Raw genomic sequence first — 57,671 nt, 5'->3', positions numbered from 1 at the left:
AATTTCGGCGCCTGCCAACCGAATGCTTCATAGATCATCAATTGTTTAGGCGTGTTGGCAACGTGATCATCCCCACGGAAAACGTGGCTGATCTTCATTTCATGATCGTCAACGACAACGGCGAAGTTATAAGTTGGCATGCCGTCGCGCTTACGGATAACAAAGTCACCACCAATTGTGTCGGAGTTAAACGAAACCTTCCCCTTAACAATATCATCCCACGCATAATCGTGGTTCTTCGGAACGCGGAAACGAATCACCGGCTTTAAACCTTTTGCTTTAGCGTCGGCAATTGCCTGTTGTTTTTCATCTTCTGTCATTCCAGCATATTCGTATTCATAATGAGGCATTTCACCGCGGGCTTTTTGGGCATCGCGATCAGCTGTCAATTGTTCCTCAGTCCGATATGACTCATACGCCTTTCCTTCATCAATCAATTGTTGAATTAAAGGTGTATAGATATCTTTTCGTTCTGATTGACGATAGGGACCGTAGTCGCCGCCAACATCAGGACCTTCATCCCAATCAAGGCCCAACCACTTCAGGTTATCAAGCTGACTTTTTTCACCATCGGAAACGTTTCGTTTCGTATCCGTATCTTCAATTCGGATAATAAACTTTCCCTTATTGTGCCGTGCAAATAAATAATTAAAAATGGCTGTACGTGCATTTCCGATATGCAAGTGGCCTGTTGGACTTGGAGCATAACGAACTCGAATTGCATTGTTTGCCAATGTATAACGCCTCTTTCTTAAAATGAATCAAAATTTTGTCAATATTTAGAGTTTACAATGAACTACCGGAAAAATAAAGGCAACCCGACTACTTCTTGTGATTTGTCCCATTTTTTCGATTGCCATTTGATTTTTCAGACTCTGACTTATCCGAAATATTTTTAGTTGAATGCTCCGGACGTGCAAAGACCATTTTACCTGCGTCCGTCTGAATCGCTGAAGTCACCACAACATCAATATGGTCGTTCAAGAAGTAACGCCCGTCTTCAACGACAACCATCGTGCCATCGTCCAGATAAGCAACCCCCTGCTGACGTTCGGTTCCGTTCTTAACCACCATCACGTTCAGGTTTTGACCCGGCAAAATCTTTTGTCTCAACGAGTTTGCCAACGCGTTAATATTAAACACTTTCACGTTTTGAAATTGAATCACCTTGTTCAAATTAAAGTCATTGGTAATAATCACGCCATCAACGTCTTTGGCCAACTGAATTAATTTCGTGTCGACTTCGTCAATGTCTCCGTAATCCTTCTCGTAAATTTCAATCGGAATCAGGTTTTCATTTTGTAACTTATTCAAAATATCCAAGCCACGTCGGCCGCGAACCCGTTTAACACTATCGCTGGAGTCGGCAATGTACTGCAGTTCGTACAAAACAAATTTGGGAACTAACAGTGTGCCTTCGATAAAACCTGTTTTGACAACATCGTAAATTCGACCATCAATCAAAATATTGGTATCCAAAATTTTGTAATGGTGATAATTCTTGTCAACCGGCTTGTCGATAATCTTTTCTTCAGCACCCCTTGCGGTATCCGACTTCCGCCGGGACTGAAACACGTGACGCCAACGATCACTTTGGGTATTTCCAATTCGGAATCCAAAGTAGCCTAAAACAAGCATTAAGATGGTTGGAATCATCGTATTCAAGAAGAACGTATGGGTTCTAAAGAAGACAATCGAAATCAGGATCGCAATGACCAGGCCAACAATCAGCCCCAGTGTCCCAAAAAACAACGATAATGGGCTCTGCTTGGTCAATCTGGCTTCCATTCGATCAATCATCTTCAAAATATAATTACCGCTCAACAACGAAATAATATAAAAAATAATTGCACCCACAACTGCATTTGTAGCAGTGTTGTTGAACAGCGTGCCATACCTTACCTGAAGCAGTAGCCACAGCATTGGAAAATAGCTGGCACCAATTGCGGCACCACCTAACGTAAAAACAATCTGAACAATTCTCTTTCGTTTCAAAAATATCGCCTTCTTTCAAAAATCAATCATTAACCCAGTGCAAGCTTCAAGGCTTGGGACAACGTTGAAACACCAACCACGTCGATGCCCTTGGGCGGGTTCCATCCCTGAAGATTATTTGCGGGAACCAACACACGTCTAAACCCAAGCTTCTGGGCTTCGGCAACCCGCTGCTCAATTCGTGTTACTCGCCGAATTTCGCCAGTTAGCCCCAGTTCGCCAACATAACACTCAGTCGGGCTGGTCCCCCGGTTCTTGTATGATGACGCAATGCTGACGGCAACTGCCAAATCAATTGCCGGCTCATCAAGTTTGACACCACCTGCTGCCTTCAAATAGGCGTCCTGGTTTTGCAGCATTAAGCCGGCCCGTTTTTCAAGAACCGCCATAATTAAGGAAACACGGTTGCGGTCGAGGCCGGTTGCCGTTCGTTGGGCATTTCCAAATACAGATGCCGTGACCAGGGCTTGAATTTCAACGAGGATTGGCCGGGTTCCCTCCATGGAAACCACGATTGCTGATCCGGTTGCATCCTTCAGCCGTTCTTCCAGAAAAATCTCCGAAGGATTCTTGACTTCCCGCAAACCGTCAGTCCGCATTTCAAAAACCCCAAGTTCGTTCGTTGAGCCAAACCGGTTTTTTACCGTTCGCAAAATCCGGTACGAGTGGTGAAGGTCGCCCTCAAAGTAAAGGACCGTATCAACCATATGTTCCAAAATTTTGGGACCGGCAATTGCACCGCCCTTGGTTACATGGCCAACAACGAATACCGTAATCCCCTGTCCCTTGGCAATATTCATCAAGTCGGCGGTCACTTCCCGAATCTGGGCAACCGAGCCTGTGGCCGATTGTAATTCTGGAATCTGCATGGTTTGAACCGAATCGATGATCACCGCATCAGGCTTCATATCGTTGATTGTGTCTTTGATGACGTCCATATCGGTTTCAGGATAAACAAACAAATTGTCACCGTTAACCCCGAGACGGTCAGCCCGCATCTTAATTTGGCTGGCGCTCTCTTCTCCTGATACATAAAGAATTGTGCCGGATTTGCTGAGCTGACCGGATACTTGAAGCATCAAAGTCGATTTACCAATTCCGGGATCTCCGCCGATTAAAATCAGCGAGCCGGGAACCACACCGCCGCCGAGCACGCGGTTGAGTTCTTCCATTTCCGTCTTAAAACGGACATCTTGGTGAAATTCAACTTTGTTAATCGCCTCGGGCTTGTTGTCATGGATTCCGTTTCGTCTAAGACTCTGAGTTGCCATGGTACTGTTCTTCGGTGCAATTGTCTCTTCGACTAACGTATTCCACTGGTTGCAATTCGGGCAGCGGCCCAAATACCTTGGGGAAATGTAGCCGCAGTTTTGACATACAAATTGTGTTTTAACTTTTGCCAACTAAATTCTCCTCTTACTTACACTATCAACATTTTAGCACTTTATTACTAAACTTCGACCGAATAACCGTGGACTTTAAGGCATCTTATAAATTATTGACCAGATGAACCAAAACCACCGTTTCGGGTTTGCTTTTTTTGATCATCATCTTGATCACTTATCAAAAATGGCATAAAGATCCCCTGGCCAATTCGTTCACCCTTTTTGATGTGAATATCCGAAATTCCAAAGTTTAAAATCTGAACGAAGATCTCGCCTTCATTAGCAGAATTATTATAGTAATCCGAATCAATCACGCCGATCCCGTTTGGAATCACCAGCCCACGTTTGAGCGGGTTGCTGGAGCGATTAGCGATAATCAAGACCTCATCGGGCTGCATGTAGGCCTTGATGCCAGTTGGAATTAAAAACGGCTTGAGGACTTTTTTGGCCCCTTCAAGGGCGGTCGAGTCGACCGCTTTTTCGTGCTTAATTGACCAAAGGACTTTCAAAAAGTTGCTTTTCCAAATCGAGGGAATCACCATATCAACTGCACTTTCAAAGTCATAGCCGGCAGCATGATTAGTTGTTCGGTAAGGGACGTTCAAATCCTGATCGTTATATTTTGAAACAATTTCAAATCCACGTTTCATAAGTCTGGCTCCTTTTTCTCATTTATTCTATCATTGTAGTATAAACTATGTCGCACCGTTTGGATAGATTGACAAGCGCGGTAATTTATCGCAGTATTAGAGTATAGTAAAACCTTTAAACAACTTTGAAATGAGGGGACAAAATATGACACATCAAGACGAGCTCAAACAATTGGTCGGCCAAGAAGCTGTCAAATTCATCGAAAACAACACGATTGTGGGTCTCGGAACCGGATCAACCGTTAAATTCATGGTGGATGCACTGGGACAACGGGTAAAAGACGAGCACCTTTCAATTGTCGGCGTACCAACCTCTGAGCGAACTCGCAAGCAGGCCAACAGTTTGGGTATTCCAACTAAGGGCATCGATGAAGTTGACTATATTGATTTGACAATCGACGGCGCGGACGAAGTCGATCAAAACTTTCAAGGCATTAAGGGTGGCGGCGGTGCGCATTTGTGGGAAAAAATTGTTGCCATCAATTCACACAAAAATATGTGGATCGTCGACGAGAGCAAAATGGTTGATCAATTAGGTGCCTTTCCGCTCCCGCTGGAAGTTATCCCCTATGGCAGCCAACAATTATTTAAACGTTTGGAAAACCGCGGATACAAACCCGAATTTCGAATGAAGGATGGCAAATACGTCACAACGGATTCGAATAATCATATTATTGACCTTCATTTAGGTCGAATTGAGCACCCAAATGAGTTGGCACTTGAACTGGATCAACTGACCGGCGTCGTCGAACACGGACTTTTCTTGAACCTGGTGAACACCGTCATCGTTGGCCGAGAAGACGGACCAGAAGTCCTTCACGCCAGATAAGTTAAAAATCTAAATCATCAACAGTGGACGGAATAAAACGAAACGTTTGGTTCCGTCTTTTTTGCGCAATGCTGATTAAGTTGAATCGTTTGCGGAATAGCAGTGGCCAGCGTACCAGGAAATCATTGCGTCGTGATCCTCACTTTTTCTGTGACGCCAGAATCCCCGTATGACTAGCTCTTTACTAAAAATGAGCGTAAAATAAAAGGTTATTAAGGAGAGTGATCATTTTTGACAGCAGAAATTAATTTAGATCAAATCAACAAGTACCAAAAGAATCTTGATAATCGAAAAGATTCCAAAGTGATTGAACGTGCCGTTACCCATCAAGGCATTCTTGAAACCAGTGAAGACTTCACTGCTGAAAGCAAGATGGCACCGGTCTTTTCAATTGACCTGACGACGGGAAAAGTTGCTGATCAAAAGCAAAGTGGCCGTTGCTGGATGTTTGCCGCATTAAACACCATGCGGATTCACCTGATGAACACTTACAAGGTCGCCGACGACTTTGAACTGTCCCAAAACTACACGAACTTCTGGGATAAATTCGAAAAATCCAATTACTTTTTGGAAAACGTCCTCAAGACTGCCGATAAACCCTTGAGTTCACGGAAAGTCGCCTGGTTGATGGCAACCCCTCAACAAGACGGTGGCCAATGGGACATGCTTTGCGCATTAATTGAAAAATACGGCATCGTTCCAAAGTCCGCAATGCCGGAAACATTTAACAGCAATCGGTCCGCTCAGTTAAACAAATATTTGAACCTTAAACTCAGACACGACGCGACAGTCCTAAGAGAGCTGGTCGCAGACAACGCCTCCGAGGCAAAAATTGCTGAAACAAAGGACACCATGCTCAACGAAGTTTATCGAATGCTGACATACGCCCTTGGCGAACCAGCAACCAAATTTGACTTCGAGTACCGCGATAAAGACCACAATTATCACATTGATGCCGGCATCACCCCACAGGAATTTTTCAAGAAGTACGTTAACCTCAACCTTGAAGATTACGTGTCACTGATTAATTCACCCACGGACGATAAGCCATTTAACAAGACTTACACCATCGAAATGCTCGGAAACGTCGTTAACGGCCGTCCGGTTAAGCATTTAAACTTGGAAATGAGCGACCTTAAGAAGTTGGCCATTAAGCAATTACAAAATGGCGAATCCGTTTGGTTCGGAAGTGATGTTGGTCAAAGTTCCAACACCAAAAAAGGCATCATGGATACCAATTTATATGCGCCAGATGAATTATTTGATTCTGACCTTTCAATGTCTAAAGCAGAACGCTTGGACTACGGTGAAAGCTTGATGACCCACGCCATGGTCATCACCGGTGTTGATCTGGTCAATGGTCAACCTACCAAGTGGAAAGTTGAAAACAGCTGGGGCGAAAAAGTTGGCACCAAGGGTTACTTTGTCATGAGTGACGACTGGATGAATGAATTTGTTTATCAATTCGTGATTAACAAAAAGTACCTGACGGATGCGCAACTCGATGCTCAAAAGCAGGAACCAACCGTGTTGAAGCCTTGGGATCCGATGGGTGCCCTTGCTTAACTTCACGTTTAATCGCTTATAAATAATAAATACGACAAATCAGGATTTCTGATTTGTCGTATTTTTTCTACTCATCACCATCATCGTTACTGCATGAATTGTTTATTGATAATGTTTAGCTGATCGTCAAAATCGTAACGGATTGGTTTTCCGTTTGGGACTTCAACATTTGGAATGTCTTCGTCTGAAATGTTCTCCAAAAATTTAATTAGTGCCCGCAGCGTGCTGCCGTGAGCGACAATCAGTTGGTTTTGACCATCCAGTAAACGTGGCGCAATCTGATCAATCCAATAGGGAATCAAACGTTGCTGGGCCATTTCAAGGCTTTCTCCCAGCGGAATTTGGACGCCATAACGGTCGTAACGCGGATCCTCATCACGTTTGGTCAATAGTGGTGGCACCACGGTAAACGACCGCCGCCAAATTTTGAGCTGCTTGGCCCCAACCTGTTCTTTGACTTTCAGTTTGTTTTTACCGCGAAGCCCACCGTAATGCCGTTCATTAAGCCGCCACGACTTATGTTCGGGGATAAAGTTTTGCCCAATCTCATCCAACACAATGTTGGTGGTCATAATGGCGCGTTTTAAAAAAGACGTGTGAACATCGTTAAAGGCCAGCTTGGACTTTGCAATCACCTTCCCTGCGGAATGGGCTTGAGAAATTCCCTTATCAGTGAGTGATACATCACTCCAGCCTGTAAAAATATTATCGCGGTTCGCTTGGCTTTCGCCATGACGCATAATAACTAACGTAGGCACAGTTACATCCTCTTTACTCAAATTAATTTGTTCACAAATATTGATGATAAAAAAGATGACCGTAGTCACCTTTTAATCGATTCTCAATACACTCCGTTGATTCAATCAACGCATTCAGTTTATCATTTCTCTTAGAGCTTCTCAACCAATACCATCAAGACCGGAATCACAATTAAACTCAGCAGCGTCGTTTCGGCAACCATGATTGACGCATACTCGGAATCCGCGTGATAAAGCCTGGAAACAACCGGCGCATTGGTCATAATCGGCATTGCTGACTGCATGATGAACACCTGCTTCATCAAAGTCGGCAGTGGCGTTGGAATAACCAAAAGCGACATGACGAGCGGTGCCAGCAAAAAGCGACCAAACAAAATCAAAAAGTTGCTGCGATCAAAATGAAGGTTGGACAAATCAACGCTGTTAATCGAAATCCCAATAAAAATCATGGATAATGGAATCGTTAAATTCCCTATGTAATTAAAATCTTCCATCAAGAAGTCTGGTAAGGTTACGTGCATCAACACAAGAACAACGCCGACCATAAAGCCCAGCAGCGGTGGCGAGAAAACCTTCTTGAGGGTCTGCTTCCAACTAAAATGCCCCTCACCCTTACCATCTTTTTGAATCAGGTAAACACCGAGTGTCCAAAAGAATGTGGTGTTGGCCATGTAGTAAACTAAAACAAATGGCAAACTCGATTTCCCAAATAAAGCCATGTTGACCGGCAACCCGACAAACACCGTGTTGGAGTTGGAGAACATCGACATGAACAAGCCGGCATGCATTTTGGGAATCTTGGTAAACTTGACGACGAGAATTGAAACCAAATAAAGCAAAAGCATCGAAACAATTGGAAAAAACAGGTCCGGAAGCGTGGTCAGCAGCTTTTGGGCGGTGAATTTTTCCATAATGGTGGAAATCATGTAGGCCGGCAGTGCAACTTGAGTGACCAGCCGGGCAATCATGCTGGTCATCTTGCTATCAAACCAGTCATTTCTCGCCAATATAAAGCCCAGGGCAATCATGATCAGAATGATTAAAACCCCGGAAACTGCGTTGTAAAATACACCCATATTCATTCCTCAATTCTAAAAAAACAATAACAATGAAACATTATAGCACAATTAAAATCCACAGTTTGTTATAATTAAAGAAGTTTTTGTACGCACGACACTTACAATTGTTAAATAATGTTTAAATAACCTGAAATTTACGCAATCCAATACTAAACTGCAATATACTTTTGTAAGAATTTTTTTGTAAATGAGGAGTCAATATGCCATCAGATAAAGATAATAATAATGATTTTGAACCAGTCTATTCAAGACGGTCGGATAAAAAGCCCCACTATAAGAAAAAGAATCATCGAAGACGCCGGATTATTGGCTGGAGTATTTTCTTTGTACTACTCCTCGCGCTAGGCGGCGGATTGGTCTGGGGTTACAGTGCTTATAAAAGTGCCAAGTCAACCTTTACGAAGACATATGATTCTACAAATGTCCAAAAGGCTAGAAATGTTTCTTCAGTCATTCAGCAAGGTAAACCATTATCAATCCTGTTGTTAGGAACTGATACCGGTGCCTTAGGCCGACACGATACCGGTCGAACGGACACGATGATCGTTGCTTCCGTCAACCCGAAGAAAAAGACCATTCATTTGACCAGTATTGCCCGGGACACTAAGGTTGTCGTCCCAGGTGATACCCAGCCATATGAAAAAATCAACGCTGCTTATACAATTGGTGGTGCTGGGACAGCTGTTAAAACTGTTCAGAATCTATTGGATGTTCCGATTGATTTCTATGCGATCATTAACATGGGCGGCTTAGAAAAGATGGTCAATGCCGTTGGTGGCGTTGACGTAACCCCGCCACTGACATTTAAGTATGGTGCAGCAAACGTCGTCAAGGGTAAGAAGATTCATTTAAACGGTCGTGCGGCACTGGATTACTCCAGAATGCGTGATGACGATCCCCGTGGTGATTACGGACGTCAAGCTCGTCAACGCCAAATCATCAAGAAGTTGGTCATGAAGGGGCTTAACATTACTTCCCTTCCCCGTTACAAGTCGATTTTGTCATCGTTATCCGGAAATATGAAAACCGATATGACATTTGATGATATGATTGCCATTCGCGCCAAGTACGGTGATGCAACCCACCACATTAAGTCACAAACACTCCAAGGAGAAAACGCCATGATCGATGGCCTCTCCTATCAGGTGGTTCCACAAACTGAACTATTGCGGGTCTCTAATGATATTCGCGCATCACTTGGTTTGAGTAAATCTTCAAAATTACAATCGACACAAACGGCAACTGATGATGGCCAAGGCGCTGATCAATCGTCGACTTCCAGTTACACCGGCTATTAATTAACAAATTAAAAAACGAGAGTGAGACATGAGCAAATGCTCGTGTTTCACTCTCGTTTTATGTATCCTGTTTTAAACTAAAACGCCAACCATATAACCCAGGATTCCCAATAAAAACAACCCTAAAATAATCCAAATGGGCGAAACTTGTTTTCGAATCAACCAAATGCAAGCAAACGTCAGTCCAATTGGGGCCAGCACGTCGACCGTTGAATTCAACACTTGAACCAGCGTATGGTTTGAAATAAACGTCGAAACCGACGCAAAATCAACTTTAACCCAACGGGCAACGATTGCGCCCATCATGAACGTCCCAAAAATGGAAGTCGCATTACCCGCATTTTTGATAATACCGGTATTAAAAACATTAATAATATCGGCACCCCGACGGTAGCCGGCCATCTGCGTCAAATAACGAAAAGCCAACCTTAAAATGTTCCAAGCAAAGAAGAACAGAATTGGCCCCCAAATGCCAAATCCAGTCAAAACCAAACTAGCCGCAAATGCGGATAAAACCGGCCGAACTGTTCCCAGCCAGACAGGATCGCCAAAGCCACCCATCGGCCCCATCATAGCCGTTTTAACCGAATTGATGCTTTCATCGCTAACCGGCAGGCCATTGGCTTTTTGTTCTTCCATGGAAAGGACGACACCGGTAATCAGCGACTGCATAATTGGCGCCGTGTTGAAGAATTGCAGGTGCCGTTTCATCGCCTGCTTGCGGTCATTTAAATCCGGATAGAGGCGATTGATAGCGGGGGCCATAATATAGGCAAATCCAACGTTTTGCATCCGTTCAAAGTTCCAAGACCCCTGCTCAAAGCTGGACCGCCAAAAGATGCGAAGAAAGTCGCTTGATCGCAGCCGAATTGGACCGCCGTTGTTTGAGTCACTATGAGTCATCGTTTTGATCAACGCTTCTTCCCCCTTACAAGTCATCCAGTTCCTTATCAAAATCGTCCAAATCATCGCCACTTCCACCGTCATCCGCGGACGAGCCGTGGCGTTTGTTCATCACCCAAACGTAACTGATGGCAACGATCAGCCCAGCTGCTGCCAAAATAAAAATGCTAATATGGGTGAATATCGCTATCAAAAATCCCAGGAAAAACCACAGCCATAACGATCGGCTCACCATCATGTTGATCAGGTTGGCAAACCCGACGGCGGCAATCATCCCGACTGAAACCGCAATCCCATTGGTCACTGCATTGGGGATGTCATCGATCACCATTTTGATCGCCGGTGGTGAAATCAGCATCACCAAAATAGTCGGAATCAACACCCGAAGGCCTTGAACGCCCATACTCAATAAGTGTACCCGAGTGAGGCGGGCCAGATCACCGGTCGCAGCTGCCTGATCTGCCTGGTGGGTAATTTTAACAATCGTCTTTCGAATAAAGACATTCAGTAATTGACCAACTACCGCCAGCGGAATTGTCAGCGCGATCCCGTGCTTAATACTAAGCGCCACCGGTCCACAGACCAACAGCGCCGAAACAACGGCAGGCAGTCCGATATCCGGCGCCACTGCGGCCCCAACATTAATCCAGCCAATGGTAATCATTTGTAAAGTCGCGCCAAAAATGATGCCGGCGGTTAAATTTCCACACGCGGCACCAATGAGTGTACAAGCAACTATTGGCTGAAAAATCTGCCATTCGTCCAAAATACCGTCTACGCCGACGACGAATGCAATCAGCATCACTAAAATTGACGATCCAAAGCTCATTAATTTATCCTCTACAAATTAAAAACCTTTTTTGTCCAGTAACGTTAACAGATTCTCTTTTTTCTCGGCAGGAATCTTTTGGGCATAGACATCCAACTTAAAATCACCCGCCAACGTCCGAATCTGTTTGGCAATTTCTGGGTTCATTGAAATTGCGTCAGTCAACATGGTCATGCCATCCGTATAGGCAATGCTGCCAATATTAACGCCAATCTTGGAAAAATCAACGCCACCCTCTGCCAGCTTCAACATATCTTCAACGGTTTCGGTCAGCAGCAAGGTATTAAATGAGTCAAAGCGGGAATCAAAGTAGGCCCGAATCATTTTGTTAATTGTCACGACGTTGGCTTTCACACCAGGGGGTGCAACCTGCGTAATTAGTGTTTTACGCAACGGGTCCTTTGCGACCGAGTCGGAAACTACCATAATCCGGTTGGGTTTGACGTGTCGCGTCCAAAAAGTTGCCACTTGACCATGCAGCAGTCGGCTGTCCACTCTGGCGAGTCGAATATCCATTGTCATAGCAAATCATCTCCCAAATCATCATCTTGTGTCGGCATTGTAAACTGGCGAATTGAATCGGTTGAAATTTCGGTTATCTTATTCACCAATTCAGTCAGTGTTGAATTTCTCGCCATATAGGCTTCCAAAAGAATGGGTAAATTAACCCCGGCAATTAAGGCGGTATGAGTCGGATCTTTTCCGACAATTTGTGCTGCCGCGTTAAACGGCGACCCACCCCACAGATCTGCGAAAATTAACGTCGGTTGATCAGCCGGCAGCTTGGCCATCGCAGCGTCAACCTTTGCGGACAACGAGTCAACACCATCATTGGCCGCCAACGTGACGGTTTGAACCTGCTCTTGTTTTCCGGCAATCATTTCTGCCGTGTGAATCAAACTGTTGGCCAGATCACCATGACTGACTACAAGAATTGAAATCAAATTGTTCACCTATTTTCTGTCTCTATCGACGAAACTTGTTTACACCAAATATATCACAAAAACATGATCATTGACCGTTAACTACACAATTGATAACAGTTCGTTTGGCGTCTTCAGATCATAGTCGCTGGTTTGGAAGTCAGCTGTTTTCTTCGTTCGCCATCCCGCCAAAGCAAAGCCGACGTTAGCTGCGTGAGCCGCCTTTAAATCATACACCGTATCCCCAACATAAATGGTTGAAGCCGGATCGGCAGCCAATTTTTCGATCCCCTTTAAAATCATGTCAGGAGCGGGCTTACCATGCTTGATTTCATTTGAGAATACAAATTTGTCAAAATACTGATCCAAGCCAAACCGGGTAACATCTCGTTCAAATTCATCCTTTTGCTTGGAAGTTGCGATCGCCATCTTGACATCCGACCGGTCGTGAAGGGTCTTCAAAACAGGTTCGATTCCGTCATAAACGGTTGTGTATTGGGTATAGTCTTTGATTTTAGCAAACCATTGCTTTTGGATCGCTTCCGGATCGCTGACTCCCAGAATTTTGACAGCATCAAGTGACGTAATCCCAAATACTTTGACCACGTCGGCATACGAAAAATCATAGCCATTTTCATTGAGCGTTTTTTGTAACGGCAGCATGTACATTTTCTCAGTATCAATCAATGTTCCATCTACATCAAAAATCAAGTAATTCATTCCGACACCCCAACTATATTATTATTTGAAAAATAGATCACATACAACACAATAAAAAAGTCCGAATCACTATTTAGATGATAGTGATTCGAACTTTAACCATGCGGCCAAGAAGATTCGAACTTCCACCGGGATAATCCCGACAAGATCCTTAATCTTGCGCGTCTGCCAATTCCGCCATGGCCGCATCAACAATTAAAAATTATAGCAGAAATTTTCTCAATTGACAAACCCTTTTTTAAAATTATTCGCCGCGGACGGTTGCACCTTCCGTATCGATCCGCAAAAGCCTGAGACTACCATTTAAATTTTGTTGTTCCAATTCAATTCGAAGTTGTGTTAACGACGCTTGATCGCCTAAGGTCGCCACCGTTGGCCCAGCACCACTTAAATACGTGCCGTAAATTCCTAGTTTGTGGGCGGTTTTTCGAATCGTATCGATTTCAGGGACCAAGTCCTTGCGATAAGGCTCATGAAGCTGATCCGCTTCAATTAAGGAGACTGCCTGGTCCCATTTTCCTTGAGCCGCAAGCGCAATAAAGACGTTTTCCCGACTACTTTGCTGAACCGCCTGATCATAATCAAGCTGTTTGGGCAGTTTTTGGCGACTCTTTTCCTCGCTGACACCATCTGGTCGAATGTACATCAGAGCCGAAATATCGGGGATCGGAATCGATGTGGCGATCGTTTGGTCACCATCATAGCTCGAAACGACCAAGCTCCCCAGTAAAGCTGCGGCAACATTTTCCGGATGACCTTCAAATTTCGCACCCAAATTAATCTGGTCTTCAATCGAGAGCCCCAAATCGCCTAATTTGTTCGCAATTTTGATACCGGCAACCACTGCCGTCGTACTTGAGCCTAAGCCGTGGGCGATAGGAACGTCCGAAATAACCGTGAGCTGGTGGGGATGAATCTCCGCGTTCACTTTGAGAATTGCTTGCACAATCAGGTTATTTTCATCGGTTGGAATGTCTTTTCCAAGTGCGTGGTTGACTTTCCACTCGTCGGTTTTTTCTTCCACAATCACTGTGTAATATAGCTGCAGCGCCAATCCAACCGAATCAATCCCCGATCCCAGATTTGCTGAAGTCGCTGGAACTCTGATAATAAGTTTTGCCATGCCAAATCTCCTTTCTATGCGCCTTGTTGTTTGATCTCGTTAACCAGCTGCAATTTGCCATGGCAACGGCCACAAACGTACTTGACGGTGTTAATCCTTCTTCTTCTATGATACTCCATCCCGCAGGACACACATCGATAAAAATATTTGATTTGCGACGTGCGACCGTTAATTCGTGGCGCGTACCGGGAGCCGCCAACCGCTTTTAACAGCTGTTTAAACTGTTTGGTGTTGTGGCCGGCGCTATATCCCGCCAAATGGAGATGATAATGACACAATTCATGCTTGATGATGCCGATCAATACCTCGTGGGTGGTACCATCGTCCATTTTGGGATTGATATCAATGTTGTGATCGCTTAAATGATATCTGCCGCCGGTTGTTTTCAACCGACGATTAAAGTATGCCCGGTGGACGAACGGTTTAGCAAAATATTTGATTGAAATCGTTTCGACTAACGTTTGTAATTCTTGATCATTCATTGAAAATTTTCACCTAACCTTCAGGATCGACCATTGTCAACTGGATCCGATGTCGATCAAGATCAACCGATTCAATCCAAACCGTCACAATATCACCGACTGAAGCCACTTTACTGGGATCTTTGACGAAATGATCGCTTAACTTGGAAATATGGACCAGGCCATCTTGTTTGACGCCAATGTCGACAAAGACACCGAAATCCACAACATTCCGAACGGTCCCCTGAAGCTTCATCCCCGGCTTCAAATCTTCCATCGTCAACACGTCTTTTCGCAAGAGTGGTGCCGGCATTTCATCCCGTAAATCCCGACCAGGTGTTTCAACGCCCTTAATAATGTCTTTAAGGGTTTCTTCACCGACACCGATCGCCTGGGCTTCCTCAGTTAAATGAACGTTACTCAAAGCAGCTGAGACGGTCGCATCACCTAATTGATCAATGGCCAAGCCATGTTGTTTCATCAATTTTTTCGCGGCGGCGTAACTCTCCGGATGGATATCGGTATTGTCCAAGGGATTGGAACCGCCGATAATCCGTAAGAAACCAACCGATTGTTCAAATGCCTTTGGGCCAAGCCGGGGAACCTTCTTGAGTTGTGAACGATTCTCAAACTGCCCAGTTTCATTTCGATACGAAACGATATTTTGAGCCGTCGTTTTGGTTAACCCGGAAATATGAACGAGCAGCTCCGGACTGGCCGTATTTAAATTAACACCGACCCGGTTAACTGCTGTTTCAACGACTTGATCCAATTGTTCCCCCAACTGCTTTTGGGGAACATCGTGTTGGTATTGACCGACACCGATTGATTGTGGATCAATTTTAACCAGTTCAGCCAGTGGATCCTGCAGTCGACGGGCAATGCTGACAGCTGACCTTTGTTCAACACTAAAGTCGGGAAATTCGTCTCTGGCAACTTGGCTGGCTGAATAAACTGACGCGCCAGCCTCGTTGACGATCACGTAATACACCGGCGACTTAATGTCTTTAATGGCATCCGCGACGAACTGCTCGGATTCCCGGCTGGCAGTCCCATTTCCGATCGCAATCATTTCAACGTGATTTTTATTGATAAAATCAATGAACAGTCCCTTGGCCGCTTTGCGTTTCGCTTCGCTTGCCGGCTTATGGGGATAGATAACGGTTTTGTCCAAATACTTACCATTTGGATCGACGACGGCTAATTTACAGCCGGTTCGATAAGCCGGGTCAAAGCCCATCACGACTTTTCCCTTCATTGGCGCCTGCATCAATAGATTGTAGAGGTTCTTGCCAAAAATATCGATCGCGTGATCGGCCGCAATATCCGTTAATTGTTTGCGAATTTCCCGTTCGATCGCCGGTCCGATAAATCGATGATAAGCATCTTCGATGGCGGCTGCGACGATATCTGCGGCATAGCCCTGCCGGTTTCCCACCGTGTTGGCTTTTAAGTGCCACAGGATCGGCGTTTCGTTGACATCGACTTTAACGTTTAAAATCTTTTCTTTTTCGCCACGGTTGATTGCAAGTGTCCTAAATGATGGAATCGATTTGATCGGCTGGCTGAAATCGTAGTATTGCTGATAAATCCCTTCTTCATCAAGGGTTTTGCCATCTCGTTTCACTTTGGCGACCAGTTGGCCGTACGCTTGGGTATTCCCACGAACCCAGTTACGAAAATCAGCGCGGTCACCGGCTTCTTCAGCAATAATTTCATGAACACCAGCCAAAACGGCCGCCTCGTCAGGGAGTTCCTTGTCGGGATCAACGGCTTGTTTCACTTGCGCGGATAAATCCGAAGCAAATCGCACGGCCGCTTTTGCTAAAGGTTCCAAACCACGTTCTTTGGCAATCGTTGCCTTGGTCCGCCGCTTTTGTTTGTACGGCAAATAAAGATCTTCAACTTGTTGAAGGACTGGGGCCTGTTCAATTTGCTTTTTTAATTCGGGGGTCAGCGCCTGCTGTTCATCAATAATCTTGATAACTTCTTCTTTACGTTTATCAAGGGTTTGAATCCGGTGAGCGGCGTCTTGAATATCTCGGATTTCAACTTCATCCAGATTTTCCGTCCGCTCTTTTCGATACCGGGCGATGAAAGGAACCGTGTCGCCTTCATCGAGCATCTTCAAAGTTTCGGCAATCTGTTTTTCCCGGATTTTCGGTAAATCGTGATGAATCTTGTGTATCAATGCTTCGTTCATTTATTCCACCTCGTCAATAATGTCACGTTTAATTATAGCATGCCGGGCTAACTGAATTGGCCTTAAACCGTGTTAAAATCTGCAACATGATTCGCAGCCAATCAACAAAATAGATTGCCCATATCAGTCTCAGAATAGAATCATTATTAATTTCGTCTAATATTTGGTAATTTTGACGACGCTGTAAAATCCAACTGAACGGCAAATAAAAAGAGCTACTTTAAAAAGCTAATTTGTCATAGTTACAAATTAAGAATCGCTTTAAGTGACATTGTAAGCGCTATCTTATACAATCGACTTATCAAATGAGAAGGAGATAGTCGAAATGGCAGAAACAATTTTTGACCTGCAAGACGTCGGTTTGACGGTATCGAAGCGGACACTGTTAGCGCATATTTCGTTCACGGTGGCACCCGGCGAATTTGTAACCATTACCGGCCCGTCGGGTTCTGGCAAGAGTACCCTGCTCTTATTGTTGGCGACCCTACTCACACCCACACAGGGTCAGATTTTATTCTCAGGTCGTCCTCAGGAAACTTACGACAAGACTGCTTACCGCCGCCTGGTCTCATACTGTTATCAACAACCCAGTCTATTTGGCGAAACTGTGGCGGATAATTTGGCCTTTCCCTTCCAAATCCGCCAGGAACAAGTTGACCATGACCGCATGGTAAACGCACTGGCAGAAGTCAACTTGCCAGACGATATGCTCGATAAGCCGATCACAGAGCTTTCAGGTGGTGAAAAGCAGCGGGTCGCTTTGATTCGGAATCTGATTTTTACACCAAAAGTATTATTATTAGACGAAATTACCACCGGTCTGGACGCCGACTCAAAGGACACGGTCCATCAAGTGATTAATAATTTCATGAAGCAGGGGGTCACGATCATCACCGTGACGCATGATGAATCCGAATTAGCAGCGGCTGATCGACTGATCACCATCGCTGCTGGCGAAATGGCGGTGACGGCATGAATCAATTAATTGTAACGCCAACTGCATTAATTTTTGCGGTTGCCTTGGTTGCTGTGGCGTTTTTTATCAGCCTTAAAGAAAAAATTGGGCTGGAAAAAGATTTGGTGATCGGCGTCATCCGAGCCGTTATCCAACTGACGGTTGTCGGTTACGTCTTGACGTACATCATTTCGGTCAATCGCGCCTGGCTGACACTACTCATGGTAGGAATTATTGTCTTTAACGCCGCCTGGAACGCTCGGGGACGTGCCCGCGGCATCCCCTATGCGTTTGTGATTAGCCTTCTGGCAATCACGGTGGCCACTGGCGTCACAATCGGCTTACTGGTGTTGGCAAAAGCGATCGCCTTTGTTCCCAGCCAGATTGTGCCCGTGTCCGGAATGATTGCCAGTAACGCGATGGTCGCTATTGGCCTGGCTTACAGAAGCCTCAACAGTCAGTTTCACGATAAGCGCCAAGGACTGTTGGAAAAGCTGGCGCTGGGAGCGACTCGCTACCAAACGGCGATTAATGTGGTTAGAGAAGCCATTCGAACGGGAATGAGCCCGACAGTTGACTCAGCCAAAACTGTTGGGCTGGTCAGTCTTCCGGGGATGATGTCCGGTTTGATTTTTGCCGGCGTCGATCCAACCAAGGCGATCATGTACCAAATCATGGTCACCTTCATGCTGATGGCTGCTACCAGCATCGGCAGTACGATTGCCTGCTACTTGGCATACCCACAGTTTTTTAACGCCGACTTACAGTTACGAACAATGAAATCGTGAATGCCCGCTTAAATGCTGAGCCGGCCCAATCGCGCTGCTATACCCGTTTCAAATGATAGTTGGTATCACAAAAGCCTCCTGACTGCTGGATGAATGACCTTTCATCCGGCAATCAGGAGGCTTTTTCAGAACAGAAAATGTCCTCAGTAATTTAGGTGCTCAAACTCGAATCGATATTTGACTAAATACTTCCCATAATCCGCGTCGTTGCGCTGGACACCTTGGCAATGCTGCTTTCCTGATCCTTTTCTGACTGATTGAACTTGTCGGTATCAATCGTGTCATTGTCCGGATCAAGACTGTCGGTCATCGCCTGGCAGGCGTTTGCGTAGTCCTCGTAATGGCGAATCAACACCTTGTGTCTGCCCAGTAATTTGACCGGAACGGCCACCTGCTGGAGCTTGTTGACGTTATCTTGGTACTGATCGGTTCCGGCTTGAAAATGATCCTTAATTGCTTTGAGTTTGTCGCCGCTCAAATCAGCAATGGTGTCATGATCAATGGCGTGTCTTAACGTTTCGTAGTCAGCATTTAAATCTTCGCCGTTTTCTTCGGTGGCGTTGATGACGTCGGAAACAACTTTTGCGTATCGTTGCATATCTTGTGGTTTCAAAATATCAGTCCTTCTTTTAACTTTTTATTTGTGGGAAATATGTCTCTGGATATATTTTACTACTTCTGACACAACAACGATCATAAAGCCGGCGAAGACAACCACCAGCCATTGAGATGCGGTGAGTTCGGTCACGTGGAACATGTTGTTGAATCCTGGAATCACAATTGTGCCGATGAGTAAGATTGCCGACCCCAGCAAAGCCCAATTAAAGAACTTGTTCTTAAACAAGCCGACTCTGAAAATGGACTCGTGAATGGTTTTGGAGTTAAAGGCGTGGAACAGCTGAATTAAGCCAAGGGTGGCGTAGGCCATCGTTAACGCATCCGCGTGGGCCAGCGCATCTGACGCGTGGACCGGATTGGTAATCGCAAAGGCGTAAACGGCCAGCGTAATGAACCCTTCAAAAAAGCCCTGGTACAAAATGTTGGTCATAATCCCACCGGATAAGAAGTTTGACGTTCTTCCCCGTGGTTTGCGTTTCATGATACCGGGTTCAGCCGGTTCAACACCCAGTGCAATCGCCGGGAACGTGTCCGTTACCAGGTTGATCCACAAAATTTGAACGGGGGCCAAAATCTGCCACCCCATCATGGTCATGACAAACAGGGTCAATACTTCACCGAGGTTGGCGGACAGCAGGTACTGCAGTGACTTTTGAATGTTGGCGAAGACTTTTCGTCCCGCTTTGACGGCCGTCACGATGGTGGCGAAGTTATCGTCCGCTAAAACCATGTCAGAGGCTTCCTTGGAAACTTCGGTCCCGGTAATCCCCATTCCGACACCAATATCGGCAGTTTTGAGCGCTGGTGCGTCATTGACACCATCTCCCGTCATGGCAACCACCTTTCCCTGCTTCTGCCAAGCCTTCACGATTCGAACCTTGTGTTCGGGGGCAACCCGGGCGTAAACGGAAATATCGGTCACTTCTTTGTTAAATTGTGCGTCTGATAATTCGTCAAGTTGGGCGCCGTTAATTACCTTTCCGCCGGGATTGTCACCACGACCCAATATGCCCAGTCGTTTGGCAATCGCTTGGGCGGTGTCCTGGTGGTCTCCGGTAATCATGATCGACTTGATACCAGCCGACTTGGCTTCGGCAACCGCTTGGGCGACTTCCGGCCGTTCCGGATCAATCATCCCAATCAACCCAACGAAGATCATGTCATGTTCCTGAGCGGCCGAAGTCAACTCAGTCGGCACTTGATCAACATTACGGTAGGCAAAGGCCAACACTCGAAGTGCCTGAGTCGCCAAATCATGGTTGGTCCGACTAATTAGTTGTTTATCTTCATCAGTCATTGGCCGAACTTGGTCGCCGTCTTGGATTTGGGTCGCCCGTTCCAGTAACTGATCAGGCGCGCCCTTCATGGTCATGATGATGTTGCCATCGGCCATTTGATTGTAAGTTGACATCAATTTTCGTTCGGAGTCAAACGGAATTTCAGCCAGTCGTTTGTGATCGTTGATAAACTGTTGAACCGGCTGGGCCTGATTTAAATAAAATGATACCAGTGCCGTTTCAGTGGGGTCTCCGGCCAATTCATTGCCCTGAAATTTGGTATCATTGTTCAAAACCATGATTTGGGCGATTTTATCCTTCAAAGACAACGTTGCGTCTGCTGAATCCGTCAACTTTTCGTTTAGGAAGACTTTTTCAACCGTCATTTTATTCTGGGTCAACGTCCCAGTCTTGTCAGAGGCAATCACGTCCGTACTGCCAAGGGTTTCAACGGCCGGCAGTTTACGAATCAACGCACGGTGGCGGGCCATCTGCTGGGTTCCCAACGCCAACGTCACGGTCACGATCGCAGGGAGTCCTTCAGGAATGGCGGCCACAGCTAATGAGATGGCGGTTAAAAGCATGTTAATTAAGCTTTCCTGGCCCCGCCACATCCCAACACCAAAAACGATCACCGCGATCACCAGAATCAATACGGTCAGCATTTTCCCGAGCGATTTGAGGTTTTCCTGAAGTGGCGTAGTGGTTTCTTCAGTCGTATTGAGCATGTGGGCAATCTTTCCGACTTCGGTGTTCATTCCGGTTCCAATCACCACTCCGACTGCCCTTCCGGAAGTGACGTTACTATTCATAAATCCAAGATTTTTTCGGTCGCCCAATGGTAAATCATGATCAACAATTGGCGTGACCTGCTTGTTAACGGGCACAGATTCACCTGTAAGGGCTGCTTCTTCAATCTTTAAGGAATTAGCTTCAGTCAATCGAATATCGGCTGGCACGACGTCTCCTGCCTCCAGAAGAACAATGTCTCCCGGGACAATATCCTCGCTTTTAACCGACTGGGACTCGCCATTTCGAAGAACCGTTGCCATTGGCGCCGACATTTCTTTGAGTGAATCAATCGCGTTTTCTGCTTTCGATTCCTGAAATACCCCAAAGATCGCGTTTAAAATTACAACCGCAAGGATAATGATGGCGTCCACCGTTTCACCGGCGAATCCAGCGATAATCGCGGCGATAATCAAAATGATGATCATCAAATCCTTGAACTGGGCAAAAAACTTTTCGATGATCGTTGTCCGCCGCTTGGACGTTAATTTATTGGGACCGAACTGTTCTCGACGGTCCCGGACTTCCTGATCAGTCAGGCCGCGCGGGTTGGCCTTCATTTGGCTCATCACGTCATCGACCGTCCGCTGATAAAACTGTTTTTGTTCTTGTTTCATTGATTTCCTCCTCTAAAAGAAAAGAGACCCATAAATTCCTCGCTAAAAGAATTCATAAGTCTCACCATTTAAGATTTATCCCGGAAATACGAGTATTTCACGTTGACGAGATAATCGCAATCGAAATTGCTGGTTACTCCCTTTATTTATCGTAATTATACCTAACCACTAATGAAAAGTCACTAAATATCTACTTCCAAAATGTATCGTAGACGTTAATCGGCGTGTGGCGTTTATGCTGGGTCTTGTCGTACCAGCCTTCAATCGTTTCAGCTGCCTTGACCGAAACATCTTGGCCTTCCAAATAAGCATCAATGTCTTGGTAGGTAACGCCGAGGGCAACTTCATCCGGAAGCGCCGGCCGATTGTCTTCCAAATCAGCAGTCGGAACCTTTTGATAGAGATGTTCAGGAGCGCCCAGCAGCTTCAGCAATTGTTTGCCCTGTTCCTTATCCAAACGCCAAAGCGGGGTAATGTCGGCAGCCCCATCTCCAAATTTCGTGTAAAAGCCGGTCACGGCTTCAGCGGCGTGGTCAGTGCCGACAACGGCCCCTTTCTTTGCCCCGGCAATTGCGTACTGGGCAATCATCCGTTGGCGGGCCTTGATGTTTCCCTTGTTAAAGTCATCGATTTGAATCTGATTATCTTCAACCGATTTTTCGGCAGCGTCAACTGCCGGCTTAATATCAACTCGGGCAACTTGGTCGGCGTTGATGTAACTAATCGCTTCCAAGGCATCTGATTCATCAGCTTGAATTCCATAAGGCAATCGGACCGCAATAAATTGATAGCTGGCATCCCCAGTTTCTTGCCGAAGTTCTTCAATTGCCATTTGGGAAAGCTTGCCGGCCAACGTCGAATCTTGTCCGCCAGAGATCCCAAGTACCAGCGTTTTTAAGAACGTAAACTTCTTGAGGTAGGCCTTCAAAAAGTCCACGCTTCTGCGGACCTCTTCTTCAGGGTCAATCTTAGGTTTAACCTTCAGTGCATCAATAATTTCTCGTTGCTTTTCTCTCATCATGCATCCCTCTAATCAGTATTTGATATCTTGCACGTACTGGCGGACTTTTTCAATAATGTCTCGCTTGTTATCCCAACACTTCTGGGAAAGGTCGACCGGATACTTTTGTGGGTTTAATTCCCGCTTGTATTCGGGCCACAACGACGCCAATTCTTTTTCGGCGTAGTGAACCACCTGCTTTAAGTTCGGCCGATCGTAGACCAACTCGCCATTTTCAAAAATGGGCTTCAGTAACGGCTTGGCATCGAAATTCTCAACCGTCTTGTTGATATACGTGTAATTTGGATGGAACATATAAATCGACTTTTCTTTGCGTGGGTCTTCATCGGCTAAGGTGACATAATCGCCTTCTGATTTGCCGTCCTTGGCGTCGGTAATCCGCCAAACCTGTTTTTTACCGGGGGTTGAGACCTTCTCTGCGTTGCCGGAAATTTTAATCCGATCCACCATTTTACCGTTGCCGTCTTCTACGGAAACCATTTTGTAGACGGCTCCCAGTGCGGGCTGATCAAAAGCGGTAATCACTTTGGTACCGACGCCCCACACGTCGATTTTAGCGTGCTGCATCTTCAAGCTGGCAATCGTGGTTTCGTCCAAATCATTTGACGCGTAGATCTTGGTATTGGGATATCCAGCGTTGTCGAGAACTTCTCGAACCCGTTTGGACAGGTAGGCCATGTCGCCTGAGTCCAGTCGGACGCCGGCAAAATTAATCTTGTCGCCCATTTCGTTAGCGACTTTAATCGCGCTTGGAACCCCGCTTTTAAGCGTGTCGTAGGTATCGACCAGAAAAACACAGTCGTGATGCGTTTGCGCATAGGCATGGAAGGCGTCGTAGTCGTTGCCAAATGACTCAACCAATGAGTGGGCGTGAGTACCGCTGATGGGAATGCCAAACTTCTTGCCGGCCAATACATTGGACGTGGCGTTAAATCCACCGATGATTGTAGCCCGGGTTCCCCAAAGGGCGGCTGAAACTTCCTGGGCGCGCCGGGTGCCAAATTCCATCAACGGATCGTCTCCAACCACCGTTCGGATGCGTGACGCCTTGGTCGCAATCAATGTCTGGTAGTTGACCATATTCAAAATCGCGGTTTCCACCAATTGGCACTCGCAAAGTGTTCCTTCGACCTGTAAAATCGGCTCATTGGCAAAAACAATGTCGCCTTCATAAGCTGATTTGATGGTGCCCTTAAATTTAAAGTTTCTTAAGTATTCTAAAAAGTTGTCGGGATAATCGGTAACTTCTCGCAGATAATCGATATCATCATCAGTAAAATTTAAATTTTCAATGTACTGGATGATATGTTCAAGCCCCGCAAACACCGCATACCCATTGCCAAAAGGAAGCTTTCGAAAAAAGACTTCGAAGACTGCCCTGCGGTTTTCCATATGCTTTTGAAAATATGTCGCCATCATGTTGATCTCGTAAAAATCGGTATGTAGCGTTAAATTATCGTGTTCTGACATATTGTGTCATTATCCTCCCAGGTAAATGTTATATAATTAGTTTATATTCTATCATTTTTGTGTTTATTAACAAAAGCATTGATAGTGATTCGAAAGATATTAATTGTTGAGGAGTAATCATGGACAACCAAAGTCACAGCCAAAAAGTGTCTATCTTGGGAATTCCCTTTGTAAACACAACAGAAACCGCCTTTCAAAACGTCTTACACGAAAAGATTGATCAGCGCATCAATACATTTGTCGTCACCGCCAATCCGGAAATTGTGATGTACGCCAAGGAACATCCAGCGTATCAGAAACTGATCACTTCTGCCAACTACATCGTCGCCGACGGCATCGGCATTGTCATCGGCGCCAAAATGCTGAAAACACCCATCAAAGAGCGAATTACAGGATACGACCTATTTATTCACCTGTTGGAATGGGGAAATGACAACCATAAATCGGCATATTTTATCGGTGCCAAAGCCGACGTGATCCGCAAATTACGCAAAGTCGTGGAAAAAAACTATCCCGACCTTCAAATTGCCGGCACCCACGACGGCTATTTTGGAGACGACCGAAATATCGTGAAGGACGTTCGCCGAACCGAACCGGATATGGTATTTGTCGCGACTGGCTACCCCAAGCAGGAAGAATTTATCGATAAAAATCGAATTGCCTCAAACGGCCTGTGGATGGGAATTGGCGGTTCATTCGATGTCTTGACCGGAACCGTTAAGCGGGCACCAAAATCTTGGCAGAAGCTGCATCTGGAGTGGCTTTATCGCGTCGTTAAAGAACCCAGCCGTATCGGTCGGTTGATGGTTCTTCCCCGTTATTTGTGGCAAGTCTTTCAGGAAAGATTTCGGAAGCACTCATAAGGACGCTTATGAAGGAGGTTTATGATGAAAGTCGTTTCGCCCAAATATTTAACTTACTTCTTGATTATTTTTGTCGGCCTTGGAATTATCCTCAACTTGGTTGAACACGAGCCGGCTATTCAAGATACTCAGTATGGGATGCTGGGGATTTACGGGCTGGCTTACGTCACCAGCTACTTAAGAATGCCGAGATTGAATTTTTACGTCATTTATTTTGTGTTATGGATGGTCGTCATGCGACAAACGGGTAGCTACTATGACTGGACTTCCTGGATTGTGTTCGCATTTGTGGCAGCTTTCATGACTTGGGTAACCGATCTGATTCGGACAAGTTACGCGAGTTGGTATGATCAGCCAAAGAAACACAAGCACCCGGATGATAAAACTCAGTGATCAATCAAATTAAAGGCAAATGAACGATCCAAAGCGTTTTGATTCCCATCCTTTCAACTCAAAAAGGGAGTGTGCCAAAAGGCGGGCTTGCTTCCGCCAAAGAGGCTTGGCATTTCATGGCCGGCGTTGCATAACCTAGGAAGCGGCCTTTTGGCACACGTTCCGGCTATATAAAATTGAAAAAACAAGGGGCTGTCGGCAAAATGTTAGTTTTGTCACAACCCCTTTTTTACATAGCAGTCTTGAGCTGCCACAGATTATTCTTTTTCCAAATAAAACTCAAATCGATCCCCAACGTATTGGGTTCGAACATACTCAAAGGGACGACCGTCTTGAAGATAGGTAATTTGTCTGAGCCGCAGAATTGCTTCTCCCCGCTTAATGTTTAGATACTCCGCAATGCGTTCGGATGCCAGCATTGCCGAGACGGTTTGCTGGGCCTTGCCGATCTGCAGGCCCTTTTTTTGTTCCAACGTTCGGTAAAGTGAGCTGGTGACCTCAGACTTTTCCAGTCCTTCAACAATATTTTCCGGAACCGTAGCGACTTCAAAACAAATCGGCACTTCATCCCCGTATCGAATTCGTTCCATTCGCAAAACCGCCTGGTCCTGGGTGATGTGGAGCTTTTCCATTTCACTTAATGATGGTTCCATCGTGTGATACGAAATCGTTTTGCTGGACGGCACCTTGCCTTGCGCAAGCATTAGGTCCGTAAAGCCGGTCACACCGGCCATCTTCTCCTGCACTTTTTGATTGGCAACGAACGTTCCCGATCCAACCCGGCGCTCCAAAATACCCTCGTCAACCAAGGTTTGGATAGCTTGCCGCAACGTCATCCGACTCACGCCGAAATCTGTCGACAACTCGCGTTCAGAGGGGATCCGATCACCAATTTTCCACTTGTTCGCCTCAATATTTCGCTTAATCTCATTATGAATTTGAATATAAATTGGTAAACCCACTGATACCAACTCCCTTAGTCTTTATTCACGAATTTGCCATAACTATACGTTGCCATAAGGTCTAGGTGCTTGTCAAACACATTTAAGTCGGCATCATACCCGCGCTCTAGGAATCCCTTATGTGTCAGTGAGAACTCAAGTGCCTGATTGGTCGAGCTCATTTTCACCGCGGAGGCAATCGAACAGTTGGCAAATTGGATTATATTTTTGAATGCTTGATTGAATTTTAAAACCGACCCGGCAAGATGTCCGTTGGTTAAGGTTGCCCGGCCGTCATGGACGTTAACCGGCTGGCCGCCCAACTGATAGGTGCCGTCCGGCTCGCCTTTGGCTTCCATCGAATCGGAAATCAGCTCCAGTCGATCCGGTCCAATGAGTTTATAGGCAATCTGAACGGCTTCGGGGGCCACGTGGTAACCGTCACAAATCAGCTCAGCTTTGACATCGCGATCAAGCATTGCGTAGCCGACCACCCCAACCTCGCGCTGAGCAAATCCCCGTTGTGCATTAAATAAATGGGTAATCCGCGCCGGTTTGAGGGCCTTTAATTGCGCATAAGTTGCGCCGCTGTGCCCGACCGACATGACGATCCCGTGCTCAGAACAGTACGTTGAAACGTCATCATCAACCCCCATTTCAGGTGCGTAAGTCAACAATTTAACCAATCCGCCAGAAAGCCGATCCCATTCAGCAAATTTTCCAATGTCAATCTTTTGAATGAGGTTTTCCGGTTGGGCCCCGTTATACTTGGGCGAAATAAACGGTCCCTCAAGATGAATTCCGACAATTTTTGGATTCATCGAAGCAGCCCGTAAAATCGTCTGCATGGCTTGAGAAATCAATTCCGGGCGTTGGGTCATGGTGGTCAGAAAAACGCTTGTGACGCCCTCTTGAGTCATTTTATCGACCATCTGGCTGATGGCTGCAGGATCCGTGCTCATGGCGTCAACACCGTAGCCGCCATGCGTGTGAACGTCAATGAAACCGGGGACCACCAATTTCCGGCTGGCATCAATCACCTGATCGTCTGGTTTTTGTTGGTAGTCGCTCATTTCACCGGCATCAAGAATTTGTTGATTGAATCGGACATAGCCCTTGTCAATCACGCGTTTGCCTGTATAAATGGTTGCGTTTATCAATACCTTTGACATTTAAATCTCCAAACTTGATTTGTTTAGCCGTTGTTGCCGGTCGACTTGGCAATCGTCGCGTCAATTCCCTTGATAATGGAAGGCAAAAAGCCGGCCTGTTCCATCGCCAGGATACCGGCAATGGTGTCGCCACCCGGGGAACAAACCTTATCAATCAATTCAGCGGGTGTCTGACCGGATGCCATCAATGAATGGGCAGACCCCAACGTGGTTTGAGCGGCAATCTGGGTGGCCATTTCTTTGGTAAAACCGTACTTAACGCCGGCCCGGCTGAGACTGTCAATGAAGAAGTCAACGTACGCCACGGCACTGCCGGAAATCGCACTGAATGCCGCAAACTGACTTTCCGAAAGCTCACTGACACTGCCGGTCGCTTCATACATGGCAATTGCTTGCGCTTTCCGATCACCAGAAAGATTCTCGTTGGCAGCGACTGCGGTCATCCCCTGACCATACTGAGAATTAATGTTTGGCAAGCTTCGGAGAATCGGTAAGTTGTAGTCGGTCAATTCTTCCAAGCGATTCAATGAAACGCCTGAAACAATTGAAATCAAAGTTTTTTGAGTTGAAAGTTGATCTCGAATCTCTGCCAAAACGTCCGCGGCAATTGCCGGCACCACTGCAAGGACCACCAGATCACTATTTTCTGCGACTTGCTGGTTGGTTGCTTCAGCGGTCAATCCGTACTGCTTGGCATAATTTTCATAATGGGCTTTATGTGCGCTATGCACCAATATATTTTCAGCGGGAACAAATTTGGCGTTCAATAAGCCCTGAATGATGGCTTGGGCCATTGCCCCGACTCCGATAAATCCAATTTTCATATTAACCCTCCTGATATTGCAATCGGACTATTCCAATTGTTACTAATTTGACAATAGCGGAAATCAACCAATTTTGCAATATAAAGTTGTCTATCAGAAAAAAATATAAAAAATGCCCACGACGCGTTCTTTTCGTCGTGGACATTTCTTGATTGGACTAGTTAATTTCGCAGTGACCAGATTTTGGTGACCAACGATACGGTCAACTAGTCGTCAGGTAACGATTTAAGCCTTTAAAAATGCCGGATCTTGGTATGCTGGATTTGGGTAGTGGTAAAATCCCTCTCCGGAAGCGACCCCCAACTTGTTGTCCTGAACATACTCGGTTAATTTATCGGCAATCTTCTTGTAATCCTCATCGTGCGTATTCTGATAAAATCCCATTTCAATGTTAACCGCGGTGTTTAAGCCCATAATATCAAGGAATCCAAACGGTCCTCGGTCAACGCCCATGCTGACCATCCAGTTTTTATCGATTGATAACGGATCGGAATAGCCGTTTGCCCATAGTTTTAAGGCAGCGTTGATCATTGGTAGGAAAATGGAGTTCATGATGTATCCGGAAATTTCTTTATGAATTAAAATTGGAATCATGTGGATCTGCTTTGCAAAGGCCTCGGCATCATCAATGGTTGCCTGAGGCGTGTCTTTTGCCCACATTAATTCGGCAACGTTGTGAGTCCAAATCAAGTTTGCAAAGTGCATTGCCATGAACCGTTTTTTGTTAGGTGCAAAGTCAATCAATTGACTGGGAATCAACGTTGACGAGTTGGTTAATAAGAGCGTCTGATCTGTAATATATGGCGCAAGGCTCTTATAGGTCGACTCTTTAATATCAAGCCTTTCCGGAACCGCCTCAATAATGACGTCGGCATCCGTTGCGGCTGCTTTCATATCAGTTGTGAGTGAAAGATTGGCATTGGCTGCTTGAACCTGCTCATCAGTCGCCCCAATATCTTGCTTGTACTGCTGTGGATAGCTGTCAATCTTTTGTTGTGCCTGCTGGACTGCTTCATCTGAAATATCGTAGATAACGGTTTTGATCCCCGAGAATGCGGATTGGTAAGCGATCTGACTTCCGAGAACGCCCCCGCCTAAAATAACAACTTTCTTGACTATCATAATATCCTTCCTTTCTAAATCCACGCTAACAGTATGCTGAATCGAAAGCGATTACAAGAAAGAAGAAAAGAAATTAATTTTGCACCATTACCGAAAAATTCCGCACCATTTCTGGATCAGTGATCGCCAAATTACCCAAACAAAAAAACGCCCACGACGAGTTCCTTTCGTCATGAACGTTTAGTAATTGGGCTAGCTGGGTTCGAACCAGCGCATCACGGGATCAAAACCCGTTGCCTTACCACTTGGCTATAGCCCAATAAAAATGGAGGGGAGTGGATTCGAACCACCGAACCCGAAGGAGCGGATTTACAGTCCGCCGCGTTTAGCCAGACTTCGCTACCCCTCCGAAACTGAGTTTGCTATCAAACCAACGAATATAATAATACAAAATTTTCCGGGTTCCGTCAAGCGCATTATTTAAAAAAGTTGAATCATTTGCAGCTGTTTTTGCCATTCACTCATAAAATCATTGGTTTGCCACTCATTATGGCGGCGGTTATGGTACCCCACCGCCGCGTTGTAATAAGTTGTTAATCCGATTTTAACCGGTCCAATGCGCCGATGAATATGACCGAAAATCACCGTATCGACTTGATATTGTTCGATCACTTTTTGAAATTGTAAGCTGCCCATCATCGCATTGGCCATGTTCCAAAATCGAAAATCGGACGTATAGCGAATGAAATGCTGATTAGGGACAAAGTGCGTCATTAGGATGACCTTTTTTCGGCTGTCTTTTGCGTTCTGAAGCTGTGTTTTGAGTTGTTGGATAACAACCTCCTCACGCTTCAAATCACTCATAGGCTGCGAAATAAGGCCATCAATCCAGTAAGCCATTTTCCAGCGGTGAAATTCAGATTCTGTTTTATCCTCATTTGTCGCAAACGTGTAGTCGTACCACCCATTCAAGCCAATAATCCGATAATTGGTCCCCGGAATGTCGACAAACTGATTATTCAAATATCCAGGCCATTTTCCATGTTCAAGCTGGTCGTAAGACACGCCGCGAATCATGTCGTGATTGCCGGCAATAAAATACACCTTGGTTGTTGGCAATTGATCGGAGAGCTGCTTGACGTATGCGGCAGATTTGGTGAAGTCATTAAATAAGTCTCCGGCGATTAAGTAATCATCCACGGATTGATCGGTCAAATATGCCACCTGCGCTTGAATCGTTGGTGTTAAATCAACTTTATTAATGTCAAAATGATTATCACTGGAAACTGCAATTTTAACCATAACAATTGTCTCCCCAAAATAAAAATGTGCCATCCAAGTTAGGATAACACATTTATTCAATCTGAATTCTAATTGACACCTTCCATTAAATGCTTAATTGGTTTAACAAGGAAGATTAGAATAATTCCGGCAACGATTGCAACCAATCCGACGATCAGAAAGTAGTTGATTTCGTTTTCCGGCGTATAGAACTTAACAATTTGTGAGTTGACGGCCTGACCCGCTGAATCGGCCAAGAACCACATACTCATCATTTGTGACTCAAAAGCCTTTGGTGCCAGCTTCGTGGTGACGGAAAGTCCAATTGGTGAAATCAACAATTCCGCGATTTCAACAATTGCCCAGCTTCCGAGTAACCAGAATGGACTGACTTTTGCCGATGAGCCAAAGAGCATGACCGGTAGAACCATGAATAGGTATGATAGACCGGCAATCATCAATCCAAGTGAAAATTTAGATGGTGAACTTGGCTGCTTTTTACCCAACTTGATCCACATCCAGGCAAAGAATGGTGTGTAAAGCATGATAAACAGTGGGTTCAAAGACTGGTACCAGCCTGCAGGAATGTTAAAAATACCGAAGAAATTGTTGTTTGTCTGGTTTTCGGCGAACAAGGCCAAAACAACGGACCCCTGCTCTTCAATTGCCCAGAAAATGGCTGCGGCAATGAATAATGGGATGTATGCGATGACTCGCGAACGTTCGGTATCAGACAATTTTTTGCTGGAAATAATGATGATGAAGTAAATAATCGGTGTTGCCACTGCGATGATACTCAACAGGGTGATGAATGAACTTAATGATAATGACCCCATTACCTGTAAGAGTAACAGGACGAGTGCAAATACCACCACGCCCAGGCCAACTCGAATTGACAGTTTTTTAGCATCGTTTGGTTCCAATGGATCGCTTGGGTAAAGACTTGCGCTTGGCAAGTGCTTCTTGCCACCACGAACATATTGCAATAATCCAAAGAACATTCCGATTGCTGCGAGCGAAAAACCAAGGTGGAAGTTGACGTTAAACCCAAGCCAGCTAACCAGCAAAGGTGCAACGAACGAGCCCAAGTTAATTCCGAAAACAAAGATTGTAAATCCTGAATCACGACGATTATCGTACTCGGTGTATAAGCCACCAACCATTTCAGAAATGTTTGGTTTCAACAGCCCCGTCCCAACCGTAATCAGGACAATTGACGTGAATAACGCCGGGGCACCCATTGGCAACGAAAGTGCAATATGTCCAAGCATGATGAGAACACCGCCATAAAACACGGTTCGGCGACTTCCAAGTATCCGGTCACTGACAAACCCACCAATCACTGATGTTAAATAAACAAGTGACCCATAGATTGCCATGATAGAAGCGGCTAGTGATTGATCAAAGCCTAGTCCACCTTTCGTTACACTGAAATACATGTAGTAAAGAAGAATGGCACGCATTCCGTAGTAACTGAACCGTTCCCACATTTCGGTGAAGAACAGCGTTGACAGTCCCCGAGGTTGGCCGAAAAACGAGGCGTCTGCCCGTCGTTCCTGGTCTGTTTGATCTTGTTGTTGCATGTGATACCCTCCAAAAAATAAATCTAATCTTATTAACAAAACAAGTTAATCAGATTAGATTATCAATTTTAATTACTCCTGATAGAGATTCCAAGAATAAATCATATGAACCATTATATGCCAAAGTGAATGTTAATTCAACTTCGATAGCGGTTGAAAAGGTTATCAACAGTGGGAATGACAAGAGTCACCAATAAAGCTGAGCGCAAAAATCTTTCACTTTCAAAGGGTGAAATGTCATAATTATGTATTCGAAAAAATGAGCACTCAAAGTCATATAGATGATTTTTAACTTTCATGTTCATTTCATATTCAAAACGATCTGTCACGAACGGATAATCGAGCATACAGAAAAACGCTTGCCTTGGTTTAGGCAGACGTTAATTTTAAAATTCTATATTGAATAATCTTTAAGTTCTAAGCAATTTCAGCAGGAGCAAACTGCTTCGTAATCAACTTCACCAATCTCTCCCCGTTACCCCAAGCGTAAATTTCATCTGGAATCGTTGTGACTGGCGTTTGATCCGCTATTAATTTCAATTCATCCTCATGATACGTTGCGTCAGGAGCAAGCAAAACAAGGTCAACTTCTTCAACTAGATGTTTGGGTGCGTTCAAAATATTAGTGGCTTCAAAATCAAAATGGGCATCATAAAGTTCGATAAATGGCTTTGCTGCACGAACTAACAAGCCACTAGAAATTTCATCTTCACAGATAAGCAATACTTTTTTCATTATCGTCAGTCCCTTTATTAAATTAATTTACCAATACAGCATAACAGATTAATAGGTATACCACAAGGATGTTTTTTTAATTTTATCAGTTGAACTTCCCTTTTAACACGGATTCATTAAATGATGCAAGTATATACCAATTATGATTAATATGACTATACCAATTAGACGCTGCTTTATCCATTTTCATAGGTTTTCAAATCGTTTGTTGTATCATTGTCCAAGTTGAAATTTCGCGTTGTTTCATGATAGATACACCGGTTAAAAGATACGTTAATTAGGATTCTATATTGGCGTTGTTTCCATGAAATACATTTCCTAGCGTAATGGATGGTGTCTGAAAACATAAAAAATAGGACCGCTGTTAAATCAATCTTTAACAGTAATCCTATTTTTAAATGGTACTATAATGCCGACTGCAGGCACAAGTGCCCCTTACAAACGTTGATATAAGGGCATTTATAATTTTAATTGACCGTTATTTGACCGTTATTAGCTATTTTGTCCTCAAAAATGATAGTTCAATAACCAAAAGCTAATATATGCATAATATTATCAAAAGCAAAAAATAATATTAATTAATATATACCAATATATGTATTCCCCCCATAATCATTCAAGGGGGATTCATCTCACATAAATTTCTCAATTAAATAAATAATCAACGGTACAATAATTCCCGTTGCCACTAAAGAAATTAATGCATAGTTTATGTGAGTTAAATTATCAATTCGATGTTCATTTTCGATGGACTTGGCCAAAGCCTTATCTGCTTTTTCATCCAAATCAGCTTGATCATTTAACTGCTGTTTAATAGAAGAAATATCTTCTTTAATTCCAATTAACATCTCAGTCATGTTAATTTCGTCAGGAACTTCCACCATTACTTATCACCAGCCTTTACTGCAAAAATAAATTTAACTTTATCTTTGTTTGCTGTATAGTAACCGGTTGGTGTAGAAAGGCGATAAATTTCACCATATTTTATTGGGGTAGCATAGAATCGACTTCCTTTAATCAGACGAGTATGCCGTTTAGACTTGAATTCAGCATCGTTAAATTGGTGAATTACGCTTTGTGTTGCTTCGTATAGGCCTGGAGTTTGATAATATTCCGGTTTAGCAGGTTTAATAACTACCCCACTTCCGGACAGTGAACCATCAAAATCTAAACTGGCGTCAACCTTTAATCCATCATAGTTATCGGTATATTGCCAGGCATTCGCATTATCAATTCCCGGTTGACTAACACCATACGCCGCTACCCAAATATGCTTATCAATAAGTTTCGCTCGATCAATTCGCTTTTCAGCAAACCATGAACCGGATCCATAAGTAATAACGTTGGTAAATCCGTTGGCTTTTAACTCCTTTAAAAAGGTATTTACTTCAGCTGTAGTCTTCCAAGGAAGGTCTTGTGCTTCCACATCTAGGGCCAAGACTGTGGATTTATCCAACCCAAAGCTTTTTACCCAAGCTAAGAAATACTTAGCTTCTGATGAACCATGACCATGAAAGAAATGATAAACACTCACAGTACCAAATACTTTGAATCCGTTAGCCACTTGTTCTCTAGCTTTAGGGTTAATGTATCCAGTGCCTTCCGTCAATTTAACCACCGTGGTATCAATTCCGTGACTTTTCAGTGACTTCATATAAGACTCGGAGCTTCCTTGAAATACTGATAAATCAGCAACCTTTTTTGTCATTTTCGTCACTTCCTACTTTTGTTCAGATGATTGGGGTTCGTTAAATACTTCCGGATCGTCATCGACTGGAACGTCGGGTGTAACGTCATTTGTAGGCGCCGGAGTAACAGGTGCTTTGTGATTATCTCCCTTTAGAGTGTGTTTATAATACTGGTAAGCTTGTTCTGCTAATCCTTCAATTGTTTCTGCTTTAAAATTAAAGCCGGACTCTTTTAAGCCAGAATCAACAAATTGATTGACCACCTTTTTGCGATCTGAGTTACTTAAAGCAGGCATACTTGCCACCACAGGAACGAAAGCATTCGCTAATTTCAAGCCTAATTCCATCCCTTGCTTGATATGAGTATTCTTTTCAGTTTTAATTTTAGCTTCAATCAACGGTTTAACCAATTTGTAAGTTGCTGGAATTACAGCAATTAAAAAAGCAACCAGTCCGGTTGCTTTAAGAGAATTAAAAATATCGACAATTTGTGTGTACATAAAATTACCTCCATAAAATTTGTGTAAAAGAAAACGCCCCGCTTTAAAGGGCGTCCTCAATTCTTATCATATTGAAGAACATGAAATTCCTTCTTGGAGGAATGGAATTCCACAAACGCATTGTATCACGATTATTTAGTCGTAACAACTAATTATTGAAAACAAACACGCCCATCTTATGACGGGCGTGTATACATCACATACATTGAGGGGAATGTATGAGCATGGGGCATTCATAAATGCTCAGATGAATATTCGAATGCGTAGGCACTAAGGGGGTTAATGCCTACGAAAATGATTATACCACTGTTCCAAAAAAGTGACGGACTTTAATTTAATTAAACTTGCATTCCAAAAAACGTCTACATGTGAGTGTACTCAACTGACCGTCAATTAAGAAGCAGTTGATGAATTTTCCACCCCTGTGTCATAATTCTTACCAGTAATATCAGTAAACTGATCTTTGGTTAATTCATTCCAACCAATAACAAGTGACAATTTTATTTTTCCACAGTGTCTTAACAAGCTTAAGCAGTACCATAAAAACAACTGCACCGGTTACTTGTAATGAATTGAATGATTTTAATAATTCGTTTAACATAAGTTTTTATCTTCCTTTATTTTATAAGCGATCCAATGGATAAACAATATTTACAGAAAGTGGTGTCGCGGTATCTTTAATACCTATTAATAGGTTGCCCTCATTTCTCACCATCTGATTCCCCCAATCATTAAAAGCCCAAAAACCAGATGACGTTTGATGCATTAATTCCGGACTGCTACCAAGAGTTTTAAAAGTCTTTTTAAAATCTGGATAAGCGGTGTAAAGATTAAAAATAACAGCTTCTGATACCGTAGCCCCATAAAAATAACCGTAGTAATACAGTATGTCATTATAAATACGCCATCCGGTTGCTTCGTTACAGCCATGTGGACCCATCGTGTCCGTTGATTGATAATTAGTCACAACCCAAGGTGTTGTTAGTTTGTCGCCACCACCTGTGCCAACATCTTTACCATTAACTTGTAAGCCAGCTGTAAAGTTTGCTAACTTTGTAGTATTTGCCATATTTGCAGTAGCCGTATTTACTGCCTTACTAACATCTGACGTAGTTGCCACGTCAATTCCAGACTTTTGAAGTTTTCCTGTAAAGTTAGTATCTTTCGTGGTATCTGCCAAAGTATCAGGAACTGCTGGCACACCGTCTTTGGTGATATATGGATGACCGGTTGTCTTGTCAATTGGTGCAGTATCAAAAGTGTTCTTACCCGTAAACTCTTGATCTGAGCCCGTTCGTGCTAGGTCAGATGGTAAACTGCTTGCTAGTAATAACGGATTATTTTTAACAGTTGGAACGGTGTCAAAGTTGTTTGCGCCAGATAGGTGGGCTACTTTGGAATCATCAGCAGGCGTGTAACCAATTTTATCTTGTTTGGCGTTAACCTCTTCAATCCCCGCTACATCACTGGCTGGTTTACGCATATCAGCTACTTTTACATAGTCAGCTAAATCAGGCGTAATGCTTCCCATGTTTTGCCATGAACCATCTATCCAGATATATAAGTCCGTTCCGACTAAGTAACCATCACCCTGGTTGTTACCCGTTGTGGGTAAATTTTCCTCTTTATCAGCTTTCCCCCTAACAACCAAACCATTTCCTTGTTTCCCTTGCGGCCCTTCCGGGCCAATTGGACCTTGGCTACCGGTGTCACCTCGGCTAGAAACAAAATTAGTTTCTTTAGTTGTTCCGTCATCGTAGATAAAAATAATTTTAGTCCACAGATAAGGAAGTTGATCAGTTGTTGCCAAAATAGTATCTGACCAGCCCCCTGTGGGAACTGTAACTGGTGAATCACTTAACTGATACTGATTGTTAGCAGACTTAATACCATTACCAGGATTACCTTGATCACCCTTCTGCACATTGTGGACTGCATTCTCCATTTGACTACTTAGATCATCAAATTGTTGCTGAAAATCATTCAAAGTGATTGTCGGAATTACTTCACCAGTATCACTCATGAGGTTCTCTTCAATTGAAAAGCCTAATGTACCATCACTTGGAAAGATAGCCTGCGTACCATCATTCATAGTAACCCAAACTTCAATATCATAATCATTTGGAACCAATGTGTTCATGATATCCTGATTAATTGGAAAGCTTAGTGTTCCACCAAGCGAACTAGTTACAGTGGTTAAATCAATAGTTTGTTGCATGATATAGCCATCATCGTTAGCTATTTTTACCAAAATTGACTTAGCATTAGTTAAATCAAAGGCCACCCCGTCGGCCGTGAGTGCCAGATTAAAAGCAGTGGTTGTATCTAAATATTTAACCACATCATTATCATCCGTGAATGCGAGTTCCTTACTCATTAGTTTTCACCTTCTTTCTAAGCTGATTATTTTCAATTTTTAATAACGCAATTTGTTGATTTTTTGCTGCCATATCTTGACTGTACTCATTAACTAATTGGTTAATTAAATCTTGCGCGTTAATATCATTCATCAGATCACCTTACATTTTCAATTTCTTTTCAATCTTATTAATTTCACTAAGTAAATTGGTTCCATGTGAGTAAACCCCGCCGGCATGAATGTCAATACCATCTTCACCACCATCAGAACCTCCTTCAAAATACAAAGCTCCATAATCATTGCTGTGAATTATGTGTTTAGAATCTATTTGAATGTTATCTGAAATTGTAATAGCAGGCCAATTAATATTCGTAGACCAAATAGTTCCTGTTCCACCATCGCCAGACATTTTAATTTGTTCTGGTTGAATATCAGCCTTATAATTTCCATCAGAAATTGAAATTCCTGATTCATTAATCCAAACATCTTTTTTTACATATCCATTAAATATATCGTTTCCATAATAACTGTCATGAAACCCGTTCTGATCTAACCAATAATTAGTATTTCCATTTGTTAACGACAAAGATGAACCAGAAATACTGCCACCTTTAATGATTGATGAGTCAACTTCCACAGAGTTCAAATATCCGGCTTCAATAGTTCCCAAATCAGCAGTTAATGCTGAAAGCTGTCCAACCGATAGGACAGTTTGAGACATTTTAGTCTTAACCCAGTCCGAACCATCGTAGGTATACATTTCACTAGTCATATGGTTACTGTCTTGAACATACCAAATATCACCTTCATCATGATTTTTCCCATCATCAAAAGGCTCTTGCGATGAAACAGTGATTTTCCCATCCAACGATGTTTTAACCTTACCCGCTTCATCAGCTGCAGAATTAGCGGCACTTTTGGCATCGTCAGAAGCTTGCTGGGCAAGCTTAGCATTTTCATCAATATTTAAAGTTCCCGTTGCAATAATCAATCGTTATCACCATCCTCAATTTCGGTTCCTTCACCAATTAACTCATCACCATCTTCATCACTATCTGAACTTGCATCCGAATCATCCGCATTATCATTTCCAGCAATTACTGGTTGTTCAGCTTCATCATTTTCACCTTCATCTTGTTCAGGATATTCAACAGCTAAGTCTTTAGAATCATCACGGATTTTAAGGGGAGCCGTATATAATGCACTATGAGCAATAGACACAGTGTGTGCAGCATCCCTATATTCAGAAACGTTAAAGCCAACAATTAACCTAGAATTATTAACATCTTCATATATGCCCTCCGGCTCCAAATGCCCGCCATTTTCCAACGGCACTGCTAACTTAATGTCCTGCATTGGCTCCACTACATAGTCAAATACCATTGACTGTGTAATTAAATTAATACACATAACATGCTTGTCATCAGCGTTGTTCACATCACCAGCCGTAAAAAAAGCAAATGGATAACTAATCCCATTCGCTTGAAGAGTATTATAAGCGCCATTATTAGTGGTTCCAGCTGGTAATGGTTTCCACTTAAAATCTTGCAATTTAAATTCAATGATTGGTTTGAAGTTTCCAGCTTGTAAATCACTAATTTGACAAACATACACTTTCCCACTCGTCGTACTTCCCAACCACAGATTGTTCTTCAAATCAACGTTAACTCGAAAATATTGTTTTACTTGGCACCACTTGGTTATATTACTAGCACTTGTATTGGCTTGGTATGCCATTGTTACCAAATAATATTTCCCATCATTCTGATCTTTTATTTCTGTATAAATTGTGTTGGAACCTTCATCATAACCAAAAGAACCACAATGACCACCTCCAGTCACAAACATCATGCTTTGCAATGTTCCATCGGTGTTCCATTTAATAAACTCACAATCAGAATGGCTTTTGTCTTTAGTGTAGTGATAACTAGACAACACTGAACCATCACTCAATAAATATGAAAATTGTAAAGCCCCAATGTGCTGATCGCCATTAAAATCTTTGTTGGCGGCATCTTTCGTTTCCCAAAGCTTATTCCAGGAACCATCAGCTGAATTGCTGGTATCAATCCACATCTCTGCCTCATCTTTCACATAAGTATCATCAATGGTGACTAATAGTGTCCCAACAAATGGTGGTTCGATAGTAACCTGATAACCATCTTTTGCATGGTCAGCTTCCCAGCCAATATCACGGGTGCCGTCCATATTAATTTTTTGCCAATTAAAAGCTTGCGGTGACAAATAAGAGGTTACATTCTCACCTTCAATAAATAGTCTTGCAATCACCCGTTTGGAAGTATCCGTGTTATACCAAGTTGAACCTAACGGCGTAATCAAACTGACTGTGGCTGCATTGGCATTCTCTCGGGCATCTTCAAATAGTTTCTTAACGTGGTCATTCCAACGCTGTTCCATATTGCGAATAAACGCCGGCGTAATTACTTTAACTGTACTGAACTCACCTAATACAACTTTATTTTGACTTGGGTCACTTTCTGAGGTAGTTTGCTGAATGACTCTTGCCTCCGTGGTTAAAATCGGGTTCATAGATAAATCAATCACCTTAATAGTATCGCCCAAGTTAGCTTGAAAATCTTGAGTTACCTCCACGGCATAGTTAATTCGTGGATGATTGTACAATCTTAATTCCCGCAATCCCCAATCAAGTAATGCTTTAGGTTCAGTAATAGTGTCACTAGTAATCGTTCCTTCCAGCCAGGTGTTCTGATCAGTGTTATAAAGAGAATTTGCTGAAACGTCAGTAATATAATTCTTGCCGTTATTAACCGAGGCAATTGAAGCATTATTTGCGCCCACAATGTAAAGCTTGGTTACTAAATTAGTATCAACTGTTTCTCGTTGAACGGATAACATGTTTTGCCCATAGGTAATTGACTTACCTTCATCTTCTCCCAATTGATCAGCTAATTCTAAAATCAGGTCAGTCACAATACCGTTGGAGTCAATATGACAATAGGCATCGGCTTCTGCATCGTAAGTTGATAAGACTGTCTGTAAGGCAGCTTGACTAGAAGCCGTACCATCAAAGCTAATATCGGCAAATAATCCTGAAGAGCAATTATTTTGTAAATCCCAACCGGTATCAGCCATGATCCACTGCATGGCTTGATCTAATTTACAATCTTTAATTTCTTTTTGTGGTGGAATGGTCTTATTAAGTTTATAGATTGCTAGGTTAATAGCATCCACCGTTACTAAGTGAGCCCCACTAGTGGCATCAATAGTTTCATCAACCTGATAAATTCGATAAATACGCCAATGATTATGCACATCATCATACACAGCAACACTATTACCAACCGTTAAGTATTGAGCCGCAGGGGCACTTTGCAACATGGTTAGTCCTGTTAATGTATCATTCCAACTTTTAGAGTTAGCATTCGGATCCGTACTATTAAAAGTGCTAACGCCAGTAATACCATCATCCGAGTTACTGTTATCATCGGCAATTTGGCGTTCAACTACTTCACCCCAAAACGGGTTGGCGTCTGAATTAGTCGATAACGTGGCAACTCGCTTTAAATTTTTATCCAGGATAATATACAAATCTCTAACCTCCTTATTTATGTATAAAAAAAGTAGTCGCTTTCGTGACTACTTAATTGCTGGTCGATATTCAATTGTTACATCGGCATTTTTGGGATCCGGGAAAAAGTGTAGAGTTTGTGGAACTCCACCAGTTAATTTAGGAAAAGTCGATAACCATGAAACGTATTTATCGGCCGGCTTTCCATCAATAGTAACTTTATTGTTGGCCGTATCAATAATAATTTCTTGACCAGCCTTGGCAATAATATGTGGTGTATCATCCGGATCAGTAGAGCCATCACTGCGCCATTCTTCATAATTGGTTAAAGCTTCATAATCCGACTTATACGCCACCACTGGATTAACTAAGTCCTCTTTAATATCATGCTTACCAAAGAAAACGCCTAAGTTGGCTAAAGCAAAACCAAACTTACCGGATTTATCCAACTTTTCCTTATGCATGTGAGTTTTACTTGTATTGTTAACACTATATGGCTCACCGGTTTTAGGATCCCACTGGTTAATTTCTGCTACCCAGTTGTCGTAAACATTCCCCGAACTATCCGATTTTTTCTGTCGTTCAAGAATAAATTCACCATAAAAATTCGAGTAGGCATCCTTATTCATATACGAGGTTTCAGTTACATATTCTTTTTCCTTTTTCTTCTTTGTTGTAGCTTTGGGAGCTGATGTTTTTTTGCCCCCTTTACTACTACTCTTCTTGCCACCCTTTTTAGATTTCACAACTCGTTTCTTTTTAGTCTTAGTCTTCTTACGAGTTTTTCGTTTCTTCCGCGCAAAGAATTGTAGATTCATTTATATCACTTCTTCTTTTTGGCTGTCTTCTTCTTTTTGGCTGTCTTCTTCTTAACGGTGACCGTTTTGGTGTAGGCAACTTTAACATGCTTTGGTTTGCCGTTATGCTTCTCCTGACCATTACCTTCATCAAACAGCAATGTCAAATAACTATCAGAGTTACTACTATCAAAATTATTGCCTAATTGAATAAACGCCCGTGGATAACGGCCCATCGAATAATCTTCAATGCCCATTCTTCCACAAACATTACCGTTATTGTCCAACAAATAAGCTTCGATTTTTCCCATCGCCCGCTCATTTTTCATTCGTTTAACATGATGTAAGCGTACCGAAACTTTCCAATAGGGAGTAATTTTCGGTAGACCATTATGCATAACCGCTGGTCCGTAAAAATTCTTGTGTTTCCCACGAGATCCCCATTCGTAATGATCATCTTTATCTTTAGCCACCATAATTGAAGTACCAGTGGCTGCCGATTTTCCATCTAACTCACCCTTATAAATTGGAAAAGCTTGTGTATTTTCACTACATTGAATCCACGTTGCTAATGAGTTGCAGGGGTCGTCAACCTGTTGAGTTTGGGATTGTCCCATGACTGTAATGTTACCATCACTATCCGTAGTCGTATCACCGTCATCAACGTTATATCCAACCGCTACATAGTCATCATTTGTTTCATAACCCACATAATAAAGATCGGTTTTCGGAATAATATGAATAATTGGATCAACTTCAGTATTTCCTTCAGGAATAATTTGCTGATCATTGTCCGTAATTTTTATTTCTTTTTGCGGCAGGAAACCGCGAGGATCCGCCAGCATGAAGACTAACGTGGTTTGAAAGTCCTGAACACCTTCATTAATAAATGTCGGTGTTGGAATACTCGTAAAGTGTCCATAATAAGTTACATCTGGATCATCATTAAACCTCAGCGGATATTCAGTATCAGCATCACTGCTGGTATTAACTAAAACATTAGTTAATGTTTTAATTCGTTCGTTATATTCATCGCGGGTGGTACAGAAACAAGTAATTGGAATGTCAAATTCCTTTTCACCGTAATCTGTTCCCAAGTACACACCACCATAACGTTTAGGGACGTCTTGAAATGACTCAGTAATATTGGGGGCTAACGGTTTCGATACATGATTTAGAAATATGCCTAAATCGTCTTCCGAATTAAAACCACCATTTCCATCTTCATCAAACGCAAAATCAAATGTGTTTACATCATAATTATCGTTATTAGCCAAAGGTTACACCTCTTCCCCAATTATTCTTAGCCGTTGTTCGTTTGTTATGCTTATTGACTGCCTGAACAACTTGCTTGTCAGTCACTACTGCCGGAATCGGATTGTTTTGGCCATCGACCAATTGACTCATAAGTTTAATCATTGTATCAAACTTTGCTTCAAGTCTTTTGACAGCCTGACCATCCGAATTGCTTGATTGGTTGGGCTGTTGATCTGTTTGCTTAAAATGAGCCATGGTATCAGCCAAAAGTTCATAGGCCCGTCCCCGTTTGTTAATATCCCACGGAATGATGGTTTCTGGTTTATTACGTTCGGCCACTTTAATTAACTGTTCTTGATCAACTAAGCCACCATTCGCATATCCTAAATAATTAGCAACTTTCTTCGCACCATTAACATGCTGCCCCGTATAACCGCCACGTTCCCAATCTTCAGAAAACTGACTGGCTAACGAAGCGATCGAACCGTGGCCTTCCAGGATTCGTTTAAATACAGAAGAATCAGAACTGTCATCGCTTAACGCAAACTTTAATTGGGTAGCTGCATTGCGCCAGTTTTCACCATGACGATGAGCATATGATTTCAAATGATTCAATCTACCACCCAACCACTGTCCAAGACCGGAGGCTCCACCAGATGAATTTCTTGCATTAGGATTTAATCCCGACTCAAATTCCCAATTGCCAAGGATTGCAGCAATTCCTGCCTTGGTTGCGCGTGGATCCAGCTTTTTCAATGCTTTAGCTAAAGTTTTGGCTCTAGCTGCCACATCACCACTTAATCCAAAACTGCTTAAACTACCGAACAATTTTTGCCATAATGGTTTTAAGTTTTTTGATACCCAACTCCAAACCCCGGAATGCTTTAATTGCGACTTTACTAGTGATTGTAATCCGGAACTTTGTTTATGAGATTTAGTTGACTTTTTAACTTTGTCAATCAATCCAGGTACTCTTCGGATCCCAACAAAATCACCGAATCCCTTGATGGTAGAATATTTAATCCCGTCCTTTGGATTTTCGGCACTGAACATATGCCCAGAGCCACTATTATCAACCACAATACCAACGTGTTGGCTTCCTCCAGCACCGAAGAAAGCCAAATCACCAGTTTTAGCATTCTTCCACGATACGGGTTTTGAGTATTTGTATTCCGGAACCGTGGTAGATCCACCTGGAACTGTAATTCCCATGTGTTTCAAAGTCTCATAAACTAAGCCAGAACAATCATAATAATTCGGACCTAAGCGGACATTAGAGCCTTCAGAATATCGGTGATGGGCACGATTTGCCAATTTCTTAGCTTCATTCAAAAATGCTGAATCAGTCTGACCACCGCCTTCGGAAACCATGCCATGTAGCATATTCCAGGCAGTATCCCACCAAACCGAACCCTGTTGCTTGTCGCGTTTGCCAAACATATTGGCAAAGTTCTTCCCAACTGTTCCCTTTATATCGCCAAAATTAGGTTGAAAAACTTGTTTGAAAGTTGCATCAGAATGATTAGCAATGTGTGATAGTGCCGACAACTTCTGTTTTAAAGAACCCCAAATGCCTTTAAAGAGTTTCCCGATACCACCAAATAAACCAGTACCTGACGCAAAGTGCTGCATGCCATTTAAAGCCATTAACATCTTAGACTCTGTAGCATTTAAAACGCCGGAACCAGCTTCTAGGAACCGGTGAGTATCTTTACCTTCAACTGGTTCTAATTGCCCATCTGCGTGGACAATGATTTCTTTATTATGTGTTTCTGGTGAATCGTGACCATCATTAAGCTTAGCCAAAACCGGTTGGGTTAATAAACCATTTTTCAATAATCCGGTACCTGTTGCCCAGGCTACCGTTGGAATCTGATCCAAAGTTTGTGAACCACCGTATTGTTTAAAGACTTTGTTCTGGGCTGAAATGGCATTCTTATTCATCCCATTTACCAGTTTGCCAATCCAATTACCAACTGACTTCCAGATGCCATGCCAGGAGAGACTGTAATTGTCTTTGGTTTTGGAATTATTTTTCTTAATACTCTCATATTGAGAAACAGCCTGAGCTGTTACCTTCTGATTTTGATTATGCGCATAATCGTAAACCTTATCAGACTGCTGTTTTGCTTTAGTGATTGAATCGTTTTTTTGTTTATTGGCATGATTAATCACACCAATTCTTTGTTTACGAGCCTCCTCAATAATTTTTTGGCGTTGTGCCTTGGCAGCCGAACTATTTCCCTTGTACTCTTCATCTGCTGCTTTAACTGTATTTTTATATTTCTTCCAAGCAGCGTTATAGACACTATGATATTCATCGTTGGCTTTTTTACTGACAGATTTTTGCTCTTCATCGGCATTAGCCACCAATTTAATCATTTTTTCTTTGGAATACTTTTTACTCTTTTCAGTGAGCGTTTTATAATCTTTAGCAATCTTATTAGTAGACAATTTAATCTGGCCAGCTAAGGTAGTATGCAGTTCGGCTTCCTTAGCAGTTACTTTCGTAGCAAATTTAAGATGTTGTTTCTCAAGTGCTTCTTTCTTTTCCTTCTGCAACTTTTCAACTTGAACGGATCCCTTACCATATTTATTCTCAGCTTTTAGAATCTTTTTATTCCATGATTCCGTTAGTCGTTGCCGTGATTGTGCATAATATTTGGCAATTGCTTGCTGATCTTTCTGACTCATCAGAGTTAATCGATTGGCTTTAGAACCTTCACCCGTAATGACTTGCAGACGTTTTTCATACTCTTTTTTAGTAATATCCCCATTTTTATAAAGTAATTGTAAGTTCTTCTTGTCCTGAGCTTCACGGTTTTTATAATAGCTTGTCGCTTCATCAGAAAGTTTCTTGAAAGAAGACTTAGTAGATAATTTAGGTGTATGGATTTTTTGTGCTGAAAGTCCTTTTTGAATAGCTTTACCAAACTTACGACCAACACCTTCACCAACCAAGCCACCTAAGCCAGCGCCGACAGCTGTGCCAATTCCAGGAAAAATAGCTGTCCCGATTGCTGCACCTGCTGCAGTACCACCTAATGAACCGGTAGCAGCGCCAATGTGTGAACCGGCACTCTTCTTTTTCATGCCAATTAAATCAGTTGCTGAATTTAAAACGTCTAAGACACCGACAGAGCCTGCAACAACCTTTCCTAATTTGCTAACACCTTTAAACTTTTCAGCTAATTTAGCGAATCGGCCTATCTTTCCGGTATCTTCGGTGACTTTACTTGTATCATCTATGTCGTGAACCGCTGTTTTACCGTCTTTTTCAGCATCTTCGGCAACCTTACCTTCACCACCAGCGTTATCAGCAATATCATCAACTGTGCTAGTTTCATTCCCGGCATCCACATTAGCTTCTTTAGCCTTAGTGTTACGTTCAATAGCTAGGGTCTGATCATCATATGCTGATGTTAATCGGTTCACCTTTAATCTTTGACCACCAAAAACAGAGGTAATGTCACTAAATATTTTGAAATACTTATAAACTTTACCCACTGCCCAAATTGCAGTTAATGCTTCACCAAAGCGCTTGACACCTTCATAATGTTTAACAGCAAAAATGCCAATATTGGCGATTCCTTCTGCCACATGTGCAGTTAAAGTAGCCGTTTTACCAATATCTTTCTGAAATCCTTTTTCACCAAAGAGTTTGGTCATTTGATTAGCTGCTTTTGTCATATACGGCAACAACTTAGACCCAAACATAATTGATAATTGATCCCAAGCTTGCTTAAATCGTTTCTGAGACATTTGGGCAGTTTGTGCATTCTTGTTAGCTAATCTTTGAACGTAAGTCCCAGCCTTGCTTGCTTTAGAAACATTGTTAGTTAAATCAGCCAACTGACCATTATATCTAGCTAAGATTTGAGCTGCTTGCATTCCGGTTTGACCAAAAACATTTTTAAATATGCGTGCTGTATCAGCTCCGCCAAGTTTTTTTGTATGTTCTTCAATAATTTTAAAAATTGCAGGCAATGTTTTGAAATTGCCATTGGCAGTTTGGAATATTTTAGTTGACTTAATTCCAATGTCATTCAAAGCACCCATAGCTGAATTAGTTGGTGCTGCTAAACTAGTAATAATTTTTCGCAGACCTGTTCCGGCTTTATCAGCTTCCAGACCGTGGTTACTCAATTCACCTAAAGCAGCTGAAGTTTGCTCAATACTAAAGCCCGCATTATTAGCTGAATCACCTACATATTCCATGCCTTTGCCTAAGCTGTGGAAGTCAGTAGCAGTCATGTCAGCAGAATAAGCTAATGCATTAACTACACGTTTAGTGTTGTGCATCATTTTTGCCGTATTATTGGTTTTCATGCCAAATGCTTCGATCGCCTGGCTTGATACTTTAACCACATCTTTAAAGTCATCACCAGAAGCCACACTGGCTTGTAGTTCAGTTTTCATAACCGCTAATGATTCAGCACCTGTATGACCACGCTTGATTAAATCCTGGTATTGATCAGCAATTTCTTTTTGACTAACCCCATATTTGAGAGCGTACTTAGTCCCATCTTTTTGCATTTCGGTGACGGTCTTAATGGCAGTTTTAGTCTTATCACCACCCGTAACTAACAAGTTCCGGTTTACTTTATAAACATTTTGAAGTTCAGTCGCTTTTTTAGCACCAGAAAATGCAGCTGCTCCCAATGTCCCCATCGCTACGCTAGCACCTAGTAAACTACCTTTAATTGATCCAAATGAATTCTTAATCTTATTCTTAGCAACGTTGGCTTTGTCACCCATCCGAGCCATGGCATCACTCATGTGACCGACTTGTAAATCGTACTTGACCACATCAGAACGCACATTGGCCAGTGAAGTGGCTGTTTTGTTGACTCGTACTTGTTGGGTGTTAAAAGCTTCGTTAGCAATGTCCAAGCTACCTTTTAATTGATTAAGTTTTTCCTTTTCTTGAACATATTCATCCGCATTCTTGTGGGTATCATTGGCGAGGCGGTTAACAACATTTTGTTGTTTTTCATAGGCCAACTGGGCTTGCCTATAAGTCTGCGAATTTTTATTAAGTTCATTATTTTGCAATCTGTACTGGTCAGATAAACTATTCAGGCCTTCTTTAAGGCTCTTAAGCTTTGCTTGACCAGCCTGGTTAATCTTTCCTTGAGCCTTTAGCGCATCCACATAAGAATTAGTTACCTGATTAAGGTTATGATAGTTGCGCTGTAATCCAGATAGTCCTGAATTAAGGTATTCAAATTGCTTTTCCGCCTTAGACTGTTGATCATTTAATCCAGCAATCTTCTCTTGTGCTTTAGCAATCTGATTAGCATATTTAGCATATTTTTCTGATCCTTGGTTGGTTGTTTGATCAAGGCCTGACTGTCGACGTTTCAGCTCATCAATTTTTAAGTTATAACCTTTGATTTCTTCTGATATTCCTTGATACCTAGTTTTTAAAGCATCTAGTTTATCTCCAGAAGATTTTAAGGCCACCTCCTGAGAACGCCATGCATTGGTATTAGCTTTAATGTAATTAGTTAAAGTTTTTAATGACCGTGCGGGTTGTACTGCATCCAAGCGAATTGAAGTACTCATTACATCATTAATAGTAGCCATTAGTCAGTCCCCTTTCGTTTATTTAATAACTCGACAACCGGATCTGTTACTTGTTTCTTCTTATCTTTAGCATTTAAGACTGCCATAAATTCAAAGTAATCTTGTCGGTTTAACTCATCTGGTAAGATTCCTTGCTTCATCATTTGTTGTTTAAAAAAAAGCATATCTTGTTGGGATATGCTTAGGTCATTAATTAATTTGGCTAATCTTAATTGCTTTCTTTTGGGTCTGCTGATTCCTCAGTTTGTTGTTTAGTAACAGTCTCCCAATCTTCATCGCTCATACCTTGAAACCGGAATAATACATAGGCCATGAAATTTTGAAAATCCGTAAAATCCAAAGTGGATTTAATCTTTTCAACTTCTTTGTCGGATAGCTTAAAAATATCAATCATAAATTGCAATAATCCTTGAACCATTTTCTTTTGCGTTTCCAAAACTGCTAGTGGGTCATCATTAGTAAAATCAACTGCATCTGATTTCAACAATTGAATTTGTAAATTTTGGGCTTTCTCAACAACACCCACAGTGGTTTTAACTTCAGCTGACTTTTTACGTAAACCTAATTTGGCAATATTAATTTTCATGATCAAAGCTCCTTTATTTTATTTGATTATGTATGCGGGGAATATCCCCCGCCTTGATCTATTTTCCTGGTGTTGTACCGCCAGTCGTTGAACCAGTGGTGCTACCCGTAGTCGATCCAGTGGTTGAACCAGTCGTGCTACCCGTAGTCGATCCAGTGGTTGAACCAGTCGTGCTACCCGTAGTCGATCCAGTGGTTGAACCAGTCGTGCTACCACCGGTAGTAGCTGAATAACCACCAAAGACTTCAGCCAGCATTTTGGCTTTATCAAAGCCAACATCTTGAGACATCCAAATCTTGTACGGTTCTCCGTTGAAGATGGTATTGTCAGCCGGTGTTAATGCTTGGTAAGTTAACGCCGTATTGGCATCAGTTTCAGCATTATTATCCGTTGCATGAGAACTACCAGTTTCAATTAGTTGACCATTAGCAAAGCCTTCGTACATATCAATGTTCGTGTATGAACGAAAATGTAACAACATTGCTACATGGGGCTTTGGCAATTGACGTGTCCAACCACCATTAGCCGCATCCTGAATATATCCTTTGAGTTTTTGCAACTCGTCAAAATCAATATCCAAGAATTCCAGTGCTACCTCTGGTTGTGCCTGACCATTTGAAACTCGTTTTGCTTCATCATTAGCATAGGCGACAGTACCCTCGGCTTCCAAGCCAGAAACTGTGGCCGTCGTAGCGCCTTTAGCATCGCCATCAACTAAATAGATACCATTAGTTCCTACTCCTGCATCGCTAGTCAGTAATTTACCATTAGCATCAACCAAACCAAAGGTGACATCTTTAATACCATGTGTTGACATTTAAAATCCTTCTTTCTTCATTGTAATTGTCTTAGAAACTGAAAAAGTTGCCGTAATTTGATCGGTATCTGGATCCACAGTGTTAGGCTCATGTGAGCTAACCAGCCAATCCTGATTTTCCAAATTATTCATTAGGGCAACTTCTTCATTAAAAATATTTTCTTGTGTATCTTTTTTCCAAAATATTTGAACTTGAATATTAGCTTGCATATTACTAAATTGATCGTTCCGATATCCGCCCAACGGTTCAGTAATGGAAGTAATCAAGACAATGGTCTGTTTTCCAGAAGTATCAGCTCCGGGAGGAATGTTCATGGAATAAAGCTGGTCAATCCAACCATAGTGCAAAGATTGAATTAACTGATAAACAGTCATAACTGGTAATTCCATTAGTGACCCAACTCCTTCCATTTAATATATTCAGCTTTTAATATATCAGAACGAGCTTCCTCACGGGTCTTTTCCACAAAGTGGTCACCGACAATGTAAACAGTGCCATCATTTAGCCAGCGAGCAATCACTGCTTTTTTCTTGACCCAGCCAACTGTCGCTGTCCCATCCACATCACCATCAATATTTTTCGAACTAACTAATACACTATCAGCCAAGTGAGGATCATTTCCGGTAGCAATTCGATTACTATAATGTAGCCGTTTAGTTTCATCAGCTAATTTCTTTTGTAAAACATCGGCACCGGCTTTAGTGATTATAGTTCTTTCCGCCCGGTTGGGTACCAATCGCTTTATTTTCGCTAAATAATCGTCTAATTGTTCGGCCATACTAACCATGTTTTTTACCAACCCTCTCATTAATCTGTAGAGTCAAAATGTCATAAGTCACAATTTTATTGCTATCATCTAAACTCAAATTAACGATTTGATACAGTTGGTCTTGATATTGAACTAGCAGACCTTTGTCAATTAAAGGATTGTGTCGAATAACAATTTGAATAGTATCTTCAAAATCCGTTCCCAAAAGCGAAACGTTCTGTGCGTTAGTTCGCGTATAAGGCATGCACCATAACACGAACTGTGGTTTAAATTGCGTTCCTGATGCACCAGTATTAGGATTAATTGTTGGTAAAGCCGTTCCAAACTGGGCTTGCCGATTAAACTGCTCCGGACTAAATTTATTAAGTGCCATCCGGATCACTTCCTGAAACCATTCCTTGGAGTTGATCTAGCATCATCAACAAACCAGCCGACATCCCCCTAGATAATTCCCGATCATAATATAATTGAGTTGCCAGTGTTTTTATTGCTAAGTCGTAAATTGATGAGGCTTGATATTGGGTTTCAGTTGAACTGACTGAATGATTGACAATCTCAGTTGCCTCATTAATCAAATTGGTAACAGTCGTTAATTCAGTCGGACTTTGGTCAATATGCAACTCATCCATTAATTCTGTCGGATTAACCGTCACATGACACCCCTCCTAACAGCCGCCCATCACTGTATTGTTTATTTCATTGGCGACTTATTTAAATTACTTGCCAGTTGAACTAGTAGTCCCACTAGTCTTTGCAGCAGGAGTTAAATCTGCTAATCCGGTAAATGGTGCATAAATGACCGATTCAGTATCCCACAACTCAACGTCAAAGCGATCAATGGCACGAATCTTAGTCAAGTCATTTTCGAAAGAACCGGCGCCAATGTTGGTGGCCAACAAAGACATCTGCTGAAGGTCGAATAGACGAACAGCTTCCGTCAAAGCACCAATGTAAAGTGGGAAACTGTTTCCATCATTGGGCAGAAAGGCATCGGCAATAACTGTAATTGTCTTACCAGCCAACATTTTTTGTGATGGATTAAGCGGGTTAGGTTGAATGACGTATTGTCCGTTATTATCCTTGACTTTATCCAGAACAGCAAAGCCTGATTGGTTAGTAACAAATGCAGATTCATTCCAAATCAGTGGATCCAATTCCTTGTTGTAAATATCCTTAATGGCGTCAAAACTATCAACTGTGGTTTTTTGTGCGCTTGGTAACTTAGCCAACGCTTTTAAAATTTCACTGTTTCGAGTAATAACATCTTTCTTAGCAATCCAGTTTTCCAAATATGCTAAGAGGTTGGCATCACTATCATTCATCAAAGTATTTGTAATACTAGAAATTCCGGCATATCGATGAATTTTATAAGTTAATGGCTTAAAGGCTGACGGATCATCATTATTCCCAATTTGAGCTGTTTCATCGTCCAAATTAGCAAATGGAGTTACTGACTGACGTGGTTCAATAACTCGTGAACCAGATGGTGCGCTAACTCCTTCCACAGTTACTAGTGGCTCCAATGATGTAAAGGTTTGCTTTAAAGTGTTGATGGCTGTTTGAATATCTGCCGGAATAGTCAAACCAACACCATTTCCGTTGGCATCAAGTCCACTAGACATCAAATTCAAAAACTTTGGATCACCCTTTAAGGCTCCCTTGACAATATTAATAAACTTAGGCTTGTCTTTTGGCGTAACATCTTTTTGACCACCTGCAGCTGGTTTATCAGGCTTTACTAATTTAGCAGTTGCCAGGGCATCATCATATGCACCTTTAGCAAAATCTCGGGTCTTCTTTGCTTTATCAATTGAATCAGCAATTTTAGTTAGATCCTCATCTGAATATTTTTCAGGAGAATCATTCAACTCAACTGCCATTTGATTACGCTTTTCTTGAAGGTCCGTTACTTTTTGACCAGCTTCAAGCCAAGCATCGTGCAGCTTATTTAAATCCATAATTTAATTTCCTTCTTTCTTAAATAAAATAGCCAACTTATGTGATCGCAATTGGTCACTAGTTTGGCTATTAGTTTCTTTAGGCTTTTCTTTTACTTTGGTTAACAATGATTTAATTTTACTAATTGCCTGATTACTCAACATAACCGGCGAGAGCATATTAGTAACTTTGGCTGGTTGATCGTCAAACATCATTTCGTCTGCAAATCCTTGTTCAACGGCATCTTTTGCATTGATATAAGTTTCCTTGGCCATCATTTGCATGACTGTTTGCGGATCCAAACCCGTTCGTTGCACATAAACATTTGCAATTGATTGATCAGTCGAGTTCAAGCCTTGTAAATCGCTGGATAAATTGTCTGCATTGCCTTGAGATACGGTGGAAGCTCGATGAATCATTAATTGAGCCGTTGGCGAAATTTTAATCGTATCACCAGCCATTGCAATGACACTGGCCGCACTCGCTGCTAATCCAACAATGTCAACTTCCACATTACCGGTATAATTCTTAAGTGCGGTATATATTTCAGAACCCGCAAACACATCGCCACCAGGTGAATTAATTTCGGCAACAATATTTTGACCATTTGCAGTGCTTAACGCATCTTTAACTGCGGAAGGAGTAACTGTTGAATAGCCAAAGAATTCATATACTTCAGCATCATCATCACTAGATACAACACCTTTAATTGGTACTGTTGTCATTATCATCACCTCCTTCCACTGCTGAAACTTTCAAATCAGGAAAAACTCCCGCTTGTTTCAGAATTGTTTGCGCTTGTTGCGGCGTTAATGCTGGTGACTGACCAGTACTTAATTTAGTAATATTACTAATTAATTGCTGATGATCAACATCAATAGCCGAATTAATATCCATTTTAATGTCGATTCCCAACTTTAAAGACAATTCTGATTCAATTGGCCGAATGTATAAGCTCAAACTATTTTGATACAAAGAACGAATCATCTCAATTGATGATTGTTCGTCACCTTGACCATTTAAATAACTATCTGGAACACAAAAAGCCTTGGCAATCTGGGTCTGACTAAACGTGGCATTATTTAATAATTTAGCTATATCCGGATTAATCTGTAAGGAATCAAGCTGAGCAGATTGATCCAAAACAATTGGTCGACCAGCATTAGCACCAGAATTTTGTTTTTCAAACGATTTTCTAATATTTTCTTTAGCTTCCGGTTCCAATTTGGCCGCCGGAACCGTAATCGTATAACTAGGCGCAATTGCATTCTTTAAACTGCTCAGTGACAATTGATTACTATAATTCTGGATGTTAATTTCTTTAGCTAAACTATTTAGCGGGCTGCTACCCACTAGTTCAGTGGCAACTTGTCCGGAAACAAACAATCGGAAATGTAAAACGTCGGCAGCTAAATATGTCACCTGCCCTCGGTCATCACCGTAATTAACTGTGTAATAAAGAACATTTTGTTGATTATCTAAAGTAATGCTGACCTGGTAAAACGGGATTAAGGTCAACCCTGCTGGACTTCCATTGCCATTTCGCTGAATTAGAACAAAGGCGTTGCCAGTTAACATCATTTGAGCACTAACTGCTTGCCAAAAATTATAAGCACTCAATAATGTGCTGGGCTGATTTAGCATGTTGCTATATTGGTCTGTTTTAAATTCACAGCTGGCCACATCACCTGCAATTCGATTAATCACCGCATAAATATCACTGTTTTGCAGTGCTCCGTCTGCATCCACAGTGTTAGTGGATAACAATGTACCATTTAACATAAATGGTGAATACCCGGTGGTACTAATTGTTTGTGTTTGTTTTGACATAAAATTTTTAAAGGGGTTCAGCATTCAACGCCTCCTTTCACGAAATGACATAGGCTAAAACGATTAAAGCAATCCCGGCCACTACCCAACCTACAATAAAATTAATAAGGCTTGCGGCAACCACAAATGCAATTAACCCAAATAAAAATAATATAAAAGACAGGTTAGTGATTAAACCTGTCCATAGTTGTTTCAGATTCAACTAATCTGCCTCCCTAATAATTTATTCACTACATATATCACCCAACAAGTGTTGAAAATATTAAAAACTAAAACGATCACTGGTAAAGAATTCGTTGACCTCCTCATTACTCATTCCATTAAATGGATTCTTTTTATCTTCTTTAAGGCCATGATTAGGATTTTCAAAATAAAAAAGGGCTTGAGACATGGCATCGATAGTGGCATCGGCACAATCAATTTTCGAAGTCAACGCCGTTCGATCAATTTTAATACCATATGGATTAGCCACTGTTACAGCGTTAGCCAAGCAGGTCTGCAAAATCGGATCAGCCAGCATCTCAATATTTCCCGCAATAAACTGATTTCTCAAAAATACTGTGGGCGAGCTCAAACTAACCGTCCCTTGCTTTAAAGTAATAAAAGGCACTTCTGGCATATTATTATCCAACCAATCAGTAATTGCACTAGCCTGATAAGGATCATAAATGAAGGCCTTAACTTTCAAATGATGATCGTTAACAAAATCCAGGAACCAACGGCCAACAAAATCTTCATCAATTAAGCCATAAGAATTTTGCGAAATATCACAAAAGCCTAACTTTTCTGCGTTTGAGTAATTAATTCCATCTTGTTTTTCTTTCACAATAATGGAATTATCTGCTCGGGCTAACGGAACAAATGAATGCTGCAAGATGAAATATTTCTTTTGTTCGCCATTCAAATGTGGGAAAACAAAACTATAAGCCGTATCATCTGAAGCATGTGATAAATCAAAACCCACATAGCAATCTTGATTATCAATTTCGAAATCAGAAACAACTGACTTTTGTATATCCTCTAATTTCAAATATTTATCTTTAGCAGTCTGCAACCACATATTGAGGTTACGGTTAATGAAATCATTTAATGTGCCGTCTTCCAGCTTAGAATCACGTTCACTAATTAACCCTTTCAGTAGGGTATCATGCTTAGCCGGTAAATCTAGTAATGGATTACTTTTCACCCATGTTTCGGGGTTCTCAACTTCATCTTGGTCATCCTGCTGCCAAATTAATGCCAACGTTGAATCTTCCGTTCGGTTAGAATCTTTTTCCATCACCTTAGTGAGTCGTCTAACATCACTATACATCGGGACTTTAGGGTTACTGTATGCCGTACTGATAAAAAATGTTTGCCGGTTACTGGTTTGAACTTGTCCAGAGGTGACTTTAGAAATCACATCTGAATTAAAGTTTTCATCCCCGTATTCATCCACAGTGGCAAAGAGGAAATGAAAGGCATCTAATTGTGCACTACCAGCTGTCATTCGTAATATCTGGTTTTGAGTCTTCGTAGATTTCAAAACATCATCATTAATCGCAATATTCTGATCCTTGATTAATTTACGAAATCCAGGCATTTCTTGTAAGCTGTTAAAAGTCTGTTTAATGTAACGCCAAGACTTCTTAGACTGCTTATCAACTGGTGCCAAGTAACACAAATCAGCGTTAAACTGGTCACTAGCCTCGACCAAGTAAGCGTAAAGTATCAAGATATTCAATAAATATGACTTGCCATTAGTCCGAGCCACTGAAACCATACATCGCTCAAATCGCTTTTGCTTGTCTTCCTTTGTTCGCCATCCCTGAGAAAGGCACAAGATTGCTTGTTGCCAAATCATCAGTGGTATTGGCTTGTTTTGAGAAACATCAGGGCACATGCGTGCGAAGTTACAGATGTTTCGGCATTTATCCAAATCGTAGTAATATGGAAACTTATCCTCCGTAGATCGTTTTAAATCATTCAAATGTCTAAACGCTGCTAGTTTAATTGTTTTGCAGGCTAACTGTTGACCAGTTAATACCCGGTAACAATAAACAGTGGCCGGATCACGGTATTTGCTTTTGATTTCATCAAAGTAGCCTTTCCCATCAAGCTGCTGAAATATTTTATCCAAGTTAGTATTTCTTTGAGTAAAATCAAATCCCTGTACCACTAAAACTCACTTCCCCCATTTAACATCTCTTTAATATTGGGTTCCTCATCGTTGTCATCTGAGAGTTGCAGTAATGAGGCTCGTGCAGATGGTGTTAAGCCTAATTCGTGTGCTAAGCTGTTTAATTTTGCCGTAGCAGAATCAATAATTTGTGATGCCGGATTACGTTTCCAGCCTGCGTTGTCTTCATATGTTTCTCCAGTTCGTTGATTGACCACAGTCTTAGAAACCTTGGTGACAACACCATCTGTTTTAATTGAGTCATAGCCTTTCCGCAATAATTGATAGTTAATACAAAACGCTTCAATTGTTCCCTTGTCGGCCTGTTTAACATATCCTGATGCTTGCAAAATTGGTACAAGTTTCGTCCACATTGCTCGCGCATAACTTGACAGATATTTTGGACAACTCTTTTGAATCAAATCCATTCCAGAAGTTTCCGTTATTAGTTTTTGAGTTCTAACTCGCTGATCCTTGCGAGCATGCTTGTCTGTAGTTAGTTTCATTTGTTTTGGCATTTTTTAGTTCACCTCCAAGCAATAAAAAAGAGCCCCCAATAGGGACTCTTTCAATCTGATTCATTTAGACTAATGAATCACAAAAAAAATCATTAAACACACTGTTCGAACGTATACACCCTACAATCGTGAAAAAACGTCTAATTATATTAACTTTTAGGAGGTAAATATACATAGTTGTCAAGGGCAGTTTAAAAATGTAG

At 42.3% G+C, this 57,671-nt stretch carries 56 protein-coding genes and 3 tRNA genes (1 of these 59 running past the window's edge); 7 read left to right on the top strand and 52 right to left on the bottom strand.

Features of this window, described 5'->3' with window-relative positions; translation table 11 throughout:
* The 4 genes from gltX to FC51_RS06405 all read right to left on the bottom strand — a co-directional run.
* Window positions 1-734, bottom strand: partial view of a glutamate--tRNA ligase gene (gene gltX / locus FC51_RS06420; protein WP_057910302.1) — the beginning only. 760 nt of this gene lie to the left of the window's left edge; only the first 734 of its 1,494 coding nucleotides appear in the window; it begins with the start codon at window positions 732-734; the stop codon falls past the left edge of the window.
* An 88-nt stretch (window positions 735-822) separates the two neighbouring features.
* Entirely contained in the window at window positions 823-1,995 is a 1,173-nt protein-coding gene (locus tag FC51_RS06415) for a PIN/TRAM domain-containing protein (RefSeq protein WP_057910303.1), read from the bottom strand.
* A 29-nt stretch (window positions 1,996-2,024) separates the two neighbouring features.
* A complete protein-coding gene (gene radA / locus FC51_RS06410; protein WP_057910304.1) occupies window positions 2,025-3,398 on the bottom strand; it encodes a DNA repair protein RadA in 1,374 nt (457 codons plus the stop codon).
* Between the two features lie 92 nt (window positions 3,399-3,490).
* Entirely contained in the window at window positions 3,491-4,030 is a 540-nt protein-coding gene (locus tag FC51_RS06405) for a dCTP deaminase/dUTPase family protein (protein ID WP_057910305.1), read from the bottom strand.
* 145 nt (window positions 4,031-4,175) lie between these two features.
* Between FC51_RS06405 and rpiA the strand changes: the two genes are divergently transcribed.
* The gene (rpiA, locus tag FC51_RS06400; protein ID WP_057910306.1) at window positions 4,176-4,859 is read left to right on the top strand and encodes a ribose-5-phosphate isomerase RpiA; all 684 of its coding nucleotides are present in this window, start codon (window positions 4,176-4,178) and stop codon (window positions 4,857-4,859) included.
* Window positions 4,860-5,090: 231 nt separating this feature from the next.
* Complete coding sequence (locus FC51_RS06395; RefSeq protein ID WP_057910307.1) at window positions 5,091-6,425, top strand: C1 family peptidase; 1,335 nt, start codon at window positions 5,091-5,093, stop codon at window positions 6,423-6,425.
* Between the two features lie 86 nt (window positions 6,426-6,511).
* Here the strand turns inward: FC51_RS06395 and FC51_RS06390 are convergent, their stop codons facing one another.
* The gene (locus FC51_RS06390) at window positions 6,512-7,183 is read right to left on the bottom strand and encodes a 2,3-bisphosphoglycerate-dependent phosphoglycerate mutase (RefSeq protein ID WP_057910308.1); all 672 of its coding nucleotides are present in this window, start codon (window positions 7,181-7,183) and stop codon (window positions 6,512-6,514) included.
* Window positions 7,184-7,314: 131 nt separating this feature from the next.
* Window positions 7,315-8,259 carry an AEC family transporter gene (locus FC51_RS06385; RefSeq protein ID WP_057910309.1) on the bottom strand — a complete coding sequence of 315 codons (945 nt, stop codon included), beginning with the start codon at window positions 8,257-8,259 and terminating at the stop codon, window positions 7,315-7,317.
* Window positions 8,260-8,462: 203 nt separating this feature from the next.
* Here FC51_RS06385 and FC51_RS06380 point away from each other — a divergent pair, with 203 nt between their 5' ends.
* Window positions 8,463-9,560, top strand: a complete 1,098-nt coding sequence (locus tag FC51_RS06380) for an LCP family protein (RefSeq protein WP_057910310.1) — start codon at window positions 8,463-8,465, stop codon at window positions 9,558-9,560.
* 72 nt (window positions 9,561-9,632) lie between these two features.
* On the opposite strand, the gene FC51_RS06375 is transcribed toward FC51_RS06380, so the two are convergent.
* From FC51_RS06375 to FC51_RS06335, 9 genes are all read right to left on the bottom strand, one after another.
* Entirely contained in the window at window positions 9,633-10,475 is an 843-nt protein-coding gene (locus tag FC51_RS06375; RefSeq protein WP_375710470.1) for a PTS system mannose/fructose/sorbose family transporter subunit IID, read from the bottom strand.
* A gap of 13 nt (window positions 10,476-10,488) precedes the next feature.
* Entirely contained in the window at window positions 10,489-11,292 is an 804-nt protein-coding gene (locus FC51_RS06370) for a PTS sugar transporter subunit IIC (RefSeq protein WP_057910311.1), read from the bottom strand.
* Between the two features lie 18 nt (window positions 11,293-11,310).
* On the bottom strand, window positions 11,311-11,814 hold the full coding sequence (locus FC51_RS06365) for a PTS sugar transporter subunit IIB (RefSeq protein ID WP_057910312.1): 504 nt from the start codon (window positions 11,812-11,814) through the stop codon (window positions 11,311-11,313).
* Entirely contained in the window at window positions 11,811-12,245 is a 435-nt protein-coding gene (locus FC51_RS06360; RefSeq protein WP_225355048.1) for a PTS sugar transporter subunit IIA, read from the bottom strand. The genes FC51_RS06365 and FC51_RS06360 overlap by 4 nt, the downstream gene beginning before the upstream one ends.
* Window positions 12,246-12,317: 72 nt before the next feature.
* Window positions 12,318-12,935, bottom strand: coding sequence for an HAD family hydrolase (locus FC51_RS06355; RefSeq protein ID WP_057910313.1), 618 nt, complete (start codon window positions 12,933-12,935; stop codon window positions 12,318-12,320).
* 102 nt (window positions 12,936-13,037) lie between these two features.
* Window positions 13,038-13,122 (bottom strand) — tRNA-Leu (locus FC51_RS06350).
* Between the two features lie 57 nt (window positions 13,123-13,179).
* On the bottom strand, window positions 13,180-14,058 hold the full coding sequence (thrB, locus tag FC51_RS06345) for a homoserine kinase (protein WP_057910314.1): 879 nt from the start codon (window positions 14,056-14,058) through the stop codon (window positions 13,180-13,182).
* A 14-nt stretch (window positions 14,059-14,072) separates the two neighbouring features.
* Entirely contained in the window at window positions 14,073-14,540 is a 468-nt protein-coding gene (locus FC51_RS06340) for a SprT family protein (RefSeq protein ID WP_057910315.1), read from the bottom strand.
* Between the two features lie 13 nt (window positions 14,541-14,553).
* Window positions 14,554-16,722, bottom strand: a complete 2,169-nt coding sequence (locus FC51_RS06335; protein WP_057910316.1) for a Tex family protein — start codon at window positions 16,720-16,722, stop codon at window positions 14,554-14,556.
* Between the two features lie 325 nt (window positions 16,723-17,047).
* Between FC51_RS06335 and FC51_RS06330 the strand changes: the two genes are divergently transcribed.
* Both FC51_RS06330 and FC51_RS06325 read left to right on the top strand, forming a co-directional pair.
* Window positions 17,048-17,698 carry an ABC transporter ATP-binding protein gene (locus tag FC51_RS06330; RefSeq protein WP_057910317.1) on the top strand — a complete coding sequence of 217 codons (651 nt, stop codon included), beginning with the start codon at window positions 17,048-17,050 and terminating at the stop codon, window positions 17,696-17,698.
* Window positions 17,695-18,465 (top strand): ABC transporter permease, encoded by a 771-nt coding sequence (locus tag FC51_RS06325; RefSeq protein WP_057910318.1) that lies wholly within the window; start codon window positions 17,695-17,697, stop codon window positions 18,463-18,465. The genes FC51_RS06330 and FC51_RS06325 overlap by 4 nt, the downstream gene beginning before the upstream one ends.
* Window positions 18,466-18,646: 181 nt before the next feature.
* Here FC51_RS06325 and FC51_RS06320 read toward each other — a convergent pair whose 3' ends face one another.
* From FC51_RS06320 to FC51_RS06305, 4 genes are all read right to left on the bottom strand, one after another.
* Window positions 18,647-19,078, bottom strand: coding sequence for a hypothetical protein (locus FC51_RS06320; protein ID WP_057910319.1), 432 nt, complete (start codon window positions 19,076-19,078; stop codon window positions 18,647-18,649).
* Window positions 19,079-19,102: 24 nt separating this feature from the next.
* A complete protein-coding gene (locus FC51_RS06315) occupies window positions 19,103-21,766 on the bottom strand; it encodes a calcium-translocating P-type ATPase, PMCA-type (protein WP_057910320.1) in 2,664 nt (887 codons plus the stop codon).
* A gap of 190 nt (window positions 21,767-21,956) precedes the next feature.
* Entirely contained in the window at window positions 21,957-22,784 is an 828-nt protein-coding gene (gene nadE / locus FC51_RS06310; RefSeq protein ID WP_057910321.1) for an ammonia-dependent NAD(+) synthetase, read from the bottom strand.
* Between the two features lie 15 nt (window positions 22,785-22,799).
* A complete protein-coding gene (locus FC51_RS06305; protein WP_057910322.1) occupies window positions 22,800-24,257 on the bottom strand; it encodes a nicotinate phosphoribosyltransferase in 1,458 nt (485 codons plus the stop codon).
* Between the two features lie 119 nt (window positions 24,258-24,376).
* On the opposite strand from FC51_RS06305, the gene FC51_RS06300 reads away from it, so the two are divergent.
* Together FC51_RS06300 and FC51_RS06295 are read left to right on the top strand one after the other, a co-directional pair.
* The gene (locus tag FC51_RS06300) at window positions 24,377-25,120 is read left to right on the top strand and encodes a WecB/TagA/CpsF family glycosyltransferase (protein ID WP_057910323.1); all 744 of its coding nucleotides are present in this window, start codon (window positions 24,377-24,379) and stop codon (window positions 25,118-25,120) included.
* A 24-nt stretch (window positions 25,121-25,144) separates the two neighbouring features.
* Window positions 25,145-25,513, top strand: a complete 369-nt coding sequence (locus FC51_RS06295; RefSeq protein WP_057910324.1) for a hypothetical protein — start codon at window positions 25,145-25,147, stop codon at window positions 25,511-25,513.
* Between the two features lie 257 nt (window positions 25,514-25,770).
* On the opposite strand, the gene FC51_RS06290 is transcribed toward FC51_RS06295, so the two are convergent.
* The 33 genes from FC51_RS06290 to FC51_RS06150 all read right to left on the bottom strand — a co-directional run bounded on the left by FC51_RS06290 (window position 25,771) and on the right by FC51_RS06150 (window position 57,468).
* Window positions 25,771-26,475 carry a GntR family transcriptional regulator gene (locus tag FC51_RS06290; RefSeq protein ID WP_057910325.1) on the bottom strand — a complete coding sequence of 235 codons (705 nt, stop codon included), beginning with the start codon at window positions 26,473-26,475 and terminating at the stop codon, window positions 25,771-25,773.
* 14 nt (window positions 26,476-26,489) lie between these two features.
* Window positions 26,490-27,626, bottom strand: a complete 1,137-nt coding sequence (gene nagA / locus FC51_RS06285) for an N-acetylglucosamine-6-phosphate deacetylase (RefSeq protein WP_057910326.1) — start codon at window positions 27,624-27,626, stop codon at window positions 26,490-26,492.
* Window positions 27,627-27,649: 23 nt separating this feature from the next.
* Window positions 27,650-28,450 (bottom strand): pyrroline-5-carboxylate reductase, encoded by an 801-nt coding sequence (gene proC, locus FC51_RS06280; protein WP_057911242.1) that lies wholly within the window; start codon window positions 28,448-28,450, stop codon window positions 27,650-27,652.
* Window positions 28,451-28,675: 225 nt separating this feature from the next.
* Window positions 28,676-29,572: a 3-hydroxyacyl-CoA dehydrogenase gene (locus tag FC51_RS06275; RefSeq protein ID WP_057910328.1), complete on the bottom strand. Its 897-nt coding sequence runs from the start codon at window positions 29,570-29,572 to the stop codon at window positions 28,676-28,678.
* Window positions 29,573-29,759: 187 nt separating this feature from the next.
* Window positions 29,760-29,831: transfer RNA gene (locus tag FC51_RS06270), tRNA-Gln, on the bottom strand.
* A gap of 7 nt (window positions 29,832-29,838) precedes the next feature.
* Window positions 29,839-29,921, bottom strand: a tRNA-Tyr gene (locus FC51_RS06265).
* Window positions 29,922-29,992: 71 nt separating this feature from the next.
* Entirely contained in the window at window positions 29,993-30,814 is an 822-nt protein-coding gene (locus FC51_RS06260) for a metallophosphoesterase (RefSeq protein ID WP_057911241.1), read from the bottom strand.
* A gap of 68 nt (window positions 30,815-30,882) precedes the next feature.
* Entirely contained in the window at window positions 30,883-32,376 is a 1,494-nt protein-coding gene (locus FC51_RS06255; RefSeq protein ID WP_057910330.1) for a peptide MFS transporter, read from the bottom strand.
* A 417-nt stretch (window positions 32,377-32,793) separates the two neighbouring features.
* A complete protein-coding gene (locus FC51_RS06250; protein WP_057910331.1) occupies window positions 32,794-33,111 on the bottom strand; it encodes a PTS sugar transporter subunit IIB in 318 nt (105 codons plus the stop codon).
* Window positions 33,112-33,743: 632 nt separating this feature from the next.
* Window positions 33,744-33,995 (bottom strand): hemolysin XhlA family protein, encoded by a 252-nt coding sequence (locus tag FC51_RS06245; protein WP_057911240.1) that lies wholly within the window; start codon window positions 33,993-33,995, stop codon window positions 33,744-33,746.
* A complete protein-coding gene (locus tag FC51_RS06240; protein WP_057911239.1) occupies window positions 33,995-34,819 on the bottom strand; it encodes a GH25 family lysozyme in 825 nt (274 codons plus the stop codon). Before FC51_RS06240 ends, FC51_RS06245 begins: the two co-directional genes overlap by 1 nt.
* Before the next feature lie 12 nt (window positions 34,820-34,831).
* Window positions 34,832-35,299: a hypothetical protein gene (locus tag FC51_RS06235; protein ID WP_020282067.1), complete on the bottom strand. Its 468-nt coding sequence runs from the start codon at window positions 35,297-35,299 to the stop codon at window positions 34,832-34,834.
* A gap of 393 nt (window positions 35,300-35,692) precedes the next feature.
* Complete coding sequence (locus FC51_RS12265; RefSeq protein WP_225355078.1) at window positions 35,693-35,854, bottom strand: XkdX family protein; 162 nt, start codon at window positions 35,852-35,854, stop codon at window positions 35,693-35,695.
* A 67-nt stretch (window positions 35,855-35,921) separates the two neighbouring features.
* Window positions 35,922-37,676, bottom strand: coding sequence for a hypothetical protein (locus FC51_RS06230; RefSeq protein WP_057911238.1), 1,755 nt, complete (start codon window positions 37,674-37,676; stop codon window positions 35,922-35,924).
* Entirely contained in the window at window positions 37,669-37,809 is a 141-nt protein-coding gene (locus FC51_RS12445) for a hypothetical protein (protein WP_008214398.1), read from the bottom strand. The genes FC51_RS06230 and FC51_RS12445 overlap by 8 nt, the downstream gene beginning before the upstream one ends.
* Window positions 37,810-37,818: 9 nt before the next feature.
* The gene (locus FC51_RS06225) at window positions 37,819-38,649 is read right to left on the bottom strand and encodes a hypothetical protein (protein ID WP_057911237.1); all 831 of its coding nucleotides are present in this window, start codon (window positions 38,647-38,649) and stop codon (window positions 37,819-37,821) included.
* Complete coding sequence (locus FC51_RS06220; protein ID WP_057911236.1) at window positions 38,646-41,228, bottom strand: phage tail spike protein; 2,583 nt, start codon at window positions 41,226-41,228, stop codon at window positions 38,646-38,648. Before FC51_RS06220 ends, FC51_RS06225 begins: the two co-directional genes overlap by 4 nt.
* A gap of 48 nt (window positions 41,229-41,276) precedes the next feature.
* A complete protein-coding gene (locus FC51_RS06215; RefSeq protein WP_020282071.1) occupies window positions 41,277-42,026 on the bottom strand; it encodes a phage distal tail protein in 750 nt (249 codons plus the stop codon).
* 5 nt (window positions 42,027-42,031) lie between these two features.
* The gene (locus FC51_RS06210) at window positions 42,032-43,282 is read right to left on the bottom strand and encodes a distal tail protein Dit (RefSeq protein WP_057911235.1); all 1,251 of its coding nucleotides are present in this window, start codon (window positions 43,280-43,282) and stop codon (window positions 42,032-42,034) included.
* Complete coding sequence (locus FC51_RS06205; RefSeq protein WP_057911234.1) at window positions 43,275-48,851, bottom strand: phage tail tape measure protein; 5,577 nt, start codon at window positions 48,849-48,851, stop codon at window positions 43,275-43,277. The genes FC51_RS06210 and FC51_RS06205 overlap by 8 nt, the downstream gene beginning before the upstream one ends.
* Window positions 48,851-49,015: a hypothetical protein gene (locus tag FC51_RS12440; RefSeq protein WP_003636432.1), complete on the bottom strand. Its 165-nt coding sequence runs from the start codon at window positions 49,013-49,015 to the stop codon at window positions 48,851-48,853. Before FC51_RS12440 ends, FC51_RS06205 begins: the two co-directional genes overlap by 1 nt.
* A 44-nt stretch (window positions 49,016-49,059) precedes the next feature.
* Window positions 49,060-49,437, bottom strand: coding sequence for a phage tail assembly chaperone (locus tag FC51_RS06200; protein ID WP_057911233.1), 378 nt, complete (start codon window positions 49,435-49,437; stop codon window positions 49,060-49,062).
* A gap of 58 nt (window positions 49,438-49,495) precedes the next feature.
* The gene (locus tag FC51_RS06195) at window positions 49,496-50,254 is read right to left on the bottom strand and encodes a phage tail protein (RefSeq protein WP_155519316.1); all 759 of its coding nucleotides are present in this window, start codon (window positions 50,252-50,254) and stop codon (window positions 49,496-49,498) included.
* Window positions 50,255-50,644, bottom strand: a complete 390-nt coding sequence (locus FC51_RS06190) for a DUF806 family protein (protein ID WP_057911232.1) — start codon at window positions 50,642-50,644, stop codon at window positions 50,255-50,257.
* Window positions 50,644-51,033 carry an HK97-gp10 family putative phage morphogenesis protein gene (locus tag FC51_RS06185; RefSeq protein WP_225355070.1) on the bottom strand — a complete coding sequence of 130 codons (390 nt, stop codon included), beginning with the start codon at window positions 51,031-51,033 and terminating at the stop codon, window positions 50,644-50,646. The genes FC51_RS06190 and FC51_RS06185 overlap by 1 nt, the downstream gene beginning before the upstream one ends.
* Before the next feature lies 1 nt (window position 51,034).
* Window positions 51,035-51,397: a phage head closure protein gene (locus FC51_RS06180; RefSeq protein ID WP_057911231.1), complete on the bottom strand. Its 363-nt coding sequence runs from the start codon at window positions 51,395-51,397 to the stop codon at window positions 51,035-51,037.
* Window positions 51,387-51,677 carry a head-tail connector protein gene (locus FC51_RS06175; protein WP_225352716.1) on the bottom strand — a complete coding sequence of 97 codons (291 nt, stop codon included), beginning with the start codon at window positions 51,675-51,677 and terminating at the stop codon, window positions 51,387-51,389. The genes FC51_RS06180 and FC51_RS06175 overlap by 11 nt, the downstream gene beginning before the upstream one ends.
* A 63-nt stretch (window positions 51,678-51,740) precedes the next feature.
* A complete protein-coding gene (locus tag FC51_RS06170) occupies window positions 51,741-52,982 on the bottom strand; it encodes a phage major capsid protein (protein ID WP_057911230.1) in 1,242 nt (413 codons plus the stop codon).
* A gap of 3 nt (window positions 52,983-52,985) precedes the next feature.
* Complete coding sequence (locus FC51_RS06165) at window positions 52,986-53,687, bottom strand: head maturation protease, ClpP-related (protein ID WP_057911229.1); 702 nt, start codon at window positions 53,685-53,687, stop codon at window positions 52,986-52,988.
* Window positions 53,668-54,816: a phage portal protein gene (locus FC51_RS06160; protein WP_057911228.1), complete on the bottom strand. Its 1,149-nt coding sequence runs from the start codon at window positions 54,814-54,816 to the stop codon at window positions 53,668-53,670. Before FC51_RS06160 ends, FC51_RS06165 begins: the two co-directional genes overlap by 20 nt.
* Before the next feature lie 13 nt (window positions 54,817-54,829).
* A complete protein-coding gene (locus tag FC51_RS12435; RefSeq protein WP_008214368.1) occupies window positions 54,830-54,994 on the bottom strand; it encodes a hypothetical protein in 165 nt (54 codons plus the stop codon).
* Window positions 54,995-55,054: 60 nt separating this feature from the next.
* A complete protein-coding gene (locus FC51_RS06155) occupies window positions 55,055-56,761 on the bottom strand; it encodes a terminase TerL endonuclease subunit (protein ID WP_225355071.1) in 1,707 nt (568 codons plus the stop codon).
* Window positions 56,762-56,949: 188 nt separating this feature from the next.
* Window positions 56,950-57,468: a phage terminase small subunit P27 family gene (locus tag FC51_RS06150; protein WP_003636406.1), complete on the bottom strand. Its 519-nt coding sequence runs from the start codon at window positions 57,466-57,468 to the stop codon at window positions 56,950-56,952.
* Window positions 57,469-57,671 lie beyond the last annotated feature (203 nt).

The sequence above is a fragment of the Lentilactobacillus parabuchneri DSM 5707 = NBRC 107865 genome (assembly GCF_001435315.1).
Taxonomy (GTDB): domain Bacteria; phylum Bacillota; class Bacilli; order Lactobacillales; family Lactobacillaceae; genus Lentilactobacillus; species Lentilactobacillus parabuchneri.
The sequence above is the reverse complement of the archived record's forward strand: the minus strand, read 5'-3'. Positions and strand labels throughout refer to the sequence as shown.

Bases quoted from the DNA above. Each gene is read 5' to 3' on its own strand.
- FC51_RS06405 (WP_057910305.1), bottom strand. From the start codon at position 4,030: ATGAAACGTGGATTTGAAATTGTTTCAAAATATAACGATCAGGATTTG.
- rpiA (WP_057910306.1), top strand. From the start codon at position 4,176: ATGACACATCAAGACGAGCTCAAACAATTGGTCGGCCAAGAAGCTGTC.
- FC51_RS06385 (WP_057910309.1), bottom strand. From the start codon at position 8,259: ATGGGTGTATTTTACAACGCAGTTTCCGGGGTTTTAATCATTCTGATC.
- FC51_RS06380 (WP_057910310.1), top strand. From the start codon at position 8,463: ATGCCATCAGATAAAGATAATAATAATGATTTTGAACCAGTCTATTCA.
- FC51_RS06370 (WP_057910311.1), bottom strand. From the start codon at position 11,292: ATGAGCTTTGGATCGTCAATTTTAGTGATGCTGATTGCATTCGTCGTC.
- FC51_RS06365 (WP_057910312.1), bottom strand. From the start codon at position 11,814: ATGACAATGGATATTCGACTCGCCAGAGTGGACAGCCGACTGCTGCAT.
- FC51_RS06355 (WP_057910313.1), bottom strand. From the start codon at position 12,935: ATGAATTACTTGATTTTTGATGTAGATGGAACATTGATTGATACTGAG.
- thrB (WP_057910314.1), bottom strand. From the start codon at position 14,058: ATGGCAAAACTTATTATCAGAGTTCCAGCGACTTCAGCAAATCTGGGA.
- FC51_RS06340 (WP_057910315.1), bottom strand. From the start codon at position 14,540: ATGAATGATCAAGAATTACAAACGTTAGTCGAAACGATTTCAATCAAA.
- FC51_RS06335 (WP_057910316.1), bottom strand. From the start codon at position 16,722: ATGAACGAAGCATTGATACACAAGATTCATCACGATTTACCGAAAATC.
- FC51_RS06330 (WP_057910317.1), top strand. From the start codon at position 17,048: ATGGCAGAAACAATTTTTGACCTGCAAGACGTCGGTTTGACGGTATCG.
- FC51_RS06325 (WP_057910318.1), top strand. From the start codon at position 17,695: ATGAATCAATTAATTGTAACGCCAACTGCATTAATTTTTGCGGTTGCC.
- FC51_RS06315 (WP_057910320.1), bottom strand. From the start codon at position 21,766: ATGAAACAAGAACAAAAACAGTTTTATCAGCGGACGGTCGATGACGTG.
- nadE (WP_057910321.1), bottom strand. From the start codon at position 22,784: ATGAGAGAAAAGCAACGAGAAATTATTGATGCACTGAAGGTTAAACCT.
- FC51_RS06305 (WP_057910322.1), bottom strand. From the start codon at position 24,257: ATGTCAGAACACGATAATTTAACGCTACATACCGATTTTTACGAGATC.
- FC51_RS06300 (WP_057910323.1), top strand. From the start codon at position 24,377: ATGGACAACCAAAGTCACAGCCAAAAAGTGTCTATCTTGGGAATTCCC.
- FC51_RS06295 (WP_057910324.1), top strand. From the start codon at position 25,145: ATGAAAGTCGTTTCGCCCAAATATTTAACTTACTTCTTGATTATTTTT.
- nagA (WP_057910326.1), bottom strand. From the start codon at position 27,626: ATGTCAAAGGTATTGATAAACGCAACCATTTATACAGGCAAACGCGTG.
- proC (WP_057911242.1), bottom strand. From the start codon at position 28,450: ATGAAAATTGGATTTATCGGAGTCGGGGCAATGGCCCAAGCCATCATT.
- FC51_RS06275 (WP_057910328.1), bottom strand. From the start codon at position 29,572: ATGATAGTCAAGAAAGTTGTTATTTTAGGCGGGGGCGTTCTCGGAAGT.
- FC51_RS06260 (WP_057911241.1), bottom strand. From the start codon at position 30,814: ATGGTTAAAATTGCAGTTTCCAGTGATAATCATTTTGACATTAATAAA.
- FC51_RS06255 (WP_057910330.1), bottom strand. From the start codon at position 32,376: ATGCAACAACAAGATCAAACAGACCAGGAACGACGGGCAGACGCCTCG.
- FC51_RS06250 (WP_057910331.1), bottom strand. From the start codon at position 33,111: ATGAAAAAAGTATTGCTTATCTGTGAAGATGAAATTTCTAGTGGCTTG.
- FC51_RS06245 (WP_057911240.1), bottom strand. From the start codon at position 33,995: ATGGTGGAAGTTCCTGACGAAATTAACATGACTGAGATGTTAATTGGA.
- FC51_RS06240 (WP_057911239.1), bottom strand. From the start codon at position 34,819: ATGACAAAAAAGGTTGCTGATTTATCAGTATTTCAAGGAAGCTCCGAG.
- FC51_RS06235 (WP_020282067.1), bottom strand. From the start codon at position 35,299: ATGTACACACAAATTGTCGATATTTTTAATTCTCTTAAAGCAACCGGA.
- FC51_RS06230 (WP_057911238.1), bottom strand. From the start codon at position 37,676: ATGAGTAAGGAACTCGCATTCACGGATGATAATGATGTGGTTAAATAT.
- FC51_RS12445 (WP_008214398.1), bottom strand. From the start codon at position 37,809: ATGAATGATATTAACGCGCAAGATTTAATTAACCAATTAGTTAATGAG.
- FC51_RS06215 (WP_020282071.1), bottom strand. From the start codon at position 42,026: ATGAATCTACAATTCTTTGCGCGGAAGAAACGAAAAACTCGTAAGAAG.
- FC51_RS06205 (WP_057911234.1), bottom strand. From the start codon at position 48,851: ATGGCTACTATTAATGATGTAATGAGTACTTCAATTCGCTTGGATGCA.
- FC51_RS12440 (WP_003636432.1), bottom strand. From the start codon at position 49,015: ATGCTTTTTTTTAAACAACAAATGATGAAGCAAGGAATCTTACCAGAT.
- FC51_RS06200 (WP_057911233.1), bottom strand. From the start codon at position 49,437: ATGAAAATTAATATTGCCAAATTAGGTTTACGTAAAAAGTCAGCTGAA.
- FC51_RS06195 (WP_155519316.1), bottom strand. From the start codon at position 50,254: ATGTCAACACATGGTATTAAAGATGTCACCTTTGGTTTGGTTGATGCT.
- FC51_RS06190 (WP_057911232.1), bottom strand. From the start codon at position 50,644: ATGGAATTACCAGTTATGACTGTTTATCAGTTAATTCAATCTTTGCAC.
- FC51_RS06185 (WP_225355070.1), bottom strand. From the start codon at position 51,033: ATGGCCGAACAATTAGACGATTATTTAGCGAAAATAAAGCGATTGGTA.
- FC51_RS06180 (WP_057911231.1), bottom strand. From the start codon at position 51,397: ATGGCACTTAATAAATTTAGTCCGGAGCAGTTTAATCGGCAAGCCCAG.
- FC51_RS06170 (WP_057911230.1), bottom strand. From the start codon at position 52,982: ATGGATTTAAATAAGCTGCACGATGCTTGGCTTGAAGCTGGTCAAAAA.
- FC51_RS06165 (WP_057911229.1), bottom strand. From the start codon at position 53,687: ATGACAACAGTACCAATTAAAGGTGTTGTATCTAGTGATGATGATGCT.
- FC51_RS06160 (WP_057911228.1), bottom strand. From the start codon at position 54,816: ATGCTGAACCCCTTTAAAAATTTTATGTCAAAACAAACACAAACAATT.
- FC51_RS06150 (WP_003636406.1), bottom strand. From the start codon at position 57,468: ATGCCAAAACAAATGAAACTAACTACAGACAAGCATGCTCGCAAGGAT.